Raw genomic sequence first — 56,469 nt, forward strand, 5'->3', positions numbered from 1 at the left:
GAATCCTCCTTCGCCGGGCGAACAGGCTTCCCGGTCTCAACGGCGGCCTCCGCGGCCTCTGCAGGGGCTTCGACTGCGGTGTCCGGCCCTGTGTCTTGATTCACACTCATGCATCGATGTTCTCACATGGTGAGAGCTATTGCTAGATAGTGATTATTTTTCTTGACAAGTGATCGCGCTCACAGCCATGCTTGCTACATCGCACAAGTAGCTCCCACCATGTGGCTACTAGTCCGGGTCTTTCCTTGGTCCAACGGCTGCCGCACACTTGAAGCCAGCGGCCGTCAAGACCTTCCCGATCCATCCGCGACAACGTCGTCACACCAAAGGAACATCATGAGCCAGACACTGCCGTCTACGACGCCGGGCACTGCCGCACCGGCCGGGACACCAAAGAAGGCCGCCCTCGCCAGCTTCCTGGGCAGCGCCGTCGAGTATTACGACTTCTTCATCTTCGGATCCGCCGCCGCCCTCATCTTCCCGAAGGTCTTCTTCCCGGACGCCGGCACCAACGCCGCGATCATGTCCTTCGCGACCTTCGGCTTCGCCTACGTGGCACGTCCGGTCGGGGCCATCATCCTGGGCCATTTCGGTGACCGGGTGGGCCGCCGCAAGGTCCTCATGTTCACGCTGTTGCTGATGGGCGCCTCCACCTTCGTGATCGGCTGCCTGCCGGACTTCAAGACCGTCGGCTGGTGGGCTCCCGTGCTGCTCGTGATCGCCCGGCTCTGCCAGGGCCTCTCCGCCGCCGGCGAGCAGGCCGGGGCTTCCTCCATGACGCTGGAGCACGCCCCGGACAACCGCCGTTCGTTCTTCACCTCGTGGACCCTGACCGGCACCCAGGGCGGCCAGATCCTCGCCGCCCTCGTCTTCATCCCGGTCCTGGCCCTGCCCGACGAGATCAAGTACGGCATCGGCTGGCGCATCCCGTTCTGGCTCAGCGCCGTCGTCGTCGTCGTCGCGTTCTTCATCCGCCGCACCCTGCACGAGCCGCCCGCCTTCGAAGAGGCCCAGAAGAGCGCACAGATTTCCAAGCTCCCGATCGCCGACCTGCTGAAGCACCACTGGCGCGACGTCCTGCGCGTCGTCGCCTGCGCGTTCATCGCCGCCGTCTCTACCGTGTTCGGCACCCTCGCCATCGCCTACGCCAAGAACGTCGCGAACGTGGACGGAACCGTCACGCTGTGGCTCGTCGTGGGCGCCAACCTCGTGGCGCTCGGCACCCAGCCGCTCTTCGGCAAGCTGGCGGACCGGATCGGCCGCAAGCCCGTCTTTATCTACGGCGCCCTGTCCAGCGCGGTGCTGACCCCGGTGTTCCTGCTCAGCCTCGAATCCGGCAGCGTCCCGCTGATGTTCCTGGCCGCAATCGGCTTCTTCTCCTTCGGCTACGCGGCCTCCAATGCCGTCTGGCCTTCCTTCTACGCCGAGATGTTCAGCACCCGGGTCCGCTTCTCCGGCCTTGCGATCGGCACCCAGCTCGGCTTCCTGATGGCCGGCTTTGCTCCGGCAATCGTGGCGGCCATGGGCGGCATCCAGCCCGGCGGCTGGGTCCAGATCACCATCTTCACCGGGATCATCTGCGCCATTGCCGCCGTCTCTGCGCTGACCGCTAAGGAAACCTTCAAGGTTCCCACCAGGGAGCTCGGCCTGCGCTAGGAACCGGCCGGGCGTTCCCGACCAGTTACAACCGGAGGAGCCCGGCGTGTTCGGTGAACACGCCGGGCTTTTCGGTGTGTCGGGGGCCGGGAGGGTGGAAGAACCGGGCGGGAGCGCCCGACGGCGGGAGCTTCAGTCGTGTCCGGCGCCCAGCACCGCGGCCAGGTCATAGCTGACCGGTTCCTCCAGCTGGGCGTAGGTGCAGGAAGCGGGCTCCCGGTCCGGCCGCCAGCGGACGAACTGGGCCGTGTGCCGGAACCGCGGCCCCTCCATGTGGTCATACTTCACCTCAACCACCCGCTCCGGCCGCAGCGGCGTGAAGCCCAGGTCCTTGCCCCCGCTCCACCGGCTTCCCTCGGCGTTGCGCGGCGTCCGGGCCCCTTCCTCCTGCCGGGCCGAGGCCCACGGGTGCTCGGAGAAATCGGTAACGAGCGGCTGGAGTTCTTCGAACAGTTCCTTCCGGCGCTGCATCGGAAACGCGCCCACCACGCCCACATTGGCGAGGACGCCGCCGTCGTCATACAACCCCAGCAACAACGAACCGATCCGGTCCGCACCGGAGCTGTGTACCCGGTACCCGGCGAGGACACAGTCGGCGGTGCGTTCGTGCTTGACCTTGAACATGGTGCGCTTGTCCGGCTGGTAGTGGGAGTCCAAGGCCTTGGCCACGATCCCGTCCAGGCCGGCGCCTTCGAACTGCCGGAACCAACGGGCCGCGGTGTCCCGGTCCCGGGTCGCGGCTGTCAGGTGCACCGGGGCGGAGCTGCCCGCAAGCATCCCTTCGAGCACCGCGCGGCGCTCCTCGAACGGGCGCCCAGTGAGGTCATCCTCGTCGAGCGCCAGCAGGTCGAAGGCAACGAAACTCGCGGGAGTCTGGGCGGCGAGCAGGCGGACGCGGCTGGCTGCCGGATGGATCCGCTGTTGGAGCGCGTCGAAGTCGAGCCGGTTCCCGGCCGCGCCGACCAAGACAATCTCGCCGTCGATCACGCAGCGCGGCGGGAGATTTGCTTTTAGGGACTCCACGAGTTCCGGGAAGTACCGGGTCAGGGGCTTTCCGTTCCGGCTGCCGATCTCCACCTCGTCGCCGTCGCGGAAGATGATGGAGCGGAAGCCGTCCCACTTGGGCTCGAAGCTCATCGCCCCCTCGGGCAGCGCGCTGACGGCTTTGGCCAGCATCGGCGGGATTGGAGGCATCAGCGGCAGTCGCATACGGCCCATTCTGGCGCGGCCAGCCGCACACGTCGACCCTGCAGCCGGGAAGGGCCGGGAAAACTAACCCACCGCTTACCGCACCGAAACGCAGCGGCAACATACGGGCAGGACACTGGTGTTGCCGGCAAGAGCAGGCACCAGCTCCAGTCCAGGAGGCCCGCCATGTTGAAAGAAGCCAAGGTCCAGATCACCCGCATCCGCGCCCTCGACCAGCTGCACCGCGGCGACGAGATCGAAGCCCGGCTGCGCGTGGGCCCCAACTACGACGACGTGGTGATCCGTCGCGGCAGCGTGCAGGAGACGGCGCCGGGGATCGGCGTCGTGTGGATCCTGGACCGGCAATCAGGCACCCGCAAGGCCGTCAACGCCGACGAGTGCAGCCTCTGGCGCGTGGCCTAGCCCGCTAGCCGCCGGCCACGGACTGGATGATCAGGACTTCCTGGCCGGGCATCACTTCCGTCCCCAGTCCCTGCAGCCGCCGGATTTCGTTCCCGTTGACGTATATATTCACGTAGCGGCGAACGGCTCCGGTTTCGTCCCGTAGGCGCCGGGACAAGGCGGGGAATTCCCCCGCGACCGAATCCAGCAACCATTGGACCGTCACGGCCCCCTCCGCGGGCGCAGTCAGGATGGACTGCCCGCCGGCCAGCGGTTGGAGGACGCTGGGAAGCAGCACATTGATGCCGGGCACGCGAAGCCTCAGGCGGACGCCGCGGCGGACTGCGCCGCCGCCGGCACTGGGGCGCCGGTCACCTGTGCGGCCCGCACGCACAGCACGTCGGGCAGGTGCGAGGCAACCTCGGTGAAGTGTTCGCCTTCGTCGGCACTGGCGTAGACACTGCCGCCGCGGGTCCCAAAATAGACCCCCGCAGGTTCGGCGCCGTCCACGCACGCCGCGTCGCGCAGCACGGCATTGAATTCGGACTCCGGCAGGCCGGCGTCGAGCCGCTTCCAGCTCGCGCCGGCATCGTCGGTCCGGTGCACGGCAAGCTTTCCGCCCGGCGGGATCCGTTCGCCGTCGGCCTTCAGCGGGATGACCCAAGCTGTGCCGGCACGGCGGGGGTGCGTCAGCATGACAAAGCCGAAATCGGCCGGCAGCCCCTCAGCGATGGATTCCCAGGTTTCGGCGTCGTCGTCGCTGCGGTAGACGCCATGGTGGTTTTGCGCGTACAGGCGGCCCTCGACGGCGGCATCCGCAGCGATCTTGTGTACACACTGGCCGAATTCGGGGTTGGGATCGGGCATGAAGTACGCCGAGATCCCCTTGTTCCGCGGCTCCCAGGAGGTGCCGCCGTCGAGCGAGCGGTACACGCCGCCGGTGCTCATGGCGACGTGCACCTTCTCGCCGTCGGGATGGACGACGATCGAATGTGCCGCGGCCCCTCCGTAGCCGGCACCCCATTCACTGCGGTGCGGATGGTCCCAGAGGCCCCGGTTGAGTTCGAAGTGTTCGCCGCCGTCGGTGGACTTCCAGACCGAGATCGGCTCGCAGCCGGCCCAGACGACGCCGGGGCGGGAATCGGCATCGGGATGTATCTGCCAAACGCGCTCCAGCGCGGCGTCGGTGCCCTCGGGGAAGCGGATGGCGCCGTTTTCCGGCTCGTTCCAGGTTTCGCCGAGGTCGTCCGAGTGGAAAACGGTGGGTCCCCAGTGTTCCGAGCGGACCCCGACCAGGATGCGGGTTCGGCCCCCACGCGTGTCGATTGCGATGCTGGGGATCTCACTCATCAGGAAGTGCGGGCCGGACAGGGACCAGTTTTGCCGGTCCGGGCTGCTGGCGAGCCAGAGCCCTTTTTTGGTGCCGATCGCCAGGACATAACTTTCTGCGGTAGCCATGCCCTACATGCAACCACCGCAGCCGGAGAGCCGCAATGGTTTTTCGCCAGTCAATCGACGAATTCGGACTGGGTTTCGATGAAGTCCCAGTCGGCGGCGCTCAGCACGCCGGACGGCCGGTCCGGGTGCGGCCCGCCGGCCTCGGCGATGCCCTGCAGCACCGGCAGGGGCAGCTCCTCGGCGCGCAGGTTATCCCGCAGCCATTCCTTGCTGGCGAGGTCCAGGTCCAACCACCACATGAAAATTTCCACCGCTGCCGCCCTTCCCGTCTGCTTCTCACGGTAGGCCCGCCGCCGGGGCCGATCAAGGGAGGAAGGCCCTAGCCGGACCGGCCGGCCCGGGACAACAATGAAGCATGCCCGCAGCGAGCATGAGTCCAGCCCCGCTGGTTGTCGGCGTCCTTCCGGGCCAGCCCCCGGAGGTGCTCGCGACGGCGGTGATGCTGTCCAGGAGCCTTTCCGCGCCGCTGGTCTGTGCCTACGTGGACGAGGCGAGCTATCTCGTGGAGTGGGACCCTGCCCGGTCAGCCCACCGGCTTTCGCTCCATCCGGAGGCCGACAATGCGGCGATCCAGGCGGCGACGGAACGCCTCCGATCAGAAGTCGCCGCGGTCTGCGACGTTCCCGGGGTGGAATGGAAGCTGCAGACCCTGGCCGGGGATCCGGCCCGGGCGCTGGGCCGGCTGGCTGCGGATGCGGACGCGGCCATGATCATCGTGGGCACTCCCGGAGCGGGGCTGGGCCATCGGCTCACTGCCGCACTCAACGGATCGGTGGCCGCCTGGCTCAGCCATCATCAGGACCGTCCGGTCCTGATCGTTCCGGCGCGGACCGCCGTTGACGGGGCCCGCCACGGCGGCTCCTGAATGGCCCGGGAAAATAAAGCGAAAGTAGTTATTCGAGGTGCTGGCGCATCGTTGCTACTGCCCCCTAAGGTTGTACTCGTAGACGGGAAACCGACTACCCCATAGCTGCTCCGGAGTGCGTATCCCCCAATAACGCACTCCGGAGCTCTTTAATTTCCGGACAATGTCCATTTCGGCCCCAGGTACCCCAGGTACCCCAGGAGGGTACTTGCAAGATACCCCTAGGGGGTATACCTTGATGGCATGAACGAGTCCGAAGCCTCCCTGACGCCGCCCCTGAAGGGCGCCGCGCACCAGCAGCACGGCTATTCCGCCAACAAGGACGCCTACCTCAAGCGGCTCAAACGGATCGAGGGCCAGGTCCGCGGCATAGCCCGGATGGTCGATGAGGACAAGTACTGCATCGACATCCTTACCCAGGTCGCCGCCGTCACCAAGGCCCTGCACGCCGTCAGCCTCGGGCTGGTGGAGGAACACATCGGCCACTGCGTCGTCGGGGCCGCCGCGGAGCCGGATCCGGAGCTTCGGGCCGAAACCATTGACTTCAAAGTGAAGGAGGCCACCGATGCCATCGGGCGCCTGCTGCGGTAGCGGCAACACCACTCACCACACCCCCACCAAGGAGCAAACCATGAGCACCGTTTCCACCACCGTCGAGGTGTCCGGGATGACCTGCGGACACTGCGTGTCCTCTGTTTCCGAGGAACTCGAGGCCCTGGCGGGCGTCGAGAGCGTCGACGTCGACCTCAACGCCGGCGGGATCTCCACCGTCACGATCACCTCCGACAAGGCACTCTCTCCCGCCGAGATCGGCGAAGCGGTAGCCGAGGCCGGCTACCTGGTGGTTGCCAACGAGGCCTGAGCCCGACGTCGGGCCGCCTCCCCCGCGGAGGACGGGCAGGACGAGCGAGCAGAACTTCACCGAACGCGATCGAGGGGCACATACCGTGAGCAACGCACAATTGCTGGACCAGCCGGGGAACCGGGTGATTGAACTCGATATCGAGGGCATGACCTGCGCGTCCTGCGTCGGCCGGGTCGAGCGCAAGCTCGGGAAGCTCGATGGGGTGCAGGCTTCGGTCAACCTTCCGCTGGAGTCCGCCCGGGTCAGCGTCCCGGCCAACATCAGCGACGAGCAAATCGCCGCGACCGTGAACGCCGCGGGCTACAAGGCCACGGTGCGGACCCCCCGGGAAGCCGCCCCGGCGGCCGAGGCCACCGCCGAAGGACCGGCGGCGAAACTGAAGCCCCGGCTGATGGTCGCGGCCGCCCTCACCGTCCCGGTCTTCGTGCTCTCGATGTTTCCTGCCGTCCAGTTCCCGAACTGGGGCTGGATCGCCGCCGCGCTGGCGTTGCCGGTGGTCAGCTGGGCGGCGTGGCCCTTCCACCGAGCCGCGGCGGTGAACGCACGGCATCTGTCCTCCACCATGGACACGCTGGTGTCGATCGGCGTAACGGCCGCCTTTGCGTTCTCGGCCTGGCAACTGCTGGCCGATCCCCGCCTCACCGAGCACCCGGGCATGGAGGGCATGGACTCCGCCGGCCTGTACTTTGAGGTCGCCTCCGTCGTCACCACCTTCCTGCTGCTCGGCCGCTATCTGGAGGCGAACGCCAAGCGCAAGGCCGGCGACGCGCTCAAGGCCCTGCTGGACCTGGGCGCCAAAGATGCCACCGTGCTCCGTGACGGCGCGGAATTCCAGGTCCCCGCGGACCGGCTCCGGGTCGGAGACGTCGTCGTCGTCCGCCCGGGCGAGAAGATCGCCACCGACGGCGTCGTCCTCGAGGGCAGCTCCGCCGTCGACGCCTCGCTGGTGACCGGGGAGTCGGTGCCGGTCGAAGTCGGCCCCGACAGCCCGGTCACGGGCGCCACCATCAACACCTCGGGACGGCTCCTGGTCCGCGCCACCCGCGTCGGCGCCGACACGACCCTGGCCCAGATGGGCCGGCTGGTCTCCCAGGCGCAGTCCGGGAAGGCCCCGATCGCCCGGCTCGCGGACCGCATCAGTGCAGTCTTCGTCCCGGTGGTCCTGGTGATCGCGGCGGTCACCTTCGGCGCCTGGCTGCTCGCGGCCGGCCCGTCCGTCAGCGACACCGAGCTCCGCGCCGCCTTCACGGCAGCCGTCGCGGTGCTGGTCATCGCCTGCCCGTGCGCCCTGGGACTCGCCACCCCGGTCGGCCTCCTCACCGGCACCGGCCGCGGCGCCCAGCTGGGCATCCTGATCAAGGGCCCGCAGGTGCTCGAGGACACCCGCACCGTGGACACCATCCTGCTGGACAAGACCGGAACAGTCACCACCGGCCACCTCGCCGTTGCCGGCACCCGCGCGTTTGCCCCCTTCGGCGACAGCGAGGTCCTGCGGCTCGCCGGCGCGGCGGAGGCCGCCTCCGAGCACCCGGTCGCCCGGGCCATTGCCGCGGCGGCGCTGACCGCAGAACGGGAGCACGACGCCGATGCGCAACTGCCCGCCGTCGCGGACTTCCACTCGGCCCCCGGCGGCGGTGTCCGCGGCAGCGTGGAAGGACGCCGCGTCACCGTGGGACGGTCCGGCTGGCTGCAGGAGAACGGCGTCGTTGTGTCCGGCCCGCACCAGACCACCCTGGCAGCCGCCGAGGACGCCGGAGCCACCGCCATCTGGGTGGCCGTGGACGGGGTTCCGGCGGGCATCATCAGCCTCCGCGACACCCTGAAGCCCGGCTCCGCCGCCGCCATCGCCCGGCTCCGGGACCTTGGGCTGCGGCCCATCCTGCTGACCGGGGACAACGCGGCGGTGGCCGGACAGGTGGCGGCCGCCGTCGGGATCCCGCCGGAAGACGTCTTCGCGGGCGTCCTGCCGGAGGGCAAGGTCGACGCCGTGCGGACGCTGCAGGCCGGCGGCGCCACGGTGGCAATGGCCGGCGACGGCGTGAACGATGCCGCTGCGCTGGCCCAGGCGGACCTGGGCATCGCGATGGGATCCGGCACCGACGTCGCCATCGAAGCGGCGGACCTGACCGTAATGGGCAACGACCTGGGGCAGGTTGCCCAGGCCATTGAACTGTCCCGCAGGACCCTGTCCACGATCAAGACGAACCTCTTCTGGGCATTCTTCTACAACGCCATCGGCATACCCGTGGCCGCACTGGGCCTGCTCAACCCGATGATCGCCGGCGCCGCAATGGCGGCCAGCTCCGTGCTGGTGGTGGCCAACTCCCTGCGGTTGCGCAGCTTCGGCCGCTAGCCCCATGGGGAGGGCTGCCCATCGACAGCTTTTTGTGGAACAGGGTAGGTTCGAAGCAATGGATCTTCCGGATCAGCCGGAGGCCGCTGGGGATGCCGAGAGTATTCGGGTCCGGTGAACTAAGGAGTTTTTTCAAATGGCTATTTGGGGTGCAGATGTTACTCAGCTCAAGACTCTTGGGACGAAGCTGCAGGCCGGTTCGCAGGAGATCGACAACCAGAGGACGCTGCTGACCAAGGTGCTGGCCGGCACCCAGTGGCTGGGGCCGGACGCGGACAAGTTCCGCAACGAGTGGAACGGCGAGCACGTTGCCGCCCTCACCCGGGTCTCCCAGGCGCTGCAGCAGGCCAGCCAGCAGGCCAACCGCAACGCCACCGAGCAGGAAAGCGCCTCCTCGCGCTAGGCCTGCCACTCGACGGAGCAGTTTCCCGATCAGCCCGGACGCACTCGCGTCCGGGCTGATCGTTTGTGCCGGCTGTCCAAGCGGGCCGGCATCCCCTTATTAGGGGACGGTCTCGACGTCGTTCGCGTGGTCGAGCTCGGCGGGCAGCGGGGCCCGGGTGCGCAATTCGTCCAGCCGGACCAGGACCACCCCGCCGACGATCAGCAGCCCGCCCAGGAGCTGGATGGGCCCGGGCAGCTCGCCCAGGAGCAGCCACGCCCAGATGACGGCGAACAGGACCTCGGTGAGCGAGACGAATGAGGCCACCTTGGAGCCCAGCGCCCGCGCCGCGACGACGCCGGATACGTAGGCGAGCACGGTGGCAAGGATGACCAGCCCGCCCAGCGCGACCCACCACGGCGTGACCCACGGGCCGAGCCGGGTGTCGGCCGTGCTGGCGGCCATCGGCAGCAGGCCCGTGGCCGCGGCCAGCCACATAACGAGCGCCCCCACCATGAGGCCGCCGGAAGCCAGCACGATCGGCGGCAACGTGTCGTTCTCCTTGGCGGTGATGAAGAAGTAGATGGCCAGGCAGACGGCCGCCGCGATGCCCCACAGCACGCCGACCAGGTCGATCTTTACGGCGCCGGTGAGGTCCAGCACCAGGACCAGGCCCGCGAGGGAAAGCAGGGTGCCTGCAATGGTGAGGGGCCGCGGCCGTCTCCGGCTGGCCACCCAAAGCCACAGCACGATGATCACCGGGGCCAGGTATTCGAGCAGCAGCGCCACACCGACAGAAAGCCGGGCGACAGCGTTGAAATAGAAGAGCTGGCACGCGGCGACGCCGATCAACCCGAACAGCAGGACGGTGAGCCAGTTGTCGCGCAGCTGGTGCCAGCGGCCGCGAAGGGCGACCGCAGCAGGGACGGCCAGCACCAGCGCGGCTCCGGTGAGCCGGGCGGTGACCGCGGCACCCGGGGTCCACCCGGTCTCCAGCAGCGCCTTGGCGAAGGAGCCGGAAATTCCGAACACCGCCGACGAGAACAGGGCAACCCCCAGGCCGGACGCCAAGAAGCCCGGAGCGTCCGGAGTTGCGTTTCCGGCACCGGGGATCTGGGGGCGCTTCTTGGCCGGAGCGGCGGCGGGGCGGCGTGCGGCAGACACGGGCGGCCTCCTGTCAGGAGTAAAGTTGGGTTATGGTCATGACAGTACGCTCAGGTGACGTAAGGAGTCAAGATGGTTTTTGCCCCTGACACGGAGATCGCGCTGCGGTCCGTGGCTGCCCTGATCAACACCGCAGCCAACGGGGAGGAGAAGCTCACCACCGTCGCGGACCTGGACCAATTCCTCGCGGCCGAGGGCTTCAGTGGATCCCGGACCCATGACGCCGCGGAACTGGCCAGCGTGCACCGGCTGCGTGCCGAGCTCGCCCGGCTATGGCTGGCGGATGAGGACACCGCCGTGGAGGCCGTCAACCGCCTGTTGGCCGAGGCGCGGGCACTGCCGCAGCTGAAGAAGCATGACGGCTGGGACTGGCACCTGCACGCAACCACTCCCGAGGCGCCGCTGGCCGACAGGATGAGCACCGAGGCCGCGATGGCGCTGGTGGACGTGATCCGCAGCAAGGAAATGGACCGGATGCTGGTCTGCGCGGCCGACGACTGCGACGCCGTCGTGCTGGACCTGAGCCGGAACCGATCGAAGCGCTACTGCGACACCGGAAACTGCGCCAACCGCGCGCACGTCGCGGCCTACCGGGCGCGGAAAGCGGCGTCCTAGCCGTTGCGTGCTGGCGCGGGGCGGTCGCCCTGCAGGTGGGGGCTAGCGGAGCTCGCTGCCGGGCTCGCGGGTCTCGGCGTCGCGGGCCGGGTCAGCGGCAGGGCTGTCAAAGGAGGCAGCCGGCCGCTTGGAGCTGAGGTTGACGCCGGAGCCCTTGCCCAGGTGTTCGGCATTGTCCTTGTAGCTCATGGAGAGCATGGCTGCGATCACGAGGGTCACAATGAACGCGATGCCGGCACCGGTGAAGGCCAGGTCGAAGCGGGGCGACTTTGCGCTGCCCCCGGAGGCGAAGATCAGGACGGCGAAGAAGGCCAGCACTGCCCAGAAGGCGGAGAACATGAGCGGCCCCTTGACCGAGGTCCGCAGGCTGCGGCGTTCTCCTGATTTCTGCTCTGCCAAGGTGCTTTCCTCCTGCCGCCAGCGCCGGATTGGCGTGGCAGTTCCGATACCGCGGTTGTTCTACGCAGGGTAGAACCTGTTCCTACTAGTTTACGGCCTCGGCGGCTGCGCCCCGCGCATCGTGCCGCAGGGTCAGGCCGGCCAGGGTCCACAGCACCCCGCAAATGATCGCGCCGCCGCCGGCCACACCCAGCAGCGCATGCGGGCCGAGATCAATGAAGAACGGCAGGGCAGCCGCGGTTCCCAGGCCGATGACGCCGGAGGCGATCCAGTCCCGCGCCAGGACCGAGCGGCGCCGGGCGGCCAGGCCCAGGTAGAACTCGGCGGCGCCCGCAAGGCCCAGACCCAGGGCGCCGATGACGCCGAACACCAGATTGCCGGCGAGCAGCGCCACCGCTGCGCCGGTTCCGGTCAGGACCGCCCCGGCGGCGGCCAGGACCTTGGCAGTCCGGCCCCCGTGCGCCAACCCGGTCTTCTTGACACTCCAGAGCAGCACCAACCCGGTGGCCAGCAGGTAAAGGCCGCCCGTCCAGCCCATGCCGGCAACGGATGGCGCGGCCCAGAAGACGGTCACGGCGCCGAAGACCAGCGCGACGGCGGCCCGGAGCAGCACGGGCTTCCACACGTCCGGGGCGGCGGGCAGGGCAGTCGAAGCGTGGGAGTTTGCGGGGAGAGTCACCCGCCCAGTTTAGTGGGTGGCTCAGTGGGCGCCGAGCAACATCCACCGGTCCGTGCGTGCCCGCAGGCCGAGCGTGACGGCGCGGGCCAGCATGTAGCCCAGCGAGAAGGCGGCCCACAGCCAGAGCAGCGCCGCACCGCCGCGGGCCCCGGAGAGCCCGACCGCCAGCAGCAGCGGCAGGTAGACGGCAAGATTCACGACGCCGGCAATCGCCAGGTACCTCGCGTCCCCGGCGCCGATCAGCACGCCGTCGAGGACGAAGACGAAGCCCGCGATCGGCTGCCCGGCGGCAAGCACCCAAAGGGCGAGCGTGAGCGCGGACTGGACCCCGGCATCGGCGGTAAACAGCTGCCCCGCCCACGGCGCGGCCGCGGCCAGGAGCAGCCCGGTCAGTACCCCGAAGCCGAGTCCCCAGCGGGTCATGGTGCCGGTGAGCTGCCTCGCCGCCGCCGGGTGCGAGGCGCCGAGTTCCTTGCCGATGAGGGCCTGGGCGGCGATTGCCAAGGCGTCGAGGGCGAAGGCCAGGAAGGTGAAGACGGTCATCGCGAGCTGGTGGGCGGCCAGGTTCACCGGCCCCTGTGCAGTGGCGACCAACACCGTGGCGAGGATCGCGATTCGCAAGCTGAGGGTCCGCAACATCAGCCAGGAGCCCACCTTGGCCAGGGCCCGGATGCCCCGCCAGTCCGGGAGCAGGGACACGCCGTGGTTGCGGGCATTGCGCTGCACCATGACGACGTAGACCAGGGCCATGGCCCACTGCGCGATGCTGGTGCCCAGGGCCGAGCCGGTGACTGAGAGCCGCAGGCCGTAGACCAGGAACAGGTTCAGCACAATGTTGGCGGTGAAGCCGGCTGCGGCCACGGCCAGCGGGGTCCGGGTGTCCTGCAGCCCGCGAAGCACTCCGGTGCCGGCGAAGATGAGCAGCATGGCCACCAGGCCCGGCATGGACCACCGCAGGTAGTCCACCGCAAAGGACCGGACCTCACCGCGCGCGCCCATCAGCTCCAGGAGCGGTTCAGCTGCGACGAACCCCGCCGCGGCCAGGACCACGCCCAGCACCAGGGCCAGCCAGACGCCATCGCGGCCGGCCGCAAGCGCCTTTGGCAGCTGGCCGTTGCCGATCGCGCGCGCCACCGCGGGGGTGGTGGAGTAGGCGAGGAACACCATCAGGCCCACCGCGGTATGCAGCACCGCCGATGCCAGCCCCACACCGGCAAGTTCGGCCACGCCCAGGTGGCCAACAATCGCCGAGTCCGCGAGCAGGAAGAGCGGCTCGGCGATCAGCGCCCCGAAGGCGGGAACGGCCAGGCGCAGGATTTCACGCCGTCGGACTGCTGGCGGCGTGAGGGTTGCGGGAGTCAGGGCGGGTGTCGGCACGGATCCACCCTAGCGGCGTCGCACGACTACGCATTAGTTGACTTTTCAACTAAAGGTGGCCAGAGTTTAAGTTGAATCTTCAACTAAAGCGGCTGACCCCTCCCATTGCCCCCAGCCCCGCTTGCCCGACGTCAGAACGGTATGCCCATGAACCAGCCCACGCTCACCACCACGGCCCGCACGATCCTGCGCCTCGTCACCGGCTTCCTTTTCGCCGCACATGGCTGGCAGAAATTCAGCGAGTTCACCATCCCCGGAACCCAGGCCGCCTTTGCCCAGATGGGCGTCCCGGCTGCCAACATCGTGGCGCCGGTTGTTGCCTCGCTGGAACTGGCCGGCGGGATCGCGCTGATCCTGGGCGTGCTCACCCGCGTGTTCGCGCTGCTGCTGGCGGTGGACATGCTGGGCGCGTTCTTCCTCGTTCATGCCCCGGCGGGAATATTCGTTGCCTCGGGAGGCTACGAACTGGTGCTCATCCTCGCCGCCGCGGCGCTGGCCGTGGCGCTGGTCGGCGCAGGCAAGGTCTCAGTGGACGGAGCCCTCTTCGGCCGCTCCGGCTCCAAGCTCAGCGCCTTGGCCTAGGAACCGCTACTCCAAAGCGTTCGACGGCGGGCGGTCACCTTCGGGTGGCCGCCCGCCGTCGTCTCCGGCAGCGGGGCGGGTGCGGGTGGCGCCGTGTGTGGCGGCCGGCGCCGGCTTTGTGTCATCACCCCGCGCCCGTTCGCCGCTCCCTCAGTACACTCGCTTCCATGAGTGAGACTTCCGCCAACGCCGTCACCCTGCGCTTTCTGGCCGCGCCCACGGACGTGGGCCACAGCGGCTCGGTGGACGCCGGGACAGTCCTGGAATGGGTGGACAAGGCGGCCTACGCGGCCGCCGTCGGCTGGGCCAAGTCCTATTGCGTGACCGCCTACGTGGGGAACATCCACTTCGCGGATCCGGTCAACAGCGGCGACATGGTCGAAGTAACCGCCACCATCGTCTACACCGGCCGGTCCTCGATGCACATCCGCACCGTGGTCTCCTCCGGCGATCCCAAGGGCGGACCGGCCACGATGCGCAGCCAGTGCCTGGTGATCTTCGTGGCAGTGGGCGAGGACGGCAAGCCGATTCCCGTGCCGCAGTTTGAACCGCGGACTCCGGCGGAAGTCGAAGAGCGGGAGCACGCACTGGCGAGGATCAAGGTCCGCGAGGACATTGTCGAGGCCATGAGCGGGCAGGAGTACACCGACGCCGGCACCGCCGAGCGCGTGACGTTGCGGTTCATGGCCGCCCCCACGGATGTGAACTGGGGTGGCAAGGTTCATGGCGGAATCGTCATGAAGTGGATCGACGAGGCTGCCTACGTCTGCGCCTCGCGCTACTGCGGCATGGACACCGTGGCGGTTTTTTCCGGCGGCGTCCGGTTCTACCGGCCGCTGCTGATCGGCCACCTGGTGGAGGTGGAGGCCCGGCTGGTCTACACGGGGACGAAGGGCATGCACATCGCCGTCCACGTCCGTTCCGGGGATCCCAAGGGGCACGAGCTCAACCTCACCACGTACTGCCTGACCGTGATGGTGGCCCGCGATGAGAGCGGCACCTCAGTTCCGATCCCGCAATGGGTGCCGGTCTCCGAGGAGGACAAACGGCTGCACGCCCACGCGCGCGAGCTGCTCGAGATCCGGGGCAAGGCGCCGGGAAACCGGCTGCCCAACCACCTGCTCCAGTAGCCCGCTCCTTTAGAAGCCGCCTCCGCCGGCTGCGTCCCCCGCCATATTGGCGAAGCGGGAGTAGTGTCCCTGGAACGCAACCACGATGTCCTTGGTGGGGCCGTTACGGTGCTTGGCGATGAGGATGTCCGCCTCGCCGGCGCGCGGGGATTCCTTGTCGTAGACGTCCTCGCGGTGCAGCAGGATGACCATGTCGGCGTCCTGCTCGATGGAACCCGACTCACGGAGGTCGGAGACCATGGGGCGCTTGTCCTGGCGCTGCTCGGAGCCACGGTTCAGCTGCGACAAGGCGATCACCGGAACCTGGAGTTCCTTGGCCAGCAGCTTCAGGGCGCGGGAGAATTCCGAAACTTCCTGCTGGCGCGATTCAACCTTCTTACCCGAGCTCATGAGCTGCAGGTAGTCGAGGATGACCAGCTTGAGGTCGTGCTGCTGCTTCAGCCGGCGGCACTTGGCGCGGATTTCCATCAGCGACATGTTGGGGCTGTCGTCGATGAACAGCGGGGCGTCGTTCATCCGGCCCATGGTGGTGGCGATCTTGGACCACTGCTCGTCCTTGATGGTGCCCTTGCGGAGGTCCTGCAGGCCGATCGTGGCCTCCGCGGACAGCAGGCGCATCGCGATCTCGTTCCGGCCCATTTCGAGGGAGAACATGACGGTGGCAAGGTTGTTCTTGATCGCCGCGGAACGGGCGAAGTCGAGGGCAAAGGTGGACTTACCGACGGCGGGGCGCGCGGCGATGACGATCATCTGCCCGGGGTGCAGGCCATGGGTCAGCTCGTCGAGCTCGTAGAACCCGGTGGGGACACCCACCATGCCTTCGCCGCGGTGTCCGGACGCTTCGATTTCGTCCACGGTCGATTCCATGACGTCCTTGAGGACGACGTAGTCCTCGGCGGTGCGTCGTTCGGCCACGGCGTAAACCTCGGCCTGGGCCTGGTTGACCAGGTCCTCCACCTCGCCGTCCTGCCCGTAGCCGAGCTGGACGATCTTGGTGCCGGCGTTGACCAACCGGCGCAGGACGGCCCGTTCTGCCACGATTTCGGCATAGTAGCCGGCGTTTGCGGCGGTGGGTACGGTCTGAATCAGCTCGTGGAGGTAGGCCGGGCCGCCGATCCGGTTGATTTCGCCGCGCTTGGTCAGCTCATCCGAGACGGTGACGGCATCGGCGGGTTCACCGCGGCCATACAGGTCGATGATGGCTTCATAGATGGTCTCGTGCGCCGGGCGGTAGAAGTCCTGGCCGCGGAGGATCTCGACGACGTCCGCAATCGCATCCTTGGAGAGCATCATGCCGCCCAGCACGGACTGCTCCGCCGGGATGTCCTGCGGCGGCTTGCGGCTGCCTTCGGCTCCCCGAGTGCCCTCGACCGAGTCCAGATGCGTAACTGACAAAACTGCCGTCCTTCATTGTGTGCCGGCGGAAAATTTTCCACCGGCGGCCCTGAGGCCATGTGTTGTACTGCCGTGCTGAGTTGTACTGCCGTGCCGTGTTGTTGCCGTGCTGCGTTAGTGCCCTGCCGTGTTGCTGCCTTGCCCGGGGGCTGCCGCGCACTATGGGCGCCGTTCCGGGGCGGGGCCGCCCGGGTGGTCCGGCTGGCCTCCCTTGCATCAGTTCTAGCGCCAGCGACCGACATTTTGTCCCGCACCCGGAGGTGGTGACGCCCCGGCGCCGGGGTGGCCTGCACGCTGCGGCGGCGTCCAGATACCGGTGCCGCCAACGAGGTCTCCCGCTACGTTATCCCCCGATTCGGCCCGCACCAACCCGCCCTACCGGCCTTCCTGTGGATAACTTGTGGACTAATCCCCCCAGCTTGTGCACAGCCTGTGGGAACCCCTGTGGATAGAACAAATTTTTCATCCCAGATAGGCCTCTGACGTGCGGAAACGTAGGAATTTTCCTGTGGATGAAAAAGAATTCTTCACAAGGTTCATCCACAGCTTGCAGCCCGCGGCTGGGGATAGTGCGGAGTTTGAGGGCCACAGAACGGCTCAAATATGCGAATTATGTGATGCTCGCCACTCGGAGAGGGGCGAATTGACGGACTTCGTCGCGGCTTGTATGCGGGACCCAGAATATGCTGTGGATAACTGTTATCTGGCATAAGCTGTGGCCATGGGCGATGTCTTGATAGTCATACTGCCTGCCCTCATCCTCGCTGGCGTGCTGTGGGCGGTCTCAGCGGCACTGAAACCGCGCAATTTCGGCATCTCCGATGCGGAGCGCTACCAACTGGAACTGGCCATGCGATCCCGCGCCCACTACGAGGCTCAGGTCAAGGCAGCCACGGCGGCCCGCGCCCGGGTGGATGCAGCCACCCGCCCAAGCCAGAACGAACAGCAGCAGTCCCAGCAGGCCGAGCACGCCCGCGCGGCCTCGCAGGGCAGCGGCAGTGCCTTCAGCGACCGGAGCCAGCCTGGCTACCCCGGCGCGGTCCTGCCCGGCGGCCAGTTGAACCCCCAGTTCACGCTCCAACTGCAGTCCCTGGCCCGGTCCGGCCACAAGGTTCAGGCTATTAAGCTGCTGCGCCAGGCCACGAACACAGATCTTTTGACCGCTAAGAATTACGTAGATCGGCTGTAGTCCATGGAAGCCCTGCTAGTCCCCCTCCTGATCCTCGTGCTCGTCGGCCTCGGCGTCGCACTTGCCGCCCGCGCCATCGGGCGACGCCGGCCGCGCACGCCGCAGGACGCGGCCCCTCAGCCCGTCCGGAACTCGACCGAGCTCGCCCGCGCCGCGGCGGCCCGGCTGGACCAGGAGCAACACCGGCGCCTGTACGCCCTGATCGCCCAGGGGCAGGCGATGGCCGCGATCAAGCTGTACCTGGAAGCCACCGGCGAGGGACTTCGCGCGTCGCGGGACGCAGTAGGGGCCCTGGCTGCGCACCCCCAGCCGTATCGGCCCCCGCAGGCGCCCGAGCAGCCCGCGCACGACGACGATGACGACGCCCCGCAGCGCTTTTCATACCGGTACCGCGCGATCGCCAGCAAAGGCGATGTCACGCGCGAGGTGAGCAGCAACATGCTGAACGACGAGATCTACGGACGGATCCGCACGCTGGCCAAGAGCGGCGACACGGAGGCGGCGGCAGCCACGCTCACCCGCCACTCGGACATCTCGCTCAAGCAGGCCCGGGAGTTCATCGCCCTGCTCGAAGATTAGGCGCAGTCCCGGCCGGGCGGCACTAGAAGTCGAACAGCTCGCCCAGCCAGCCTTCCTTCTTCTTGGGCCGGCGGCGGTCATCGTAGCGGGGCTGGTCATAGCGGGGACGGTCCCGGCGTTCGTCGTGGCGGCGATCGTCGTAGCGGCGTTCATCCGGCCTGCGGTCGTCCCGGCGCGGGTTCGGGGCGTGAAGAGGCGGGATGTGAAGAGGCGGGGTGTAGAGCGGCGGCGGGATGTGTCCCGGCGGGGTCGGCGCCGGGGCAGGGGTCGCTGCGGCAGCGGACCCGGCGGAGGCGCCGGCGGAGGCGCCGAAGCCCTCCGCCGCACGGTCGATGATCTTGTCGAGCTCGCCGCGGTCCAGCCACACGCCACGGCATTGCGGGCAGTAATCGATCTCCACGCCGCTTCGTTCGCTCATTACCAGGTCTACGGAATCCACAGGGCATTTCATGTCCCGAACAACGAACCCCGCGCAGAATTAGTTCGGGCCGGAGCGCTGGGCAGGCACGGGCCGGCCCGCGTCAGCCGCCCCAGCGGCAGCGGGTCCTAGCTGCGGCCGGAGATCCCCGCGAGCAGCTGCTCAAACGGCAACGACTCCAGCGGGGCCTGCTGCGGCCGCGGCTGAGCGCCGTCGAGCAGGGCGGTGAACTCCCCCGCCGCCCGCTCAACCCTCGCGGAGAGCGGTGAAGCGCCGTCGCCCGCCGTTCCCCAGTCCTGCGGGCCGGCGAAGACGCCGGTGGCCGCCATCCGGGTGCGGAGGTAGCTGAAAAGCGGACGCATTGCGTAGTCCAGCACCATTTGATGACGGTCGGTGCCCCCGGTGGCGCCCAGCAGGACGGCTTTGCCCTCGAGTGACTTGGGATCCAGCACGTCGATGAAGGACTTGAAGAGCCCGCTGTACGACGCGCTGAAGACGGGGCTGACCGCGATGATGCCATCAGAGGCTTCCACGCCGGCGATCACCTCGGCCAGGCGGGGCGCAGCGTAGCCGGTTACAAAGTTGTGGGCGATCTCAACGGCCAGGTCACGCAGCTCGACGACGTCGACCGTCACGGCATGGCCCGCCGCGGCGAGCTGGCGTTCGGCGGAAGCGGCCAGTTGGTCCGCGAGCAGGCGGCTCGACGACGGTACGCCGAGTCCGGCGGAGATAACGGTAATGCGGCGGCTTTCCACGGTGTGCTCCTGTAGCTGGTCCACGGTTTCGGTATTTATATGCATTTGCATCTACCTATAGAAGCCGGGACCTGCCTGCTTTATTCCCTCCGCCGTTGCCCCCCACACTGCAGCCCGCAACTCAGAGGAGGACGAATCCCTCGATACAGCTCACGGAGTTCCCGCCGACCCAGACATCGTCACCGGTCGCCTCGATGTGGACCCGGCCGGCACGACCCAACACCGTCCCCTGAGCCGCGAGGTAGGACCCTGGCGCCCGGCCAGTACCGATCAGCCACTGAGCCGCGCCGGCGTTGAAGCTTCCGGTGACGGGGTCTTCGGCGGCCGCGTCGCCGGGGATAAAGGTGCGGACCTCGAAGTCCGGCCCGGATCCAGCGGGGTGGGGGCCGATCACGCCGACCTTGAGCCCGGCCATTGCCGGGTAGTCGGGCCTGATGGCGAGCACCCGTTCGGCGGATTCCAGCAACACCCCGATCCATTCCGGGCCGTTGACGAGCCAGGAGGCGTCCAGGAGTTCCTGCCGAGGCATCCTTAGGCCAGCCGCTATGCGGGCGAGGTCCGCCTCGGCCACCGGGCCCGAACGGGTCAGCGGCGGGGCCGCGAAGGCCAAGCGGCCGCCGTCGCGCTTCACCCGGACCAGCCCGGCAGCGCATTCCTGAACCAGCTCGCCGTCCCGCTGCGGGACGCCGCCCGCTTCAAGCCAGGCATGGGCCGAGCCGAGGGTTGGGTGGCCGGCGAAGGGAAACTCTTCGCTGCCGGTGAAGATCCTGACCCGGTAGTCGGCCCGGGGATCGGTGGGCGGCAGCAGGAATGTGGTTTCCGAGAGGTTGGTCCAGTTGGCGAACCTCTGCATGGCGTCGGCGTCGAGGCCCTCCGCGTCGAGGACGACCGCCAGCGGGTTCCCGCGGTACGGTTCGGCGGAGAAGACGTCGACCTGGGAGAAGGGGCGGAGTCGGGGTGCACTGTTCTCGGTCACTGCCGCAGGCTATCACCGGTGCCGGCTCCGCGGGCCAGGTGCGCCCAGCCCGGAGTTTGCGGCCCGGAATTATGGGCTTGGAGTTAACGCAGAAGGCCCCCGCGTCCGGCTTCCCAAGGGAATCCGAAGGCGGGGGCCTTCCGGCAGTTCAGTCAGTCCGAGGACTACTTGCCTGCAACTACGTCGAGTTCGATCACAGCGGAAACGTCGTCGTGCAGACGGACGTTCGCCTGGTAGGAACCGGTCGACTTGATGTGAGCCGGCAGTTCCACCTTGCGCTTGTCGATGCGGCCGAGGCCAGCGGCCTCAACAGCGTCGGCCACGTCGGCCTGCTTGACGGTGCCGAACAGGCGTCCGGTCTCGCCAGCCTTGACGACGAGCTTGACCGGCTTGGCCTGCAGTGCAGCGGCCTGCTTCTGAGCGTCTTCCAGGGAAGCGTGCTCGCGGGCAGCGCGGGCAGCCTTGATGGACTCAACCTGCTTCTCGCCACCCTTGGACCAGGTCAGGGCGAAGTTGCGGGGCAGCAGGTAGTTACGTGCGTAACCGTCCTTGACCTCGACAACGTCGCCAGCAGCACCGAGACCGGTTACTTCGTGGGTCAGAATGAGCTTTGCCATGTTAGTTAATCCCTTCCTTAGCCGCGGCCAGCGCCGGAGTAAGGCAGCAGAGCAACTTCGCGGGCGTTCTTGATTGCCTGTGCGATCTTGCGCTGTTCCTGCACCGTGACGCCGGTGACGCGACGGGCGCGGATCTTTCCGCGGTCGGAGATGAACTTGCGCAGCAATGCTACGTCCTTGTAGTCGATGACAGTGATGTCAGCGGCCTTCAAGGGGTTGGACTTTGGTTTGGGCTTACGGAGTTCAGCCTTAGCCATCGTGGAGCTCCTATTCGATGGAGCCCGTGGATATTGATCCACGGGATGGTGGTGATCCGCGGCGGTCGTCGCGGGGCTGCCGTGCGGCTGCCTCGCGGGTCCCGACGTCGGACCTTAGATGTTGTTTAGAAGGGAGGTTCGGAATCCGGGCCGTTGCCCCAGCCGCCGCCAGCGTTGCTGACCCCGGGCGTGGCCCAGGGATCGTCCTGCTGTGCGGGCTGGTTGCCGCCCCAGTTTCCGCCGGAGTTGCCGCCCTGGTTTCCACCAGAGTTGCCCCCGAAACCGCCGCTGTTGCCGCCGCCGAAGCCGCCCTGTCCACCCTGTCCGCCGGAGCGCTGGGTGCGGTTGACCTTGGCATTGGCGTAGCGCAGGCTGGGGCCGATTTCGTCGACCTCAAGCTCGATAACGGTGCGCTTCTCGCCTTCCTTGGTTTCGTAGGAACGGCTCTTCAGGCGGCCGGAAACGATCACGCGCATGCCCTTGGTCAGGGACTCGGCGACGTTTTCGGCTGCTTCGCGCCATACCGATGCGCGGAGGAACAGGGTTTCCCCGTCCTTCCACTCATTGGACTGGCGGTCGAAAGTGCGGGGCGTAGAAGCGATGGTGAAGTTCGCTACTGCCGAACCTGACGGTGTGAACCTCAGTTCGGGGTCATTGGTGAGATTACCGATGACCGTAATAGTGGTTTCGCCTGCCATCTACTGCCTCCTTGTTCGTTCCTGCGGGGTTAAAGATTGAAGGGTGGAGCTGAATTACTCAGCAACGACCTTCTGCTCTTCGGGGCGGGTGATCTTGGTGCGCATGATGGTCTCATTGAGACTCAGCTGGCGGTCAAGTTCCTTGGCGGTAGCCGGCTCAGCGGTGAAGTTCACCACGGCGTAGATACCTTCGGACTTCTTCTGGATTTCGTAAGCCAGTCGACGGCGGCCCCAGATGTCAACCTTTTCGATGGTTCCACCATCGTTGGTGATGACGTTCAGGAACTTCTGAAGCGACGGCTCAACGGTACGCTCTTCGACCTCGGGGTCGATGATTACCATCAATTCGTAAGGACGCATATGTGAACCCACCTCCTTTGGGCTAAGCGGTTACGGCATTTCCGTAACAGGAGGTTCATTTGCGGTGCTTGTGCCTTGCATTGCCCCCCGGAACGGAGGCAGGACGCAGCACAGACTTCAATAGCTTAGTGCATCCGGGCCGGTTTCAGCGATTTTCTCCACCGCCACCTTAGATTCCGCGGCGCCGCGCGCGAAAGCTTCCCGGCACCGTTGTGGATAACGGCACGGACGCTTGTGCCATGATCGGGGAATGAGCACCGGGTCCACCTCGCATCCCCTCACTTCTCCAGTCCACCGCAGCCGGCTGCGCTTCGCTGTGATGCTGCTGGCGGGGCTGCTCGCCGCCGTGGCTTCAGGCCTGTCCGGCCATTGGGTGGAGGCCCCGGCCATCGGCTGGAGCAGTGCCGCCCTCACCTACGTGCTCTGGGTCTGGATTGTGATCGGCCCGCTGGACGCCGCCGAGACCCGGGGCCACGCCACCAACGAAGATCCGTCCCGCCGGGTGACGGATCTGATGATCCTCGCCGCCAATGTCGCGAGCCTGGCGGCCGTGGCCGCCGTCGTGCTCGACTCGCACGCGAACAGCGGCGGCTCCCGCCTCGGCGGCGGCCTGCTGGCCCTGGCCTCCGTGGCACTGTCCTGGATGCTGGTGCAGACGCTCTTTACGGTCCGGTACGCCGGGCTCTACTACAGCACGGAGCCGCGGGCCGGGGCGGCGGTGGGCGGCATCGACTTCAACCAGGACGAGCCGCCGCAGTACACCGACTTCGCGTACCTTGCCACCAGCCTGGGCATGACCTACCAGGTGTCGGACACCGCCCTGAAAAACCATGCGATCCGGGCCGAGGCGCTCAAGCACAGCCTGTTGTCCTACCTGTTCGGCACCGTCATCCTGGCCGCCACCATCAACCTCGTGATCGGCCTCGCCGCCTCCTAGGAGGGAGCTACGCAGCCGTCCGGAAGAACAGCTCCGTGACCGTTGCCAGCCGGTGCGGGTCCTCGACGCCGCACAGCTCGCGGGCCGAGTGCATCGAGAGCAGCGGCACGCCGACGTCGACCGTCCGGATCCCCAGCCGGGTGGCGGTCAGCGGGCCGATCGTCGAGCCGCAGGGCATTACGTTGTTGGAGACGAACTCCTGGTACGGGATCCCGGCGTCGGTGCAGAGCCTCGCCCACAGTGCCGCGCCGGCCGCATCCGTGGCGTAGCGCTGGTTGGCGTTGATCTTAAGCAACGGACCGCCGTTCAGTGCGGGGCGGTTGGCCGGGTCGTGGCGTTCGGCGTAGTTCGGGTGCACAGCGTGACCGGCGTCGGCCGAAACGCAGAACGACGCCGCGAACGCCTGCCGCCGCTGGCTCGCCGTCGCGCCCAGCCCGTCGGAAATCCGGACCAGGATGTCCTCGAGAACCGGGCCGCAGGCACCGGAGCGCGAGGCGGAGCCGATTTCCTCGTGGTCGAAGGCGGCCAGCACGGCGATCGGACCGTCCGCCGGCACCTCACTGTCGGCGTGCGCGATCAGTGCGGCGAGGCCGGCATGCGTGGCGGAAAGGTTGTCGAGGCGCCCCGAGGCGAAGAACTCACCCTTTGCGCCGAAGACCGCGGGTGCCTGCGTGTCGGCGACGACGACGTCGTAGCCGCCGATCTGCGCTGGATCCACCGTGGCCCCGGGCACCCGAGCCGCCAGCAGGCCCAGGACGTCCGCGTCGGCCGGGTCGCCCAGACCGAAGACCGGGTTCATGTGCTGTTGCTTGTCCAGGGCCAGGCCCTCGTTGACGGCGCGGTCCAGGTGGATGGCCAATTGCGGGAAGCGCAGCAGCGGGCCGGTGGCGGTCAGGTGCTGGGTGCCGTCCAGCATCACCAGGCGGCCGGCGAGCTGGAGTTCGCGGTCCAGCCAGGAGTTCAGCAGGGGACCGCCGTAGACCTCGACGCCGGCCTGCAGCCAGCCGAACTTGCCGGTGGTGGGCTTGGGCTTGAGCTTGAAGGACGGGGAGTCCGTGTGCGCGCCAAGGATGTTGAAGCCGGTGGTGGGCCCGGCGCCGGTAGGAGTCACCCAGGCGATCAGGGCGCCGTCGCGGATCACGTAGTGCTTGCCGGCCGACCCTGTTTCGGCGTCGTTCCACTGCTGCAGTTCGTCGAGGGCGGTGAAACCCGCTTCGTCCAGCCGCCGGGCGGCCTCGTGGACGGCGTGGAAGCTCGACGGCGACGCGCTGACATACGCGCCGAGGTCCTGGATGTGGTCTGCGGCTGTGGCGGAGGAAGGCATGGCTCCGAGTCTAGCGCCGGAGGTACGCAGGTACGCGGGACAGCAGCATGCCCACCCCCGGTGTCCGGGAGTGGGCATGCCCGATTTCGTCGGAAGCTACAGGCTCCGGCCAGCGGCGGCCGGGGCCTCCGCAGCAGCCGTGTCCCCGGCCGGGGTGCCGGCGTCGGTATCGGCGGCCGGGGTGCCGGCGTCGGTATCGGCGGCCGGGGTGCCGGCGTCGGGCTTGAGGGCAGCGTGCCCGCGGTAGCGCCAGAGTCCGATTCCCACCACGACGGCGGCAAGGGCGAGGGAGAGCAGCAGTGATTCGCGGGTACTGTCCAGCACCACCATGCCCACCAGCAGCGCGACGATGCTGACGATCGCGAGCCAGGTCAGGTAGGGGAAAAGCCACATCTTCAGCTCGAGTTCCCGGGCGGCTGCGCCCATCCGGCGGCGCAGGATCAACTGCGAGACCGAAATGACCAGCCAGACGAACAAGGCGATGGCCCCGGAGGTGTTGACCAGGAACAGGAACACGGTGTCCGGGGCAATGTAGTTCAGGCCCACGGTGATGAAGCCAACCACGGTCGAGGCCAGCACGGCCCCGGCCGGAACGCCGCGCTTGGAGATCCGCATCCAGGAGCGGGGGGCGTCGCCGCGGCGGGAGAGCGAGAAGAGCATGCGGCTGGCGGTGTAGAGACCGGAGTTGAGGCAGGACAGCACCGAGGTCAGTACGACGACGTCCATGATGGTTCCGGCGCCGGGGATGCCGAAGAGTTCGATCACGGCGACATACGGGCTCTTCGCCACGGAGGCGGAGTTCCAGGGGAGCAGCGTCACCACGATGGCGATGGAGCCGATGTAGAACACCAGGATGCGCCAGACGGTGGATTTGACGGCCTTCTTGACGGCGTCGACCGGGTTCTCGGATTCGCCGGCGGCGATAGTGGCGATCTCTGCGCCGAAGAAGGAAAACACGACCACGAGAATGCCGGCCAGTACCGCGCCGGGACCGTTGGGCATAAAGCCGCCCTTGCCGGTCAGGTTGTCCAGTCCCGGGGCGGGAACGCCGGGGATGAGGCCCAGGATGGCGGCGACGCCGAAGAGCAGGAACAGCACGATTGCGGCGACCTTGATGGAGGCGAACCAGAACTCGAACTCGCCGTACGACTTCACCGAGCCAAGGTTGGTCAGGGTCAGGAGGATCATCAGGGCCAGCGCCCAGACCCACTGGTCAATGCCGGGTACCCAGCGGTGCATGATGGCTGCGCCGGCCGTGGCCTCGATGCCGAGCACGATGATCCAGAACCAAGCATAGAGCCAGCCGATGCTGAATCCGGCCCAGCGGCCCAGCGCCTTGTCGGCGTAGGTGGAGAACGATCCGGTCTCCGGGTTCGCGGCTGCCATCTCGCCCAGCATGCGCATGACCAGGATGACCACGATTCCCGCCGCCAGGTAGGCCACCAGGATGCCCGGGCCGGCCTGCTGGATTGCGGCACCGGAACCGACGAAGAGGCCCGCGCCGATGACGCCGGCGATGGCGATCATGGACAGATGCCGTGGTTTCAGGGATTTGGAGAGTTGCTGGTCAGCCTGCATGAAGCGCCGTCCTTCTTGGGTGGTGTGGGTCCGTGCCGCCGCGCCGGCGATGCCGGGAGGGATGTGCGGCGGACCACAATGTCGTTTCACCCTAGACCGCGCCAGAGAGGCTCCGTTCTGTGCAGTCATACAGATTACGCACGCAAAATTGGGACGGAGCTCCAGCATTAGAGCCTCCCAGGCAAGAGCTGTTGCCTGGGAGGCAATTCAGAAATGTGCCTGAAACCACTGCTTCAGGCCAAAGGCTCCGGCTAGATGTCCCGCTTCTTGAGCAGGATGGCGGCGAGCACCAGCGGAATGACCACCCAGGCGCCGAGGACCAGGGCGGCCTGCCAGGCTTCCAGCGTGTCCGGTAGATGCTTGGTGGCGGTCAGCGGTTCCAGGGTGTTCGAAGGGATGAATTTGCGCAGTTCGGCGACGAAGTCGCCCTGGATGATCTGCAGCGCGATCGGCAATACGAAGAAGATGCCCACGAGTGCCATGATGCCGCCGGCGGAATTCCTGATCAGGGCTCCGAGGGCCATGCCGATCGCAGCGACGGCGGCAACGTAGGCGCTGTTGATCAGCAGGGTCCGGTAATAGTCACCGCTGGAGACGTCCAGGGTGTGGCCGTACTCGTCCAGGATAGGCACCGCCACCAGCCCGGCGAGGTAGAGGGAGACTGCACTCACCAGGAAGGCGGAGACCACGACGACCAGGAGCTTGGCCACGAAGGCAGGGATCCGCTTGGGGACGGCGGTGAAGGTGGACCGCGCCATTCCCGTGGTGAACTCGGAACTGATAAGCAGGACGGCCAGCGAGCCGAGGATCAGCTGTGCGAAGGCTATACCGGCGCTGGGCGCGGAAGCCGCAATGTCGCCCTGGGCAGCCAGCGCGGCGGAGCGCTGCGGATCCGATCCGGAAGCCTGCAGCGCCTGGCCTATTCCCCAGGCCGCCAGCGCGCCGACCCCAACGATGACGATGACCGTGGCAGCGAGCAGGATCAACGTGGACAGCAGGGTGCGGAACTTGATGGCCTCGGAGTTGAGGACCCGCAAGAAGCTGGGGCCTGGACCGGCGCTGAGGCTCCCGCCCGCCCCGCCGTTTGCCTGGTTGTGCGCAGCGCCGGAGTGCGCGCCGCGGCCCGAAGGGTTGGGTTCAAGACTGGTCGAGCTCATGGCCTAGTTGCCTCCGGACTGGGTGGGGGCGCTGGCGCCCGCGGTGATCAGTGAGTGGTACTCGACCTCATCCTTAGTCAGTTCCATATAGGCCTCCTCGAGGCTGGCCTGAAGCGGGGTGAGTTCGTAGATCATGATGTGGTTGTCGAGCGCGGTGCGTGCGATTTGCCGCGGTTCCATACCCGCGACCTCAAGGAGTTCGTGGTCCTGCACCTGAACGGTGGCTCCGCCGTCGGCCAGCAGGCGCATGAGCTGGTCCTGCTGGTCGGTGCGTACGCGGGTGCGCCCCTGTCCCTTGCCGGTGATGATCTCCTGGATCGGGGCGTCGGCGATGATCCGGCCGCGTCCGATCACGATCAAATGGTCCGCGGTGACTGCCATTTCGCTCATCAGGTGGCTGGACAGGAACACGGTCCGGCCCTCGGAGGCCAGGTATTTGACCAGGTTGCGGACCCAGACCACCCCTTCCGGGTCAAGGCCGTTGACCGGCTCGTCCAGGATGATTGTCTGCGGGTCGCCGAGCAGTGCGGCGGCGATCCCGAGGCGCTGGCCCATGCCGAGGGAGAAGCCGCCCACCTTCTTCCGGGCGACCTCGGCCAGTCCCGTCATCTCGATGACGTCGTGCACGCGCTTTTTCGGAATACTGTGCGTGGCGGCCATGGCCAACAGGTGGTTGTAGGCCGAGCGGCCGGTGTGGACGGCCTTGGCGTCGAGCAGGGCGCCGACATCCCGCAGCGGGGCATGGTGCCGGTCAAAGGGCACCCCGTTGACCGTGACGGATCCCGACGTCGGCCGGTCCAGTCCCATGATCATGCGCATCGTGGTGGATTTGCCGGCACCGTTGGGGCCCAGGAAGCCAGTAACCCGGCCCGCCTCCACGGTGAAATTGACTCCGGCGACGGCGGTTTTGTCGCCGTATACCTTGGTCAGGCCTCGTGCTTCGATCATGGAAGCGTTCCTTTGCGTCGCGTGTGGTTGTGTAATCCCCACGCTACCGACGCCGAAGCGCGAATGTGCCGCTTTTAAGGGTTGTTTCAGGGCTCAATCAGGGTAAACCGCAGGGATAACTCCGGCTCAGCCCTCCTGCTTAGGGGAGTAGTACACCAGCCCGCCACGCTTGACCGAGAACTCGACGGCACGGACGCCGGGCATGACTTCGCCGTCCACCGCCAGCACCATTGTGGTGTCACCCGGTTCGACCCGGATGCGGCTGGCTTCGCGCAAATGCGTGATCCGGGAGGTCGCCACAGTGCCGGTCAGCACGGACCAGAGCAGGCGGAGGCGGGCAAAGGATTCGTCCGCGGTGATCATGCGCAGGTCCAGGACGCCGTCGTCCAGCACCGGCCGGACCAAGGGGGCGTGGTCACGGGGGTAATAGCGCCCGCGGCCGACGTAGAGGATCCAGAGCTTGTGCCGCACCCCGTCCACGATCAGGGTGCTCGGGGTACCCGCGGCGAAGGTCCGGAACATGGCAACGACCCCTGCCAGTGGCTTTCCCAGCGCGGGCTGGAGCTGCTCCCGGCGGCGCACCAGGTTCGGGTACAGGCCGATGCTGGCGGTGTTCAGCATGGAGAGCTCCAGCTTCTCCGGGCTGTCCGGCAAGCCCCGTTCGACCGCTACGTGCCCAATGTCGGCCCGCGCCGCCTCTCCCTTCGCTGCTGCCTCCACGGCATCCCGCAGGCTGCCGGTGCCGGCGTCCCGGGCGAAATGGTTGAGGGTTCCCCCCGGCAGCACGAGCAGCGGCAGGGAGTGCGCGACGGCGGCCGCGGCGGCGGTGCCCACCGTCCCGTCCCCGCCCCAGACGCCCAGCGCCACGACGCCGGGATGCGTTGCCACCGCCTCAATTTCGGCTGCAACGTCCTCGTCCGGCCCGATCTCCTTTATATACGCCTTAGGGAATATTTTTTGCAGGGCGTCGGCGGTTTCGTCGGCGTAGGACCCGCCGAGTGTGTTGACCGCGATGCCGAGCCCTTCGCCGTCGGGCAGCGCGGCGGCCTCGACGGGAGTGCGCCTGACAGCGGGGAACGGGGGCCGGACCGGCCACCACTTCCGCGTCACGAGGGCGGCACCGGCGCCGATCGCGGAGCCGAAGACGACATCCGAGGGCCAGTGCGCACCGGTGTGGACGCGGGAGTAGGCGACCCCCGCGGCAAGGGGCGCGACGGCGGCTCCGAGAGCGGGCCGGACCAGGCCCACCCCCAGGGCGAAGGCGGCGGCCGAAGCGGAATGGCCCGAGGGCATGGAGGAACTGGTCGGCTGAGGATGAACGAAGCGGAAAACCGGCAGATGCTCGGGCAGCGGCCGGGCCCGCGGCAGCAGGGTCTTGAAGACCAGATTGGTCACCGCGGACGCAACGCCCTGCGCCAGGACCCCGTGCAGGGCCGCGCGGCGGGTTTTACCGGGGAACAGGGCCATCGCACCGGCGATCCCGAACCAGAGCTTGCCGTTGTTGGCGGCCGCGGAGAGCCGCCGGAAAAAGTCGTCGTGGCCGCCGCCGGGCAGCCCGGAGACGGACCGGACAAGTTTGCGGTCCAGCCGCTCAAGCCGGCGCGGCGTTTTCCCCAGTAGGCTTCGCATTTCCCCACCTTACTGCGGGGCGCCGTTAGGATGAGGCGATGACCCGAGTGCTGGATCCCCGGCGTTTGCCCACAGGCCGTGTCCTCGCGGCCAGCACTGCGATGCTGACCGTCGCCGCGGTGCTCGGGGGCCTACTGGCCGCCAACGTCGCCCGGCCGCCCTTCCAGGGCCTGGACCAGGGCTGGGCCGGCTTCATCACCGCCCTGCACAGCCCGTTCTGGGACGGCACGAACGCTTTCCTCAACGTCGCCGGCTACCGCGGCGTGCTGGTGCTACACGGGTTGCTGGTTATCGCGCTCCTGCTCCGCCGGAGACCCCACGCGGCCGTGTTCAGCGCCGCGGCCGGTGCAGCCGTGCTCATCGTCACCCAGGTCCTGAAGGCGGGCCTGCTCCGCGAGCGGCCGCATAACACGGTGGTGCTGACTGACACCGGCTCGTTCCCGTCCGGGCACGTGGCCACCACCACGGCCTTTGTCCTGGTGCTGGCGCTCCTGATGCCGAAGGCCTGGACCTGGTTGCTGGCCTCGGCCGGAACCGTGGCCATGATGGTCAGCCGGACCTACCTCTCGGCGCATTGGCTGACGGACACGGTGGGCGCCGTCTGCCTGGCCGCGCCCGTGGTGTTGCTGCTTTGGCTCGGCTACCAGAACGTCTGCCTCCGGGAAAACGCTGACGCGAGGCGGCTGCTTAGCTGGCGCGCACGGGCCGCGCGGCGCCGGCGAGCAGCAACGCAACCAGAATCGGCACCCCGATAGCCAGCAGCGCCGGGCGGATCCCGGTCAGGTCGCCGAGGTAGCCCAGCAGCGGGGGTCCGGCAAGGAACGCGATGTAGCCGAGGGTGGACACCACGGACACCCGGGCGGCAGCGTGCCGGGGATCGTCGGCCGCGGCGGACATGCCCATCGGAAAGGCGAGGGCCGCACCCACACCCCACAGGGCGGCGCCCGCCGTCGCGAGCCAGATGTTGCCGGCGAAGACGAAGAATCCCAGCCCGGCTGCGGCGGCAGCCATGCTTGCCCGCAGCACGGCGACCCGCCCATAGACGTCAATCGCCCGGCCGCCGAAGAAGCGCATCGCGGTCATCGCCAGCACAAAGACCGCGAACAGCAGCGCGCCGGTGGACTGCTCGGCACCGAGGCCGTCGACGGACGCCTTGGCGATCCAGTCGTTGCCCGCGCCTTCGGTCAGGGTGGCGCCGAGGACGACGACGCCGATCAGCAGGGTGCGGCCGTCCCGCCACGCCGTGCCGGCGCGCGGCGGAGGGGCGTCGCCGGCGGCGGGGGCCGGCGCGGGTGTGTGCGGAAGGAAGTAGCGCGGCGCGAGTTGCGCCGCCAGGGCCACCAGCACGGCGATCACCAGCAGGTGGGCGGGGAGGCCGACGCCCAGCTGGGAAAGCCCAGCACCTGCCAAGGCACCTACGAACGCGCCGCCGCTAAAGGCAGCGTGGAACTGGGGCATGATGGTCCGGCCCAGCCGGTGTTCGACGTCGGCACCCTCAATGTTCTGGGACACGTCCCAGAGTCCGATGCCGATGCCGAAGAAGAAGAGCGAGACGGCGGTTCCCGCCACGGATCCGCCGTTGAGGGAGAGTGCGATGCCGACGCCGGCGGCGGCCGCGAGCAACCCGGCGGCGCGCACGGTGTTGCCCGTTCCCAGCCTGCCGACCACCCACCCGGCCGTCGGCAGGGCGGTCAGCGAGCCGACCGCGACGCAGAGCAACAGGCTACCCATCTGCCCGGAGCTGAGGTGCAGGGTCTCGGTGACCGCCGGGATGCGGGCGGCCCAGCTGGCGAACACGAGTCCATTGATCCCGAAGATCAGGAACGTCGCCGCGGCCGCTGCCTTCAGTTGCGGGGCGGTTGAGGTCCGGGTCATACGATCACTGCTTCCACTGAGTTTTGGGCAAGGAGGGTGAGTTCGGAGTCTGCCGTCAGCGGGCTCGCTCGACGCGCTTCTCGTCCCACACCGGCTCGGCCGACTCGTAGACCTTGCCGTCCGAGCCGAAGACCAGGAAACGGTCGAAGGTGCGGGCGAACCAGCGGTCGTGGGTGACGGCCAGGACTGTGCCCTCGAAGTGGTCGATGGCCCGTTCCAGCGCCTCGGCCGAGTGCAGGTCAAGGTTGTCCGTGGGCTCGTCGAGCAGCAGCAGGGTGGCGCCGGAGAGCTGCAGGAGCAGAATCTGGAACCGGGCCTGCTGGCCGCCGGAGAGCGATTCGTATTTCTGCTCCGACTGGGCTGCCAGGCCGTAGCCGTCCAGCGCACCCGCGGCGGCCTCGCGGCCGAGTCCGGAGCGGTGTTCGTCGCCGCGGTGCAGGATCTCCAGCAGGGTCTTGCCGAGCAGGTCGGGGCGGACATGCGTCTGGGCGAAGAAGCCGGGCCGGATTCGGGCGCCGAGTTTCACCGTGCCCTCGTGCGGAACCTCCGCGATCTCGACGTCGGACACGGGCAGGTGCTCGCGCTCCGGGTCGGTGCCGCCGGTCGCGAGCAGGCGCAGGAAGTGGCTCTTGCCGGAGCCGTTGGAGCCGAGCACACCGACGCGGTCACCGAACCAGACCTCGGTGGAGAACGGCTTCATCAGCCCGGTGAGCTCCAGCTTCTCGGCCACGATCGCGCGCTTGGCGGTGCGGCCGCCCTTGAGCCGCATCTGCACATTCTGCTCGATCGGCAGCGCTTCGGGCGGGCCGGCCTCGAGGAACTTTGCCAGCCGGGTCTGCGCGGCGTGGTACCGGTTGGCCATGTCGGAGCGGAACGCGGCCTTGTTCTTGTACATGTTGACGAGTTCCTTGAGCTTCACGTGCTCCTCGTCCCAGCGCTTGCGGAGTTCCTCGAAGCGGGCGTTGCGGTCCGCGCGGGCGTCAACGTAGGAGCCGAAGCCGCCGCCGTGGATCCAGGCGCCGGCGCCGTTGATGCCCGGTTCCAGGGTCACGATGCGGCCTGCGGCGTTGTTCAGCAGCTCGCGGTCGTGGCTGATGAAGAAGACGGTCTTCTTGGAGTCGTTGAGCTTGGCCTCGAGCCAGCGCTTGCCGGGTACGTCGAGGTAGTTGTCCGGCTCGTCGAGCAGCAGCAATTCGTCGGGACCGGCGAACAGCGCCTCCAGGACCAGGCGCTTCTGCTCTCCGCCGGAAAGGCTCGACGCCGGCCGGTGCTGCGCGCGCTCGAACGGCAGGCCGAGGGCGGCCATGCAGACCTCGTCCCAGACGGTTTCGACGTCGTAGCCCCCGGCGTCGCCCCAGTCCACGATCGCCTGCGCGTACTGCATCTGGGTGGGTTCGTCGTCGTGCTCGATCATCGCCAGCTCGGCCTCGTCCACGGCGCGCGCGGCCGCCGCCAGCGCAGGCGGAGCGGCGGACACCAGCAGGTCACGGACCGTGGAGTCGTCCCGCACCTGGCCCACGAACTGGCGCATGATGCCCATGTTCCCGGAACGGCCGACCACGCCCTCATCCGGCACGAGATCGCCGGAAATGATCCGGAACAGCGTCGTCTTACCCGTTCCGTTCGGTCCGATCAGTGCGGTCTTGGTGCCGTCCGGGACCTTGAAGGTCACCCCGTTGAGCAGCTGGGTGCCGTCGGAGAGGAAGTAGTCGATGCCGGAAACGTCAATATGAGCCACACAGCAATCTTCCCACGCCGGGCCTGCCCGGGCCGGGYGTCAGCCGGCGGCGGTGAGGAAGTCCTTGAGCAGCGGCCCCGACGTGGTGGCACCGAGGCCGCCGTCCTCCACGAACACGGCGACGGCGAGGTCCCCGTGAACCGCGACGATCCAGGCGTGCGTCTTCGGCGGGTTGTCCTTGCCGAATTCGGCCGTGCCGGTCTTGGCGCCGACGGGGGCGCCGGGCACGTCGGCGAGGAAACCGGCGTGGCCCGAGGTCACCACGGCACGCATCATGTCCGCCAGGGAGGCAGCTTCCGCGGCAGTAACCGGCGTGCCGGAGGCCTTGGCGGGAGCCGGCGCCGACGTCGAGGGTGTCACCGTCGGGCCCGCCGACGGCGTGGGGCTCCCTGCCGCCGCGGCGTTCGGGTTGAGCACCAGCTGCGGTGACACCGGCGCTCCCTTGGCCACTGAACCGGCCATGACGGCGGCGGACAGCGGGGACAGCAGCACCTTGCCCTGGCCGATCATGGAGGCGGCGTGTTCGGTGCCCTCGGCCTCGCCCGGAACGGAGCCCAGGAAGGCGGCCGCGCCCAGCTTCGGCGCCTCCACGGCAACACCGAGGGAGGTGGCCGCGGACTCCAGCTGGGCCTGGCTGACCTTGCCCCGGGCGTTGATGAAGGCCGTGTTGCAGGAGTGGGCGAAGGCGTCGCGCAGGGTCACGGACCCCAGGGACGTGGCGGGGTAGCCTTCGGCGTTCTTGAACTTCCGGCCGTCCACGGTGAGGGTGGGCGGGCAGTCGACTTTGCTGTCCGGGGTCATGCCGTTGCGGAACATGGCGAGCGAGTCCACCATTTTGAAAATGGAGCCCGGTGCGTACTGGCCGAGCATGGCCGTGTCGTAACCGTTGCTGCCGGGGCCGGAGGCGGCGGCGAGGACCGCGCCGCTGGAGGGACGGAGTGCGACGATCGCGGACGCCGGGCCGACGTCGGCCAGCACGTCCTCGGCCAGCTGCTGAAGGCGCGGGTCCAAAGTGGTCTTGAGTGCGGTTCCGGGCTTCATCGGCTCCTGGAAGAGGATGCGGCGGCCCTTGTTGAGCAGTTCCTGCCGTTGCTCCGCGGTCAGGCCCTCGGTCTGGGCGAAGACCTGGATGCCGCTGGTTCCGCGCAGCTGGGCGTCGTACTGCTGCTGGAGGCCGCCGGTGCCGGTGGTGTCGCCGGCCCGGAGGGCGCCGCCGGACTTTTCGATTTGCTCGGCGCTGGCCTCACCGACGGTGCCGAGTACGGCCCGGGCGAAGCTGCGGGTGGGCGCCAAGGGCAGCGTGTCGGGGATGGCCCGGGCGCCCGGTATCGCAGTGATTTCCTGGTCGGTGATGGTCCGGCCGGCCTGGCGCAGGGTGATGGCCGAGACAAAGGCCGAGGGCCCCGATGCTGCGAGCTGCTTGGTGTAGGCGGCCGGGTCGACGCCCACAAGGCGGGCCAATTTGCCCGCCGAGGCTGCCGGATCCGCGGATTCCAGTTGCGTTTTGTCGATGCCGACGTGCACCACCGGCCGGTAGGTGACGAGCTTTGCGCCGCCGGCGCCGAGGATGTCCGCCCGCTGCGGGGAATCGGTCGCGGTACCGAGCACTTCGGTTTCGGCGAGGCTGGGCACCAGCAGCTCGGGGCTCCAGACCGTCTCCCACTTCCCGTCCGCCTTCTTCAGCTGCGCGGTGACGGTGTACTTCCACTCACCCGCGCCGATCTTCCAGCTGTAGTCCAGCGGGACCGTGGCGGTGTCCTTGTCCAGCTTCAGTTCCCCGGCCGCGATGGCGGGTTTGGCCGGGTCGAGGGCCTTGAAGACCGCCTTGAGCCGCTCGTTCGCCTCGCCGGAGTCCTTGCCGTCGAATGCCACGGTGCCGACGTCGAGTGCGGCGACTGCCGATGCAAGCTGTTTCGCTGCGTCCTGCGCGCCGGACCGGCCGTCGTCGCACGCCACCAGCGAGGCGCCAAGGACCAGACCGACAAGAGCGAGCGAAAGCTTCTGAATTTTCCCCATGGCGCCATTATGCCCCGAGCCAGGGACAGGCCCGTGTCACAGGGACTGCCGCGGCTAGCCCCGCCGGATGATCCGCCGCTGCGCCGCCACGGCAATGGCCGCGGTCCGGTTGTCCACGCCAAGCTTGCCGTAGATGTGCACGAGGTGTGTCTTCACCGTCGCTTCGGAAATGAAGAGCTGCCTGGCGATGGCCCCGTTCCCCAGGCCGGTTGCCAGTAGTTCGAGGAGCTGGATCTCGCGGGCGGAAAGGGCCGGCTCGGGGTTCCGGATCCGCCCCAGCAGGCGTGCGGCCACTTCCGGGGCCAGGGCTGTCTGGCCCGCCGCGGCGGCCAGCACCGCCTGGCGGATCTGGTCCGGCGGCGCGTCCTTGAGCATGTACCCGCTCGCGCCGGCTTCCACCGCGGCGAGGATGTCCGCGTCGGAATCAAAGGTGGTGAGGATCAGCACCGGCGGAGGCGGCGTCCCGGCCTCGCCGGCCTTGATCTTGCCCGTCGCGGTGACCCCGTCCATGCCGGCGCCCATTTGCAGGTCCATGAGCACGACGTCGACCGGCTCGCCCAGCGTGTGCAGCCGCCCGAGCGTGGCCAGGGCGGCGGCGCCGTCGGCGGCCTCGGCGGCGACGCTGATGCCCTCAAAATCGGTGAGCATGGCGCGCAGTCCGGCCCGGACAACGGGATGGTCGTCGACCAGCAGGACGCGGATTTCGTTCACTGTTCTTCCCTTCCGAGCGGCAGCCGGATGGCCACCACCGTACCTTCCCCGGGCGCGGACTCGAGGTCGAGGGTCCCGCCCAGTGCCGCGACCCTCCCGCGCAAGGACTGCAGCCCGAAGCCCGATCCGTCCCCCCGGACCGGCACCGCCGAGGGGTCGAAGCCGGAACCGTCGTCGAAAATGTCCATCGCCACTTCGGCGCCCAGGAAGGAGAGCGTGAGGACCGCGTTGCCGGCGTTGGCATGGCTCCGCACGTTGGCGAGGCTGGCCTGGGCGGCACGGAGCAGCGTGGTCCGGTACGGGTTGGGAAGTTCCGCCGGAGCGCCGTCGATTTCAAGCCTGCAGCGCAGGGCGTTGCCTTGGGCGGCCGCCTCCGCTTCCGTCGTTGCGCACAGGCGCCTGAGGCTGTTGACCAGCGAGTCCTGTTCCAGTTCCGGGGACTGCAGGCCGCGGACAAAGTTGCGGGCTTCGGCAAGGTTGGCGGCCGCGGTGTCCTGGACGGTCCGGAGCCGGCTCCTGGCCGCTGCCAGATCCCCGGTGTCCAGCGCGTGCTCGGCCGAACGTCCCATCAAAACGATGCTGGAGAAACCCTGGGCGAGGGTGTCGTGGATTTCCCGGGCCAGCCGGGTCCGCTCGGCCACGGTTCCGGCGTCGTGCTGGCTGCGCGCCAGCTCCGCGCGGGTGCGGCGCAGCTCCTCAGCGGCGAGCCGCTGGTTTTCTGCCTCCAGGTACAGGGCCCGGTAGGCCAGGCCGGTGACGACGGCGAAGGCTGCTCCGAACGCGGGGCCGAGCAGCATGGGCAGTTGCAGGGCGGTTTCCGGACCGCCGTTGTGCAGCCACAGCGCGATGACCACCAGCAGGGTGCTGGCGGCGATCGCTGGCAGTGCCGCACGGCGGGGCAGCACGTGCAGTTGCAGGAAGAACAGCGGGAAGGCCAGCCAGACGAAGTCTGCGCTGCCCCAGACCAGCAGCAGCCACAGCAGGCAGACCGCGCCCAGCCACCACGTGGAGTAGGGCCGCGGATCGAAGCGTCCCGGCCGGACGGAGTGGCGTTTCTCCAGCACGGTGCCGGCCAGATACACCCCTGCAAGGCACAGGACCAGGACCAGGCTGAGCCATCCGGCCCGGTCCAGGCCGGCGGCCAGCAGCCTGGCCAGCGCCACGAGCAGCAGCACAGCGAATCCCACATGCAGGCTGACCCGCAGGACCCGCAGGATGACCGCTGCACCGGTGCCTTCTCCCGCTGCCCCGCTGCTTCCGCCGTCCATGGTTTCAGCCTAGCCGCGGCACCGCCGGCCGCACCCCGCGAAGGCGCCCAAAACGCCGCCGCCGGACCAGGATCAACCAATTGGTTGATCCACGCACCAACCAAACGGCCGCGGCGGACCATCCGGAGGCCCGATGGAACAGACGCCGCGCACCGGGAGAGTGGAAGCGAGGCCAACCACCACCAGAAAAAGGACACCCATGTTTCTCGCCATCCGCGATATCCGCTTCGCCAAGGGCCGCTTCGCCCTGATGGGCGGCGTCGTAGCCCTCATCACCCTGCTGCTGGTGCTGCTCTCCGGCCTGACGGCCGGACTCGGCAACCAGTCGACCTCCGCCATCGCCGGCCTCCCGGCGGACCAGCTGGCCTTCGGCGCCCCCGCCGGCAGCAGCCCCGAGGCCTCCTTCACCGAATCCGAGGTCACCGGCGCGCAGGTGGCCAGCTGGTCCGCCCGCGACGGCGTCAGCGCCGCCGAGGCACTGGGCATCAGCCAGGGCCGGCTGCAGGGCCTTGGCGCCGGGGGAGTCCCTGCCGGCACGGCGAACGTCGCCGTGTTCGGCGTCGGCGGCGGCAGTGCCCTCTCCCCGGCCCCGGTGGCCGAGGGCACCGTTGCGGTCGGGGCCGGGCTGGCCAAGGAACTGGACCTCGCCCCCGGCAGCCGGGTCTCGGTGGGCGGCACCGAGCTGTCGGTATCGGCTGTGGTGCCGGACCAGTGGTACTCCCACACCGGCGTCGTCTGGACCACGCTGGGGGACTGGCGGAAGCTGGCCCACCTGGCCGGGAAGGACGCCCTCGGCACCGTGATCGCGGTCAGCTTCGACGGCGGCGCCAAGGTCGACGTCGCCGCCGCCAACGTCGCGGCCGGAACAGTCAGCACCACCCGGGACGGCTCGTTCCAGGCGCTCGGCTCCTACCGCAGCGAAAACGGTTCGCTCATGCTCATGCAGGCGTTCCTCTACGGCATCTCCGCCCTGGTCATCGTGGCCTTCCTGACCGTCTGGACAGTGCAACGGACGCGGGATATCGCCGTGCTCAAGGCGCTGGGCGGTTCCTCGGCCTACGTGTTGAAGGACGCCATGGTGCAGGCTGCGGTCGTGCTCGTGGCCGGGGCGGCTGTGGGGGGAGTCGCCGGCGTGCTCGGAGGTTTGCTGGCCGCCGGTGCCGCCCCGTTCCTCACCACCCCGCAAACCACGCTGCTGCCGGTCGCCGGGATCGTGCTCCTGGGCCTGGCCGGCGCTGCCCTGGCGGTGCGGGGCATCACGCGCGTCGACCCCCTGCTGGCGCTCGGCGGCAACTAACCATTCCCTACCCACTCCGCTCGGCACTCAAACATTCCTTGAAAGGCATATCTATGGAAACCGCCCTGAAACTAAGCAACGTCACGCTCGAATATCCCGACGGCGAGGAAATCCTGCGGGCGCTCGACGACGTCAGCCTGGAGGTCCGCCGCGGCGAATTCGTCTCGCTGGTGGGACCGTCAGGTTCCGGAAAGTCGTCGCTGCTCGCCGTGGCCGCGACCCTGGTCCGGCCCACCGAAGGGTCCGTCGTTGTGGCGGGCCACGACGCCGGCGCCCTCCCGGATGCCGGGCTGACCGCACTCCGACGGGACAGCATCGGCATCATCTTCCAGCAGCCGAACCTCCTTCCGTCCCTGACCGCGGTTGAACAGCTCCTGATCGCCGCCCACCTGCGGACCGAGCCGCTCCACGAGGCGCGGCAAAAGGCCGCGGACCTGCTGGGCCGGGTTGGCCTCGGATCGGTGCTCGACAAGCGCCCGCACCAGCTTTCCGGCGGACAGCGCCAGCGGGTCAACATTGCCCGGGCCTTGATGGCCAGCCCTGCGGTACTCCTTGTCGATGAGCCGACGGCGGCGCTGGACCACGACCGGAGCGAGGAGATTGTCCGGCTGCTGCGCCGGGTGACGGACGAGTTCGGCGTGGCGACCCTGATGGTCACGCATGACACCGGAATGGTTTCCTACACCGACGCCGTGGCCACGATGCGCGATGGCCGTCTCTCCGCGGCCGGAGTTCTCGCCCCGGCGCCGTAGCCGCTGCTTAGCCCCTAGTTAGGGGCTCCCCAGCCCGGGAACCGGCATGCCAAACACGTCTTTCAGGGCATACCTGGCGGCGTGGAAACCGGGCATTCCGGTCACGCCGGGGCCGGGAGGTGTCGACGAGGAGCACAGGTACACACCCGGGAGCGGTGTGCGCCACGGCACGGTGCTCAGGACCGGCCGCCGAAGCAGGCCGCGCAAATCCATGGCACCGGCGCTGAAGTCGCCGCCGACGTAGTTTTCGTTGTAGCCGCCGAGTTCCGCCGCCGTCGTTACCCGGCAGGCCACCACCAGCTCCCGGAAGCCTGGGGCGAAACGTTCCAACTGGGCCGTGACGGCCTCTCCCATGTCCACAGTCGAGCCGGCGGGAACGTGGCAGTAGCTCCAGAGGATGTGCCGGCCGGCGGGGGCCCGGCCGGGATCGAACCGGGAAGGCTGGGAGACCAGGACATAGGGCCGTTCCGGGTGCCGGCCGGCAGCCACCAGGCGTTCCGCCTCCGCCGTCTCGGCCCGGGTTCCGCCTACGTGCACGGTGCCGGCGTCGGCCAGTTCCGGGGCGGCCCACGGCACCGGACCGGACAGGATGAAATCGACCTTGCAGGCGGCATTACCGAAGCGGAAGGACTGGAGCGCACGGCGGTAGCGGGAGGGCAGGCGGAACCCGGCAAGCCGGAGCAATCCGGGCGGAGCGACGTCCAGCAGGGTGGCCCGGACCGGAGGCAATTCCGCCAGCGATCCGATCCGTGTCCCGGTCTGCACCACGCCGCCATGGGCCTCGATGTCGGCCACCATCGCCTGGGCGATGGACGCCGAACCGCCCACCGGGACGGGCCAGCCGCCGGCGTGCCCCAGTGCGCTCAGCAGCAGGCCGGCGCCGGCCGCGGGCAACGTCGGCAGGGGGGCCACGGCGTGCGCGGCAACCCCGCTGAGCAGGGCCGGCGCCAGCTCTTCCCGGAACCTCGCGCCCCACCAGCGGGTGCCCTGCTCGAGGGTCCGCAGTCCGAACATCGCGGCCGCCAACGGGTCCCGCGGTATCCGGAGCAGCTGGTTCAGGGTGAGGTCGGCGACGCCGTCGGGCCGGTCCAGCAGGGGCGCCATGAGCCTTCGGTAGGCCGCGCCGTCGCGCCCGAGGCCCGCTGCCGTCCGCTCCAGCGAGCGGTAACCCAGCGCCGCCCGGCCGCCGTCGAGGGGCGCGCCGTGGGAGAGCTCGGGTACCACCATCCGGATCCGCTCGGACAGCTCAAACTTTCGGAAGAAGGGCGAGGCAAGGGCCATCGGGTGCACCGCGGAGCACACATCGTGGAAGTGTCCAGGCTCCATCAACTCGGAGGTCCGGAGCCCTCCACCAACGGAAGGGGCCGCCTCGTAGACGTGTACCGCCAGCCCCGCGCGGGCCATCGTGACTGCGGCCGCCAGCCCGTTCGGACCGGAACCAACGACGGCGACGTCAGGCATGGGAATCAGGCGTCCGCATGGGCGCGCCGCCACGGCAACACGGAGGCCGCTGGTCGCCGGAGGTCCAGCCGCAACCAGTCGGCGGCGCCGTCAAACGGGCCGCCGTGCGGATCATCAACGCCCCCGCGGCGGATGACGTCATAGCCGGGGTCGCAGATGTCCCACACCACACGGACCATGAGGTAGCCGGTGGCGAGCATGTGCGCCACGACGGCCAGGACGTAGTACGGCATGTCGATGTTGTGCTGGGTGGGCCCTCCGCTGGTGACCTGGCCCAGGTACATCCAAATGGCAGCCCAGTGCAGGCCCTCGATGGCCTGCCAGATCAGGAAGTCCCGCCACCGGGGCCGCGCCAGCGCCAGCAGCGGGATCAGCCAGATCACAAACTGCGGCGAGTACACCTTGTTGGTGAGGATGAAGGCGGCGACGATCAGGAACACGAGCTGCGCCAACCTCGGCCTCCGGGGTGCCGCGAGGGCCAGCGCCCCGATCAGCACGCAGGCAAGCAGGAAGAGGTTGAGGGCGGCGCTGTTGATGGTCTCGGCCTGCAACGGCATCCAGCCCAGGCGGCCGGCCACCAGATTGAAGGCAAACCAGGGGGAGCTGTAGCCTGCGGGCCGGGATTCGGTGAACTGGTAGAAGTACTTCCAGCCGGCCGGGTCGACGGCGGCCGCGGGAAGATTGACGGCCAGCCAGGCCGCGACGGCGGAGCCTGCCGTGACGAGGATGGCGCGAATCTTGCCGGTGCGCAGCGCCAGCAACAGCACGGCGCCGAGGATCAGCAATGGGTAGAGCTTGGTCGCGGTGCCGAGTCCAATAAAGATGCCCGCGAGCAGCAGCTTGTTCCGGGAGAAAAAATACATGCCAAGGGCCAGGAGCGCGACCGCCCACATGTCCCAGTTGATGAAGCCGGCGAGCACGATGCCCGGGGCGAGGGCCACCATGGCGGCGTCCCAGGACCGGCGTCGGGCTGTGCGTGCGGTGGCCAGCACAGTGACGATCCAGACAGCGGCGATCAGGGTGGCGTTGACGTCGAAGTAGGCCAGCACCCGGGAGTTGTTTACGCCCTCGCCGGGAACCAGCAGCGCGGTGGCGCCGGCGATGAAGCCCATCAGCACGGGGTACTCGAAGAAGCTGCCTGCGGTAACGAAGGGGAAGGCTCCGTCGCCGAGTCCTCGGTTCCTGAACAGTTCGGGGAAATCGGAGTAGCAGGTCGCATAGAACTGTCCGGGGGATGCCCAGCCCTTGCTGCGGCAGTAGCTTTTCAGCAGGATCCCCACCAGTGCGGCCAAAACGGTGAGCAGGACGAGGACGCGTTCAACCGTGAAGAACCCGGGGGAGACGATGCCGGGGGCGGTGCGGCGGCCGAGCGGGCCGCCGATGAGTTCGGTGAAATTCCGCAGCAGCAGGTCGTTGCGGCTTGGGACTACCAGTCGGGTCCGCTTGCGGTTCTCCGGCGGCATTGTCTCCTGCATGCCTTGAGCTTACCGGGGCGGCTGCGCTGTGCGGCGGCAGGACGCCGGGCCCCGGCAGCCGGGGATGGATACGGCGGCAGGGCCGGCCGCTAAAGGGCGGTTAAAAGGGGGAGCCCACGCGTCGCCGCGTGGGCTCCTTGCGGATCGGTTCCGGTACTTGTCATCAGCGGATCAGTCCCATCTGGTGCATTGCGAGGAAGATGTCTTCGCGCCGTTGCTCAAGCAGTTGGGCGTTGAACTGCGTCCTGTCCTTGCGTACCGGCTGCGATTTGAAGATCAGCACGTCCTGCAGTTGTCGGATCATGGTGGTCACCTCCCTCCGGGGGTGTTGGCGTGAAAGCTGGTTCCCGATGCCCCGCCGGGTGGCGGTTCGGGCGGTTGGACCGGTCGCGAGAGTCACAATGGAGCCTTTCGTTGTTGTGGAACTAAAAGTAATTGGGCATGACAATTAAGGCCCTCGAAATTAGAGTGAATTCAGCCTCAATTAGGCATAGAAATGCCCGATGCTAATTGATTGTTTTCGCAAAGCGAAAGATGGGCCCCTGCTGCCGAGTGCGCAACCCCAACAAGAAGCTGGGTTCCGAACTATGGGGATGCTGCAGCTAGGGATGCTGCACTGGGATGCCGCGCTAAGCGTGCTTCCGTCGGGTCAAACCGTCCGCAGCCCATCCCCGTGGGACAGGCCTGGCAATCTTCCTGCGCCGGCCTCAGCCGGTGATGGAAGCTAGCAGGCGGGCAGTCCGACTTTCGGGCGCGCGGCAGCGTCAGAGGCCGGGGTGGCGGTGAAGGTAAACATCCATCCGCTAGTCAAAGTAATCATTTTTCCCAACCTCCTTTTCTGTCCTGCCGTGGCTCCGGCTGACAGGCCGGGCGACGCGCGCCGTGACCCTGGCAAGTCGCTCTGGGGTCAGAAATAAAAATACACCACGAATACAGTGTTTGACCACCGAATTCATAAAGTTTTTTAGAAAAACTTTCGGAAACGCAGTTTATAGGCCCCAGCGGACGATCGCGGGGGTCTTTTTGTCCCAGCCGAGCGTGCAAACTTTCGCGGTTCCGAGCACAAAGTGGCGGCCCTCGTGGGCGTCGAGTCCCAGCCAGCGCGCGGTGAGGATCCGGGAGAAGTGGCCGTGCGCCACAACCAGCACATTGTCCAAGCCGGATTCGAGCACGCGGGCCACGATCTTGTCGGCGCGGGCGGCGACGTCATCCAGACTTTCCCCGTTAGGCACCCCGTGGGTCCAGATGAGGTAGTCGGGATTGTCCTTGCGGATCAGGTCCGAACTGATGCCTTCGTACTCGCCGTAGTCCCATTCCACCGCCAGGGGTTCCTGCTGTGCGTCCGGGAATCCTGCGAGCTCAGCGGTGCGCCGGGCGCGGCGCAGCGGGGAAGTCAGCACAAGGTCGAAGTCGACGGCGTCGAGCACCTTCCGTGCCTCCACGGCCTGCTGCTCGCCTTCCACCGTGAGCGGAAGGTCGGTAAGGCCGGTGTACTGCCCGCTCTTGGACCATTCCGTTTCACCATGGCGGAGAATCCAGAGCTGGGGACGGGGGCCGTTGGAAGGTGCAATCACTTAGGACTCCTCTGTCGGGGAAACGTCGACGGCGGCAGCTTCCGGCTGCGCCGCCCACCATTCGTGCAACTTGGCTTCGGCTACGGCCGGCTCGAGCGGACCATGTTCCATCCGTTCCTCGAGCAGGAACTTGTACGCCCGGCCCACCACGGGGCCGGGCTTGAGTCCGAGCAGTGCCATGATCTGGCCGCCGTCGAGGTCGGGGCGGACGGCGTCGAGGGACTCCTGCTCGCGCAGGGCGGCGATCCGCGCCTCGAGATCGTCGTAGGCGAAGGCGAGCCGTTCTGCCTTGCGCTGGTTGCGGGTGGTCACGTCCGAGCGGGTCAGCCGGTGCAGGCGTTCCAGCAGCGGGCCGGCGTCGGTGACGTAGCGGCGGACCGCCGAGTCGCTCCAGCCGGCATCGCCGTAGCCGTAGAAGCGCATGTGCAGCTCCACCAGCCTGGCCACCGCCTTGATGGTGTCGTTGTCGAACCGCAGCGCCTTCATCCGCTTGGACGTGAGCTTGGACCCCACCATGTCGTGATGGCGGAAGCTCACCGCTCCGCCGGGCTCGAAGCGGCGGGTGGCGGGCTTGCCGACGTCGTGCATGAGGGCAGCGAACCGCAGCACAAAGTCGGGGCCGGGCACCGGACCGTCGGCCTCCGATTCCAGCGCCGCGGCCTGCTCCAGGACCTGCAGCGAGTGCTGGTACACGTCCTTATGCCGGTGGTGCTCATCGGATTCGAGGCGCAGGGCGGAGACCTCGGGCAACACGAACTCAGCCAGCCCCGTCTCAACGAGCAGGTCCACGCCGGTCCGCGGCCGGGGGGCGCAGATGAGCTTGACCAGTTCGTCGCGGACGCGCTCGGCGGAGATGATCTTGATCCGCTCAGCCATCTTCGTCATGGCTTGGCGCACGTCGTCGTGCACGGTTACGCCCAACTGCGCGGCGAAACGGGCGGCGCGCATCATACGCAGCGGGTCATCGGAGAAGGAGTCTTCCGGCGAGCCGGGGGTGGCGAGCGTAGACGAGTGCAGGTCCCGGACGCCGCCGAACGGGTCCACCAGCTCCAGGGTCGGCAGCCGCAGGGCCATGGCGTTGATGGTGAAGTCCCGCCGCAGCAGGTCATCCGTAAGCGAAGATCCAAACGCCACTACCGGCTTGCGGGATTCCGGATCGTAGGCCTCCGCGCGGTAGGTGGTGATCTCGATCTGGAAACCGGCCTTGCGCATGCCAATCGTCCCGAAGGCGCGCCCGATCTCCCAGTAGTTGTCCGCCCACTTCTTGATCAGCGCCAACGTCTGGTCCGGCGTCGCATCCGTGGTGAAGTCCAAGTCCGGCGATACCCGGCCCAGGAAGAGGTCCCTAACCGGCCCGCCGACCAGGGAGAGTTCGTGACCGGCGTCGACAAAGCGCTGCCCAAGCTCAAGGACCACCGGATCTACCTGGAAATCGACGGTGTGGGAGTCAGTCTGGTGATGTGCGTGCGCCATAGTCTCTTAAGCTTGTCAGAAATCCCGGCCAGCACCACACCAGGGCGGTCCCCGTTCCGCCGGCGTGCGCGGCGCGGACAGGCAGGCGCGCCAGTCCAGTTTTCCGCCCGGCCACTTTCCTGTCATGTTTAGGTCATCAAGTCCGGGCAAGAGTCGTTAGAGTGGACTTCATGGCCCATCCCGTACCGAGTGCTCCCGGCAGGAGGACGAACCCACCGTTGCCATCGGCAATCGGTGCCAACGTCGCGCCCGCCCCGCACCCGGGACAGGCGTCGCTGCCGACCGTCGAGGAAGTCTCCGCCGGCGGCGTCGTGGTGGACACCTCCGACGCCGAGTTGCGGGTTGCCATCATCGCCCGCCTCAACCGGGGCGGCCGCCTTGAATGGTGCCTGCCGAAGGGCCACCCCGAGGGCAAGGAAAGCAACGAGGAAGCCGCAGTCCGTGAGATTGCGGAGGAAACCGGGATCGAAGGCAAGATCCTCGCCCCGCTCGGAAGCATCGACTACTGGTTCACGGTCAGCGGGCACCGCGTGCACAAGACCGTCCACCATTTCCTCCTTCAGTCCACCGGCGGGGAACTGACCATCGAGAACGATCCGGACCAGGAAGCCGTGGACGTGGCTTGGGTTCCCATCCACGAACTCGCCCGCAAGCTCTCCTTCCCGAATGAGCGCCGCATTGCGGACCTCGCCCGGGAAGTCCTGCCCGAACACCGCTGACGCGGACCGCGGCGGCCCTGTCGCCCCGGAAGATCACGAACCCGCGCCGCCGGTGCCCGGATTACGCACAAAGCCGCGCCCGGGTGAGACGATGAAGATAATGTCTGCCGCCAAGCCCCCGTTCGAAAAGTCCGCCCCCTCCGGCCGGTCCGATTCCCAAGCCGTCCAGTCCGGAGAGGCGCGTTCGAGCGCCGTCATGGCCGCCGGGACCCTCGTTTCGCGGTTCCTGGGCTTCGCCAAGACGTGGATGCTGGCGGCCGCCCTGGGCCTGGGCTCCACCGTCAACGACACCTTCATCAATGCCAACAACCTCCCCAACTTGATCTTCCTCCTGGTGGCGGGCGGGGTGTTCAATGCTGTCCTGGTGCCCCAGATCATCAAGGCCAGCAAGGCGCCGGACCGCGGGGCGGATTACATCAGCCGCCTGCTGACGCTGGCCGTGTTGGTGCTGCTCGCGCTCACGTTGCTGGTGACGCTGCTGGCACCGTCGGTCATCCAACTGACCACCCAGGGCTATTCGCCGCAGCAGCAGGCCCTCGCGGTCTCCTTCGCGTTCTGGTGCCTTCCGCAGATCTTCTTCTACGGCCTGTACGCCCTGCTGACCCAGGTCCTCAATGCCCACGGGGCCTTCGGGCCCGCGATGTGGGCGCCGATCATCAACAACATTGTGGCGATCGCCGGGCTGGGCATGTTCATCGGCATCATGGGCGCCAACGCAACCAACCCGCACACCATCGACAACTGGGGCGCGTTCCAGACGATCCTCGTCGCCGGGTTCTCCACGATCGGAGTCGTCGCCCAGACCGCCATTCTCCTTATTCCGGTCTTCCGGCTGCGCCTGGGGCTGCGCCCGCGCTTCGGCTGGCGAGGTGTGGGCCTGGGCCACGCCGCGAAGCTGAGCGTCTGGACCCTGGCCACGGCCGCCGTCGGGCAGCTGGCATTCCTTTACGTCATGCGCATCGCCACGATCCCGGGCACTGAACGGCTACGCCTGCAGCAGGCAGGCGACCCCGCAGCGGCCAACATTCCGGGCAACGCGGTACTGGAGGTGGCCAGCCAGCTGTACCTGCTGCCGCACTCCATCATTGCCCTCTCGCTGGCCACCGTGCTGTTTAACCGGATGACCCGGGCATCCCAGGACGGGGACCGGGCCGCGCTGCGCAGTGCACTCTCCCATGGGCTGCGGACCATGGCCGTGGCAACGGTCTTCGGCGCACTGGCGCTCTTCGCGCTGGCCGGTCCGCTGGGCATGTTCTTCTCCGGCGATGTGCGCCAGGACGGCGTCATGCTGGCCCAGACGCTTACCATCCTGGCCCTCAGCACCCCGTTCATGAGCGCCAACTTCATGATGTCCCGGGTCTTCTACGCCAACGAGGATGCCCGGACCCCGTTCTTCATCCAGCTGGTGCTGGCCCTGGTCAATGTGGTGTCGGCCTTCTTCATCCAGTTCCTGCCGTTCGACCAGATCATCTTCGCGATCGCGATCCTCTACACCGGCGGCAACATCCTCTCGGTCATGGTCAGTGCCTTCTTCCTCCGCCGCCTCCTCGGGCACCTCGACGGGCCCCGGGTGGCCAGCTCCTATATCCGCATGGGCTACGCGGCGCTCGGCTCGGCAGTGGCGGGTGCCGGAGCCCTCTGGCTGATGGGCAGCTACCACGCCGACGGCTTCGCCTGGAGCAGCCGGGCCGCGGCCCTCGTGACGGTCGTCGTCGTCGGGCCCGTCATGCTCGCCGTCTACTTCGTCCTGCTCAAGCTCCTCCGGGTCACGGAACTGCAGGACCTGCTGCAGCCGCTGCTGGGCCGTCTGCGGCGCAGCGCCCCGGCCCCGGAATCAATGCCCGAAACCCGGCCTGAGACTGGCACCGAGACCGGCGCCGGTGAGGCTGCCGCCCACGAGGTTCCGGCTCCGCCGCGCCGGGTTCCGGAACGCGCCACCACGTCTGTGGACACCGGCCTGATCCCCCGGATCTCGGGCGAATTCGACGCCGCGTCGTTCCGTGCGGGGCCCGACCTTGGAGCCGGGGACAACCAGGGCTGGGCGGCCGACCGCGGCTACCTTCCGGAGGAGGAACGTCCCGGCACCGCCCAGGCCAGCCAGGGCCGGGCCGAAATTCCATTGCCGGGGCGTCGGACCTACCAGGGCCAGGCCGGCCACAACCCCTACTTCCCGTTCGACCGGCGAAGGAAAAAATGAAACCTTGCCGGTTACCGCCGCCGGGATCACGCGGCGCGGACACAGCATCGGCTAGGATCGAAGACTAACAAGGGGAGTTGCAGACCAAGGGTCAACCGGCTTTACCGGGGGCCTTAGGTGACCGACGAAGTCGCCGAGGCCGGCAGTTCCCGGACAGTCTAGGAGGAACCCGTGTCCCACCCGATCGATGTCGGATCAGTACTTGGCGGCCGCTACAAGGTCACTGCCACGGTACTGACCTCGCATGACCAGGATCTGGTGCTGGACGGAGTGGACCAGGTTCTGAACCGGCCGGTGAGCATCCTCGTCGCCGGCCCGGGCAACGCCGACCAGGTCGCCCAGAGCGCCCGCGAGGTCGCCACCGGCGAACGGCCCGGCCACGTCCAGATCCTTGACCTCGGGGTCAGCGACGCTGCCACCTACCTGATCACCAACCACACCTCGGCTGCGGACCTGCTGGACCTCGTGGTGAGTTCCAACCCGCCCTACGTCGAACCCTTCTTCACGGACACGCTGGGCAGCGAGATCTTCGGCCAGCCGCGCTCCAAGGAGCCTGAGACTTACGACGGCCTGTACGACGACGAGGACGTTGACGCCGGGTACATCAACTATGGGGACCAGCAGCGCCAGGCCGGGGATATGCCCCCGACGTCGTCGACTCCCGCCCAACGCGTTCCCGCACCGCCGGCGGCTTCTCCGGCTGCCGGTTCCCGTGGTGCCGGTGCCGCAGCCGCCGGAGCTGCGGGCGTAGCCGCAGGAGCTGCCGCGGCCAAAGCTTCGAAGTCCCCGAAGACTGCTCCCCAGCAGGCGGCAGCGCAGCCGACTGCCGCCCAGCCAGTCCAGCCGGCCCCCGAAAAGGCGGCCCCCGAGACGCCGAAGGTCTCCCGGTGGGAGGACGACGACTACGACGACGCCCAGCCCGACCAGCGGACCATGGCGATGCAGGCGGCAGCCGCTAAGGGCGCCGGAGAGGGCCGAGCAGCGGGCAGCTTCCCGGCCTTTGCGAAGAACAACGCGTCCGAGGACCGCTACGACGGCTATGACGACGACGACGATGACGACGCACCCCGGCGCGAGCCGCGGTCCCTGCGCTGGCTGGTCGGCGCCCTGCTGGCCGCCGTGCTGGTGATTGGCCTGATTTTCGCCGTCACGAACCTTGGTGGCCTTTTCAAGGGCGGCACGCCCCAGACCGCCAAGACCACGGCCTCCACGCCGGCCAGTACTTCCGGGAAATCCGGGTCGCCCTCCGCAACCCAGAGCGCGCCTCCCGCCGCGGTCCCGCCTGCCATCGAGTCAGTCACCCGGCAGGGCAATTTCGACTTCGCCGCCACCTATGACGGCGACCTGGTCAAGACCTACGACGGCAACGCCGCCAGCTACTGGTCCGACATGGAATTTGCCACCGACGGATGGGGAGGCTTCGCCCCCGACGGTGTGCCGCTGGTAGTAAAGCTCAAGGCCCCGGCCCAGATTTCCTCGGTCACCTTGAGCCAGCTCGGCGCATCGGGCGGCAACATCAGCATCTTCACCAACGACCGGCCGACGCTCGACGGCGCCAAGCAGGTGGGCAGCAACAGCTTCACCTCGTCGGACCTGACCATGCCGCTGCAGGAACCGGTCAAGGCACAGTACGTGATCGTTTCCATCAAGAGCCTGCCCAAGCTGGCCGCGCCGAAGACGCGCTACGGCTACGGCATTAGACTCGCCGAAATCAAGATCCAGTAGCTACCAGCCCGGCGTACCACGGGCCAACAAGACGATCCATTCAGGTCATTACCGGTACCCTGAGAGATGGGTACGGCTGCGCTGTGCCCAGCCCGGGCGGAATATTCGACTGCCCGCATTAGTTGTGCCATGTGGCCGGCCACGCAGGCGGGCGCATCGACAAAGGAAGAGGTTCACCGTTCAGTGAGCAACGCAGAAAACACCGCGTCCGAAGTACGTGATGTCATCATCGTCGGCTCCGGGCCTGCTGGCTACACCGCCGCGGTCTACACGGCTCGCGCCAATCTGAAGCCGCTGCTCCTGGCGGGTTCCGTTACCGCCGGCGGTGAGTTAATGAACACCACCGACGTCGAGAACTACCCGGGTTTCCCGGACGGCATCATGGGTCCGGACCTGATGGAAAACTTCGAGAAGCAGGCCGAGCGTTTCGGCACTGAAATCCAGTTTGAGGACGTCACCGAACTGGACCTCGACGGCGACATCAAGACGGTGACCATCGGAACAGGGGAGACCTTCCAGGCCCGCTCCATCATTCTGTCGACCGGCTCCGCGTACCGCGAGCTGGGCCTGCCCAATGAAAAGAGGCTCTCGGGCCACGGCGTCAGCTGGTGCGCAACCTGCGACGGTTTCTTTTTCAAGGATCAGGACATTGCGGTCATCGGCGGCGGTGACTCTGCAATGGAAGAGGCACTCTTCCTGACCAAGTTCGCAAAGTCCGTCACCGTCGTGCACCGCCGCGACACCCTGCGCGCTTCAAAGATCATGGCCGACCGCGCCCTTGCCCACGAGAAGATCAACTTCGTCTGGAACACCGGTGTAGAGGACGTCCTCGGCGGGGACAAGGTCACCGGTCTGCGGTTGAAGAACCTCGTCGACGGCACCGAAACTGAGCTAGCCGTGACGGGTGTCTTCGTGGCTATCGGCAATGATCCGCGCACCGACCTCGTCAAGGGCAAGCTGGAGCTTTCACCGGAAGGCACCATTGCCGTCCAGGGCCGTACCTCCAAGACGAGCGTCAAGGGCGTTTTCGCTGCCGGCGACGTCATCGACCCGACCTACCGCCAGGCCATCACGGCTTCGGGTTCGGGCTGTGTCGCCGCCCTCGACGTCGAGCACTACCTCGCAGACCTCCACGCCTAATCAGCGCGCGGCAAGCAACCCAAGAGAGAGACAGGTTATGAGCAACGCTAAAGATGTAACTGACGCTAGCTTCAGCACCGACGTGCTGGGAGCCGACAAGCCGGTCATCGTGGATTTCTGGGCCGAATGGTGCGGACCCTGCCGCAAGCTCGGTCCCATTCTGGATGAGATCTCCGTCGAGTACAGCGAAAAGGTAAACGTCGTCAAGGTTAACGTTGACGACAATCCGGCCATCGCAGCCGAATACGGCATCACCTCCATCCCCGCTGTCTACCTTTTCCAGGGCGGGGAAGTGAAGGGCACTGTCATCGGCGCGCGGCCCAAGCAGTTCTTTGAGAAAGAATTCGCGGACGTCCTGTCCTAGCCTCTAGCGGATTCCCCGGCGGCGCGATTCTGGCCGCCGGCAAGACGGCCCCCACTGAACGAGTTGGGGCCGTCTTTTTGGTTCAGGGGCTTATTGGGTTCGGGGGACTGGGTCTGCCGCGATTGGCCTGGCCTGACCGGTTGGAGTTGGGGGAGGCGTGCACTGGCCCGACCGACTGAGATCTCATGACAGGTCACCCCGATGGTGCTCGGCACCAGCACCATGCAGCAACGGTGGAGGAAAACAACATATAGCAGTTGAATTGCGGTCAGGTTTTCTTCGGGATGGCCTCAAGGTCAAGGCGGGTTTCAACCTGACCTGGGTAGGCCTAGACTCGCGCCTGAGGGAGTGTTGCGCGCAGCTCAAGCAGCCCGGAAGCTGGATTTTGACCGCCCCCTAGAATTGCCTGTTGCGGCAGGTACTGCATTCCGGCGACCCACCCAGGATGGGCCGCAGCCCTAGGGGTTCGAGTTCCTTGGCTTTCGTCATAGGTTTCGTAACGTCGGGCAGCGGCTTGGGCCCAGGTCCTTCAATGTTTCACGTGAAACACAGCATCTCGGCTCCTTGAACGATGTCCATTTTTCGACGGCGCTCTCATGCCGGCGCTTCGCTAGTTGCCCGAATATCCGTTAATGCACTAGGCGGCAACGAAACTACACCTGCAGCCACCTAGGCCGACGACGCAGGCCCGATCAAGGGCAGAAGGAGTCGATCGCCTTGGAATGATCTTCTGTCGCGCGAGGAGACCATGACGTGGGGATGTTTCACGTGAAACAAAGGACAGTCCGTGGCGGCGGTCCACGTACACAATCGCGGGCGACTCCAACTACAGGGCTCTCAGAGTCTCTAGCCGCTTTCCCAGTGGGCAAAACTGCCTGCGACTCCGCATTTCGACATGGCTATCGGTGCCGTCTCGATTCCGACCGACAAAATCGATCCCGGGCTTAGCCACCCTCCATTCCACGAAAGCCAGCCATGGCTCTGTAGCACCTTGATCAGGTAGCCTGCCACCTGAAATTGTGTGCATGTGTGTGCGTCAGTGACCGTCGGACGCCTGCGTGCGCCCCTACCTTCATTCCGGCCTGCGTATGCGCGTGCGTACCTGCAGCCTCGCCACCGCCGCAAGCAGCGGGGGTGCCGGCGAGACCTGGGTGGCGCATGGGCGGGTAATCGCTATGGCGACTCGATCTGAGTCCGCGTTTCACGTGAAACATGCACCGTCGCCAGCGCCTTACGGGAACGGGCCCGATTTCTAGCATTACTTGGCGCCCTATGCCCACTCCACCAGCTGAGTGAATCAATCGGTAGTCCACTATCAGAACAGACCGCAGTCCCATTGCTTGTCACCTCTAGTGTTTCTCGGGAGGGTATTTGGCCGCTACGAGGCCCAAACAGTCCGCTCGTCGTCTTCAAGTTGGAGCGACTAGCCATTCTCACCGCTTCAACAGCCGCGCCCAGTCCTGCTAGATGGCGGTTGAGGGCGCGCTAATGGATCATCTGTCGCCACGACCCACTGACGCTTGATCGTCCTTGGGCCCCCAACACTCGGCTGCGGCAGGGCAGCTGGGTACCGGCGAGATTGAACGGCACCTCCAGCAACGACCCAAATCTAATAATGTTTCACGTGAAACGCAGGCATCCCCTCGAGCAATGCAGACTTTCCGTCTATGACAAAGGATGGGGACGGTCCAGAACATAGTCCCGGCCCTCTGGACAGTCAGGATTTAGGCCCTCAACCAGCGACAAAACACCCACTCCGCGCCGATATGCCAATGCCGACGACCTGAGTGCAAACCAGTCTCGCATTGTCTGCTTCAGCACCAAGGGACGCGGGACCGGACAAGCATCCCCGGCCTGCCGCCTAGCCACAAGCCCGGCTTCACCGCACCGCCACACCAAGCCATCGTCGCACCCCAGAGTCTGTAGGACCGAAGCTCGATGGACTACCGACGATCCACATAGGATGGCCGTCTACAGGACTCCTGGCACAGCTGCCGCGTTAGTTCCTACTGATGCATCGCAGTGAATCATTCAGCCCGCTGTGCCAGCTGCTGCGCTCAGGGCGGCGATCGTGAGATTTTTTCCAAGGGGCTGTTGCGTGTTCATCTCCTCGCTGGACAGTGCACCAATTCTCCACAGAAACTGGACCCCTAGGCTGGCCCGATATGGCCCCGCCCGTTCGGCATCCGTAGTTGTCCACACACAACGAACCGACTCACGGCCTACGCGTCCAGGCATACCCGGGCTGCCCATAGCACTTGGCGACTTGCCCATAGTCGAATTGCAGCCGCACGGGCACGCCAAGGCAGCTCCTCGTCCCGCTCCGAAAATGCAGCGAGATCAAGAGCCGGAGGTCCCTACCTGATGACATCGGAGCAGGCGCTTGACCCGACGACATCCCCTCTACTCGGTGCAATGTATTGAAGTGCTCGGCCAACGCAGACGCTGGGTAATGTGGGAATGGACCACGGTGGCTAGGATGCAGTGATGTGGTGCTCCGCCTACACCCCACATGCGCAGAGACAGAGGCCGCGGCTGTCGAAGCGAGGGCGGGCACATTCCATCGCTCCGACTGATACTGCAGCTAGTGAAGGGCTAGGCCCCGCCGACACCAGGTTTCCATCGGCGGGGAGTAGGTGACAGCTGCGCGCCACTGCATCTCCCAAGCTGCGTCCGATGGGCCCTCATCCTGAAGCGCGGGGCGGGGCACGGATCTCCACTAGCGGAGTAGGCCACGGTGGCCGGCGCTGGGCTATAGCCTCGGCCCTCCTCAGTGACGTCCGTGGCCGCGCATTTAGCTCACGGTTTCAGCCGGCCGCCGGCGAATGCAGTCACTCGCGGACAAGCATCTTTGACTCCATGCGCTGGCGTTGGGTATCACCTGGGGGAACATTTCGTCGTCGGTTTTGAACTTGGTGGCGTGGTGATCTGCGATCACCGAGAGTCCGTTCTCGGGACAAGTCACTGCTCTATCCAAGTTCTACACAGAAGTTATGCACAAACTTATCCACAGGCACCTGAGACATTACACACAGGAGTATCCACAGGTGAGATTTCCCACGGTTCGCGTATCTCGGTGACCCGCCACTCCGAGTGCCGCAGCGGGGCTCCGACTAAGTCCACCCGCTGCCTCCACGACCTCCTTGTCATCCGTCTCCAAAGCCATGAATCAGCCTAGAAATTAACCAGTGCGTGTGGATTTTAACGGCGCTACACCGCTCTCACGGCGTAGACTCCAATCCGCGAACTCGGTTTCACGTGAAACATCGCAGCGGACCGATGAATCTCCGGGGGAGGCACTATGGTTCTCGCCTGGGTCCACCTCCCCAGGCCGCTGGCTATCCACCGGAGCGGTGGAGTAATCCACAAAGTTATCCACAGCGATATCCACCGCCCGTCAATACGATGTGCGTCTTGCTGTGGGCCTGCCGTTAATGCTTCAATCGGCGTCGCTCCGACTTAGAAACCGACCGTCGGGCGTAGGTCCCAGAGTCAGCAGTGCACCGACCTGACACACCACCCCACTCACCGATAACCCCAGCCAGAGGCGCTAGTGTCCCGCCGGCCGCAGCTTCGAGTGCATAGTTATGGGTGCCGGGACTCAGTGTCAGGATCCTGCCAATCGGGAAGCTCAGACTGGGTCTGGTCGTGACCTCGGGAAGCTTGACCACAAGAATGCACTCGCGAGTTCGGGGGAGGCTAGCCCGATAGACGCTCCGGTCTCTCGTTCCATATGGGCACGGACGACTATGAGCCGAGCGCCTTGCCGATCCCTCCTTAGAGACCGAAAAGGCAGGACCTTCATCCGGAAGCCGCGAGCCTGGTCCCGCCTTACGGATTACCCCGGAGCCTTCCCTGACTGGATAGGTCTTCCATCTGTGGGACCTGGCGAAATACCGGCTCGCACGCCCCAGTCGGAAATCGGGTCGCAGATCCCCTCCAGCTCCTTGCTCTCAGTCAGCCAGGCGCCTTGGCCGCCCAGTGGTCGCTGGGCACCCGAGCCAGTCGGGGCACTCGCAAGGCATCTACGCTTGAACGGCAAAGTGAAACGCTGCCGATCCGCCGGCAATCTGCGAATTGAGATCACGGACAGGGGAGCGAGCTGAGCCCCTCCGATCGCACCTGAACATCCCGCCAGTGCTCGCAGGATCTGCGCAAAAGCACCCGAACTTCCGGAAGATGCTACGGAGTTCGCGGGACACCCATTCGTCATGGTTCTCCCGGGGTCTGAACAAGGTGCGCGGCAGTCCTGCCAATGCTCGATCGGGTCAGAAGCAGGCCCTGTATCGTCTGGATACTGTCCCTCGCACCGTCGTATGGCGAACAACGAGCGTTCCCCGACGGCGCGATCCCACTAGTGCTCGCGGCCTGCACTGCCGCGGTGTTTCACGTGAAACACACGGCAAAACGGTGCGCCCATTCCCGACCGGTCCGGAGCTGGAACTCTTCCCTCGACGAACGTGTGGATCCGGGGGCGCTATTTCGATCCTGCCTAGGGAAGGAAGCTGTGCAAAACCCGGTCTCATCCGGCGTCTGGTCGAAGAAATGGACCTGGAGTCAGCCCGATACATGGCCTCGATATAGCGACTGAAGGGGCGGGGTCGGTCCGCGGGCTTCATTGGGCGGACCACAATCCGGAACCACAGCCAGACCAGGACAAGTTGGTCCAGCGATCCGGTTCGCTAGTACCCTCAGCCCAACGCAAGTCTTGGTCGGCAGACTCGTAGAAACTGCGGCGTTCTAGGTCTTCGC

The 56,469-nt window shown here is 67.2% G+C and carries 53 protein-coding genes (1 of these 53 only partly in view); 21 read left to right on the forward strand and 32 right to left on the reverse strand.

Translation table 11 applies throughout. The features are described from left to right. On the reverse strand, positions 1-110 hold the start of the coding sequence (locus AC1DK9_RS12860; RefSeq protein ID WP_476916169.1) for an IclR family transcriptional regulator. 751 nt of this gene lie to the left of the window's left edge; the window shows 110 of its 861 coding nt (coding positions 1-110); the start codon lies at positions 108-110; the stop codon falls past the left edge of the window. A 226-nt stretch (positions 111-336) separates the two neighbouring features. Between AC1DK9_RS12860 and AC1DK9_RS12865 the strand changes: the two genes are divergently transcribed. Further along, entirely contained in the window at positions 337-1,656 is a 1,320-nt protein-coding gene (locus AC1DK9_RS12865) for an MFS transporter (protein WP_476861472.1), read from the forward strand. A gap of 132 nt (positions 1,657-1,788) precedes the next feature. On the opposite strand, the gene AC1DK9_RS12870 is transcribed toward AC1DK9_RS12865, so the two are convergent. Continuing rightward, on the reverse strand, positions 1,789-2,865 hold the full coding sequence (locus tag AC1DK9_RS12870; RefSeq protein WP_476916170.1) for an ATP-dependent DNA ligase: 1,077 nt from the start codon (positions 2,863-2,865) through the stop codon (positions 1,789-1,791). A gap of 165 nt (positions 2,866-3,030) precedes the next feature. Between AC1DK9_RS12870 and AC1DK9_RS12875 the strand changes: the two genes are divergently transcribed. Further along, positions 3,031-3,267, forward strand: a complete 237-nt coding sequence (locus tag AC1DK9_RS12875; RefSeq protein WP_476861470.1) for a hypothetical protein — start codon at positions 3,031-3,033, stop codon at positions 3,265-3,267. 4 nt (positions 3,268-3,271) lie between these two features. On the opposite strand, the gene AC1DK9_RS12880 is transcribed toward AC1DK9_RS12875, so the two are convergent. Genes AC1DK9_RS12880 through AC1DK9_RS12890 form a run of 3 tightly spaced genes read right to left on the reverse strand, consistent with a single transcriptional unit; the run spans position 3,272 to position 4,955 of the window. Then, on the reverse strand, positions 3,272-3,559 hold the full coding sequence (locus AC1DK9_RS12880) for a MoaD/ThiS family protein (RefSeq protein ID WP_476861469.1): 288 nt from the start codon (positions 3,557-3,559) through the stop codon (positions 3,272-3,274). A gap of 8 nt (positions 3,560-3,567) precedes the next feature. Then, positions 3,568-4,704 carry a WD40/YVTN/BNR-like repeat-containing protein gene (locus tag AC1DK9_RS12885; RefSeq protein WP_476861468.1) on the reverse strand — a complete coding sequence of 379 codons (1,137 nt, stop codon included), beginning with the start codon at positions 4,702-4,704 and terminating at the stop codon, positions 3,568-3,570. 50 nt (positions 4,705-4,754) lie between these two features. Continuing rightward, complete coding sequence (locus AC1DK9_RS12890) at positions 4,755-4,955, reverse strand: hypothetical protein (RefSeq protein WP_476861467.1); 201 nt, start codon at positions 4,953-4,955, stop codon at positions 4,755-4,757. 104 nt (positions 4,956-5,059) lie between these two features. Here AC1DK9_RS12890 and AC1DK9_RS12895 point away from each other — a divergent pair, with 104 nt between their 5' ends. The 5 genes from AC1DK9_RS12895 (at position 5,060) to AC1DK9_RS12915 (ending at position 9,190) form a co-directional block, all read left to right on the forward strand. After that, complete coding sequence (locus tag AC1DK9_RS12895; RefSeq protein WP_476861466.1) at positions 5,060-5,569, forward strand: universal stress protein; 510 nt, start codon at positions 5,060-5,062, stop codon at positions 5,567-5,569. Between the two features lie 243 nt (positions 5,570-5,812). After that, positions 5,813-6,160: a metal-sensitive transcriptional regulator gene (locus AC1DK9_RS12900; protein ID WP_476861465.1), complete on the forward strand. Its 348-nt coding sequence runs from the start codon at positions 5,813-5,815 to the stop codon at positions 6,158-6,160. 40 nt (positions 6,161-6,200) lie between these two features. Then, positions 6,201-6,431 carry a heavy-metal-associated domain-containing protein gene (locus AC1DK9_RS12905; protein WP_175323461.1) on the forward strand — a complete coding sequence of 77 codons (231 nt, stop codon included), beginning with the start codon at positions 6,201-6,203 and terminating at the stop codon, positions 6,429-6,431. Between the two features lie 85 nt (positions 6,432-6,516). Further along, complete coding sequence (locus tag AC1DK9_RS12910; protein WP_476861464.1) at positions 6,517-8,787, forward strand: heavy metal translocating P-type ATPase; 2,271 nt, start codon at positions 6,517-6,519, stop codon at positions 8,785-8,787. A gap of 136 nt (positions 8,788-8,923) precedes the next feature. Then, the gene (locus tag AC1DK9_RS12915) at positions 8,924-9,190 is read left to right on the forward strand and encodes a hypothetical protein (protein WP_476861463.1); all 267 of its coding nucleotides are present in this window, start codon (positions 8,924-8,926) and stop codon (positions 9,188-9,190) included. A 99-nt stretch (positions 9,191-9,289) separates the two neighbouring features. Here AC1DK9_RS12915 and AC1DK9_RS12920 read toward each other — a convergent pair whose 3' ends face one another. Next, positions 9,290-10,282: an EamA family transporter gene (locus tag AC1DK9_RS12920; protein WP_476861595.1), complete on the reverse strand. Its 993-nt coding sequence runs from the start codon at positions 10,280-10,282 to the stop codon at positions 9,290-9,292. Positions 10,283-10,405: 123 nt separating this feature from the next. Between AC1DK9_RS12920 and AC1DK9_RS12925 the strand changes: the two genes are divergently transcribed. Beyond that, positions 10,406-10,948 carry a CGNR zinc finger domain-containing protein gene (locus AC1DK9_RS12925; RefSeq protein ID WP_476861462.1) on the forward strand — a complete coding sequence of 181 codons (543 nt, stop codon included), beginning with the start codon at positions 10,406-10,408 and terminating at the stop codon, positions 10,946-10,948. A gap of 42 nt (positions 10,949-10,990) precedes the next feature. On the opposite strand, the gene AC1DK9_RS12930 is transcribed toward AC1DK9_RS12925, so the two are convergent. The 3 genes from AC1DK9_RS12930 to AC1DK9_RS12940 form a co-directional block, all read right to left on the reverse strand. Further along, positions 10,991-11,347, reverse strand: a complete 357-nt coding sequence (locus AC1DK9_RS12930; RefSeq protein ID WP_476861461.1) for a hypothetical protein — start codon at positions 11,345-11,347, stop codon at positions 10,991-10,993. Between the two features lie 85 nt (positions 11,348-11,432). Further along, positions 11,433-12,026, reverse strand: a complete 594-nt coding sequence (locus tag AC1DK9_RS12935; RefSeq protein WP_476861460.1) for a hypothetical protein — start codon at positions 12,024-12,026, stop codon at positions 11,433-11,435. A 21-nt stretch (positions 12,027-12,047) separates the two neighbouring features. After that, entirely contained in the window at positions 12,048-13,403 is a 1,356-nt protein-coding gene (locus AC1DK9_RS12940; protein ID WP_476861459.1) for an MATE family efflux transporter, read from the reverse strand. A gap of 147 nt (positions 13,404-13,550) precedes the next feature. Here AC1DK9_RS12940 and AC1DK9_RS12945 point away from each other — a divergent pair, with 147 nt between their 5' ends. Further along, a complete protein-coding gene (locus AC1DK9_RS12945; RefSeq protein ID WP_476861458.1) occupies positions 13,551-13,985 on the forward strand; it encodes a DoxX family protein in 435 nt (144 codons plus the stop codon). 167 nt (positions 13,986-14,152) lie between these two features. Then, positions 14,153-15,115, forward strand: coding sequence for an acyl-CoA thioesterase (locus AC1DK9_RS12950; RefSeq protein WP_476861457.1), 963 nt, complete (start codon positions 14,153-14,155; stop codon positions 15,113-15,115). 9 nt (positions 15,116-15,124) lie between these two features. Here the strand turns inward: AC1DK9_RS12950 and dnaB are convergent, their stop codons facing one another. Next, the gene (dnaB, locus tag AC1DK9_RS12955) at positions 15,125-16,510 is read right to left on the reverse strand and encodes a replicative DNA helicase (protein WP_476861456.1); all 1,386 of its coding nucleotides are present in this window, start codon (positions 16,508-16,510) and stop codon (positions 15,125-15,127) included. Positions 16,511-17,231: 721 nt separating this feature from the next. Here dnaB and AC1DK9_RS12960 point away from each other — a divergent pair. Together AC1DK9_RS12960 and AC1DK9_RS12965 are read left to right on the forward strand one after the other, a co-directional pair. After that, a complete protein-coding gene (locus AC1DK9_RS12960) occupies positions 17,232-17,699 on the forward strand; it encodes a hypothetical protein (RefSeq protein ID WP_476861455.1) in 468 nt (155 codons plus the stop codon). Between the two features lie 3 nt (positions 17,700-17,702). Beyond that, the gene (locus tag AC1DK9_RS12965) at positions 17,703-18,278 is read left to right on the forward strand and encodes a hypothetical protein (protein ID WP_476861454.1); all 576 of its coding nucleotides are present in this window, start codon (positions 17,703-17,705) and stop codon (positions 18,276-18,278) included. Positions 18,279-18,300: 22 nt separating this feature from the next. Here the strand turns inward: AC1DK9_RS12965 and AC1DK9_RS12970 are convergent, their stop codons facing one another. The 7 genes from AC1DK9_RS12970 to rpsF form a co-directional block, all read right to left on the reverse strand. Further along, the gene (locus AC1DK9_RS12970; RefSeq protein WP_476861453.1) at positions 18,301-18,729 is read right to left on the reverse strand and encodes a TFIIB-type zinc ribbon-containing protein; all 429 of its coding nucleotides are present in this window, start codon (positions 18,727-18,729) and stop codon (positions 18,301-18,303) included. Between the two features lie 95 nt (positions 18,730-18,824). Next, positions 18,825-19,451 (reverse strand): FMN reductase, encoded by a 627-nt coding sequence (locus AC1DK9_RS12975; protein WP_476861594.1) that lies wholly within the window; start codon positions 19,449-19,451, stop codon positions 18,825-18,827. Between the two features lie 121 nt (positions 19,452-19,572). Beyond that, complete coding sequence (locus AC1DK9_RS12980; protein ID WP_476861452.1) at positions 19,573-20,427, reverse strand: PhzF family phenazine biosynthesis protein; 855 nt, start codon at positions 20,425-20,427, stop codon at positions 19,573-19,575. 164 nt (positions 20,428-20,591) lie between these two features. After that, a complete protein-coding gene (gene rplI / locus AC1DK9_RS12985; RefSeq protein WP_175323062.1) occupies positions 20,592-21,044 on the reverse strand; it encodes a 50S ribosomal protein L9 in 453 nt (150 codons plus the stop codon). A 17-nt stretch (positions 21,045-21,061) separates the two neighbouring features. Beyond that, positions 21,062-21,301 (reverse strand): 30S ribosomal protein S18, encoded by a 240-nt coding sequence (gene rpsR / locus AC1DK9_RS12990; RefSeq protein WP_003800144.1) that lies wholly within the window; start codon positions 21,299-21,301, stop codon positions 21,062-21,064. A 125-nt stretch (positions 21,302-21,426) separates the two neighbouring features. After that, positions 21,427-21,999, reverse strand: a complete 573-nt coding sequence (locus tag AC1DK9_RS12995; RefSeq protein ID WP_476861451.1) for a single-stranded DNA-binding protein — start codon at positions 21,997-21,999, stop codon at positions 21,427-21,429. A 54-nt stretch (positions 22,000-22,053) separates the two neighbouring features. Further along, positions 22,054-22,359 carry a 30S ribosomal protein S6 gene (rpsF, locus tag AC1DK9_RS13000; RefSeq protein WP_056736825.1) on the reverse strand — a complete coding sequence of 102 codons (306 nt, stop codon included), beginning with the start codon at positions 22,357-22,359 and terminating at the stop codon, positions 22,054-22,056. A 250-nt stretch (positions 22,360-22,609) separates the two neighbouring features. On the opposite strand from rpsF, the gene AC1DK9_RS13005 reads away from it, so the two are divergent. After that, entirely contained in the window at positions 22,610-23,296 is a 687-nt protein-coding gene (locus AC1DK9_RS13005; RefSeq protein ID WP_476861450.1) for a DUF1345 domain-containing protein, read from the forward strand. A 7-nt stretch (positions 23,297-23,303) separates the two neighbouring features. Here AC1DK9_RS13005 and AC1DK9_RS13010 read toward each other — a convergent pair whose 3' ends face one another. From AC1DK9_RS13010 to AC1DK9_RS13030, 5 genes are all read right to left on the reverse strand, one after another. Beyond that, positions 23,304-24,620, reverse strand: a complete 1,317-nt coding sequence (locus AC1DK9_RS13010) for a M18 family aminopeptidase (protein WP_476861449.1) — start codon at positions 24,618-24,620, stop codon at positions 23,304-23,306. 96 nt (positions 24,621-24,716) lie between these two features. Next, on the reverse strand, positions 24,717-26,198 hold the full coding sequence (locus AC1DK9_RS13015) for an amino acid permease (RefSeq protein ID WP_476861448.1): 1,482 nt from the start codon (positions 26,196-26,198) through the stop codon (positions 24,717-24,719). A 251-nt stretch (positions 26,199-26,449) separates the two neighbouring features. Beyond that, complete coding sequence (locus AC1DK9_RS13020; protein ID WP_476861447.1) at positions 26,450-27,355, reverse strand: ABC-2 transporter permease; 906 nt, start codon at positions 27,353-27,355, stop codon at positions 26,450-26,452. Positions 27,356-27,358: 3 nt separating this feature from the next. Then, complete coding sequence (locus AC1DK9_RS13025) at positions 27,359-28,303, reverse strand: ABC transporter ATP-binding protein (RefSeq protein WP_476861446.1); 945 nt, start codon at positions 28,301-28,303, stop codon at positions 27,359-27,361. Positions 28,304-28,429: 126 nt separating this feature from the next. Continuing rightward, a complete protein-coding gene (locus AC1DK9_RS13030; RefSeq protein ID WP_476916171.1) occupies positions 28,430-29,932 on the reverse strand; it encodes a phosphatase PAP2 family protein in 1,503 nt (500 codons plus the stop codon). A gap of 38 nt (positions 29,933-29,970) precedes the next feature. Between AC1DK9_RS13030 and AC1DK9_RS13035 the strand changes: the two genes are divergently transcribed. Next, positions 29,971-30,687 carry a phosphatase PAP2 family protein gene (locus tag AC1DK9_RS13035; protein WP_476916172.1) on the forward strand — a complete coding sequence of 239 codons (717 nt, stop codon included), beginning with the start codon at positions 29,971-29,973 and terminating at the stop codon, positions 30,685-30,687. Here the strand turns inward: AC1DK9_RS13035 and AC1DK9_RS13040 are convergent. The 5 genes from AC1DK9_RS13040 to AC1DK9_RS13060 are packed head-to-tail and all read right to left on the reverse strand — an operon-like array spanning position 30,620 to position 37,540. Next, positions 30,620-31,807, reverse strand: a complete 1,188-nt coding sequence (locus AC1DK9_RS13040; RefSeq protein ID WP_476861443.1) for an MFS transporter — start codon at positions 31,805-31,807, stop codon at positions 30,620-30,622. The two genes, AC1DK9_RS13035 and AC1DK9_RS13040, sit on opposite strands and share 68 nt — an antisense overlap. Positions 31,808-31,862: 55 nt before the next feature. Continuing rightward, entirely contained in the window at positions 31,863-33,545 is a 1,683-nt protein-coding gene (locus AC1DK9_RS13045) for an ABC-F family ATP-binding cassette domain-containing protein (RefSeq protein WP_476861441.1), read from the reverse strand. A 39-nt stretch (positions 33,546-33,584) separates the two neighbouring features. Then, the gene (locus AC1DK9_RS13050; RefSeq protein WP_476916173.1) at positions 33,585-35,561 is read right to left on the reverse strand and encodes a penicillin-binding transpeptidase domain-containing protein; all 1,977 of its coding nucleotides are present in this window, start codon (positions 35,559-35,561) and stop codon (positions 33,585-33,587) included. 54 nt (positions 35,562-35,615) lie between these two features. Next, positions 35,616-36,272 carry a response regulator transcription factor gene (locus AC1DK9_RS13055; protein ID WP_476916174.1) on the reverse strand — a complete coding sequence of 219 codons (657 nt, stop codon included), beginning with the start codon at positions 36,270-36,272 and terminating at the stop codon, positions 35,616-35,618. After that, a complete protein-coding gene (locus AC1DK9_RS13060) occupies positions 36,269-37,540 on the reverse strand; it encodes a sensor histidine kinase (RefSeq protein ID WP_476916175.1) in 1,272 nt (423 codons plus the stop codon). The genes AC1DK9_RS13055 and AC1DK9_RS13060 overlap by 4 nt, the downstream gene beginning before the upstream one ends. A 199-nt stretch (positions 37,541-37,739) precedes the next feature. Here AC1DK9_RS13060 and AC1DK9_RS13065 point away from each other — a divergent pair, with 199 nt between their 5' ends. Further along, a complete protein-coding gene (locus AC1DK9_RS13065; protein ID WP_476916176.1) occupies positions 37,740-38,837 on the forward strand; it encodes an FtsX-like permease family protein in 1,098 nt (365 codons plus the stop codon). Positions 38,838-38,890: 53 nt separating this feature from the next. Further along, the gene (locus AC1DK9_RS13070; protein WP_476916177.1) at positions 38,891-39,589 is read left to right on the forward strand and encodes an ABC transporter ATP-binding protein; all 699 of its coding nucleotides are present in this window, start codon (positions 38,891-38,893) and stop codon (positions 39,587-39,589) included. Between the two features lie 18 nt (positions 39,590-39,607). Here AC1DK9_RS13070 and AC1DK9_RS13075 read toward each other — a convergent pair whose 3' ends face one another. From AC1DK9_RS13075 to AC1DK9_RS13095, 5 genes are all read right to left on the reverse strand, one after another. After that, a complete protein-coding gene (locus AC1DK9_RS13075) occupies positions 39,608-41,050 on the reverse strand; it encodes a phytoene desaturase family protein (protein ID WP_476916178.1) in 1,443 nt (480 codons plus the stop codon). A 5-nt stretch (positions 41,051-41,055) separates the two neighbouring features. Further along, entirely contained in the window at positions 41,056-42,525 is a 1,470-nt protein-coding gene (locus AC1DK9_RS13080) for a glycosyltransferase family 87 protein (protein WP_476916179.1), read from the reverse strand. Between the two features lie 163 nt (positions 42,526-42,688). Continuing rightward, positions 42,689-42,829: a hypothetical protein gene (locus AC1DK9_RS13085; protein ID WP_476861433.1), complete on the reverse strand. Its 141-nt coding sequence runs from the start codon at positions 42,827-42,829 to the stop codon at positions 42,689-42,691. Between the two features lie 685 nt (positions 42,830-43,514). Then, a complete protein-coding gene (locus AC1DK9_RS13090; RefSeq protein ID WP_476861432.1) occupies positions 43,515-44,099 on the reverse strand; it encodes a histidine phosphatase family protein in 585 nt (194 codons plus the stop codon). Next, complete coding sequence (locus AC1DK9_RS13095) at positions 44,100-45,572, reverse strand: CCA tRNA nucleotidyltransferase (RefSeq protein WP_476861431.1); 1,473 nt, start codon at positions 45,570-45,572, stop codon at positions 44,100-44,102. A gap of 218 nt (positions 45,573-45,790) precedes the next feature. Here AC1DK9_RS13095 and AC1DK9_RS13100 point away from each other — a divergent pair, with 218 nt between their 5' ends. The 5 genes from AC1DK9_RS13100 (at position 45,791) to trxA (ending at position 51,717) form a co-directional block, all read left to right on the forward strand. Further along, positions 45,791-46,291, forward strand: coding sequence for an NUDIX hydrolase (locus tag AC1DK9_RS13100; protein ID WP_476861430.1), 501 nt, complete (start codon positions 45,791-45,793; stop codon positions 46,289-46,291). A 100-nt stretch (positions 46,292-46,391) separates the two neighbouring features. Further along, positions 46,392-48,488: a murein biosynthesis integral membrane protein MurJ gene (gene murJ, locus AC1DK9_RS13105; RefSeq protein WP_476861429.1), complete on the forward strand. Its 2,097-nt coding sequence runs from the start codon at positions 46,392-46,394 to the stop codon at positions 48,486-48,488. Between the two features lie 171 nt (positions 48,489-48,659). Next, positions 48,660-50,213, forward strand: a complete 1,554-nt coding sequence (locus AC1DK9_RS13110; RefSeq protein WP_476916180.1) for an ABC transporter substrate-binding protein — start codon at positions 48,660-48,662, stop codon at positions 50,211-50,213. A gap of 183 nt (positions 50,214-50,396) precedes the next feature. Further along, entirely contained in the window at positions 50,397-51,353 is a 957-nt protein-coding gene (trxB, locus tag AC1DK9_RS13115; RefSeq protein WP_476916181.1) for a thioredoxin-disulfide reductase, read from the forward strand. A gap of 37 nt (positions 51,354-51,390) precedes the next feature. Next, complete coding sequence (gene trxA / locus AC1DK9_RS13120) at positions 51,391-51,717, forward strand: thioredoxin (RefSeq protein ID WP_476861426.1); 327 nt, start codon at positions 51,391-51,393, stop codon at positions 51,715-51,717. Positions 51,718-56,469: the final 4,752 nt, after the last annotated feature.

The sequence above is a fragment of the Arthrobacter sp. 01T414 genome (assembly GCF_056398965.1).

What these genes read in the sequence shown, in the direction of transcription:
- AC1DK9_RS13040 (WP_476861443.1), bottom strand. Translation starts at nt 31,807, where the DNA reads ATGACCCGGACCTCAACCGCCCCGCAACTGAAGGCAGCGGCCGCGGCG.
- rpsR (WP_003800144.1), bottom strand. Translation starts at nt 21,301, where the DNA reads ATGGCTAAGGCTGAACTCCGTAAGCCCAAACCAAAGTCCAACCCCTTG.
- AC1DK9_RS13025 (WP_476861446.1), bottom strand. Translation starts at nt 28,303, where the DNA reads ATGATCGAAGCACGAGGCCTGACCAAGGTATACGGCGACAAAACCGCC.
- rplI (WP_175323062.1), bottom strand. Translation starts at nt 21,044, where the DNA reads ATGGCAAAGCTCATTCTGACCCACGAAGTAACCGGTCTCGGTGCTGCT.
- AC1DK9_RS13035 (WP_476916172.1), top strand. Translation starts at nt 29,971, where the DNA reads ATGACCCGAGTGCTGGATCCCCGGCGTTTGCCCACAGGCCGTGTCCTC.
- AC1DK9_RS13005 (WP_476861450.1), top strand. Translation starts at nt 22,610, where the DNA reads ATGAGCACCGGGTCCACCTCGCATCCCCTCACTTCTCCAGTCCACCGC.
- AC1DK9_RS13020 (WP_476861447.1), bottom strand. Translation starts at nt 27,355, where the DNA reads ATGAGCTCGACCAGTCTTGAACCCAACCCTTCGGGCCGCGGCGCGCAC.
- AC1DK9_RS12875 (WP_476861470.1), top strand. Translation starts at nt 3,031, where the DNA reads ATGTTGAAAGAAGCCAAGGTCCAGATCACCCGCATCCGCGCCCTCGAC.
- AC1DK9_RS12960 (WP_476861455.1), top strand. Translation starts at nt 17,232, where the DNA reads ATGGGCGATGTCTTGATAGTCATACTGCCTGCCCTCATCCTCGCTGGC.
- AC1DK9_RS12950 (WP_476861457.1), top strand. Translation starts at nt 14,153, where the DNA reads ATGAGTGAGACTTCCGCCAACGCCGTCACCCTGCGCTTTCTGGCCGCG.
- AC1DK9_RS12925 (WP_476861462.1), top strand. Translation starts at nt 10,406, where the DNA reads ATGGTTTTTGCCCCTGACACGGAGATCGCGCTGCGGTCCGTGGCTGCC.
- AC1DK9_RS12945 (WP_476861458.1), top strand. Translation starts at nt 13,551, where the DNA reads ATGAACCAGCCCACGCTCACCACCACGGCCCGCACGATCCTGCGCCTC.
- AC1DK9_RS12870 (WP_476916170.1), bottom strand. Translation starts at nt 2,865, where the DNA reads ATGCGACTGCCGCTGATGCCTCCAATCCCGCCGATGCTGGCCAAAGCC.
- AC1DK9_RS13075 (WP_476916178.1), bottom strand. Translation starts at nt 41,050, where the DNA reads ATGCCTGACGTCGCCGTCGTTGGTTCCGGTCCGAACGGGCTGGCGGCC.
- AC1DK9_RS13070 (WP_476916177.1), top strand. Translation starts at nt 38,891, where the DNA reads ATGGAAACCGCCCTGAAACTAAGCAACGTCACGCTCGAATATCCCGAC.
- AC1DK9_RS12970 (WP_476861453.1), bottom strand. Translation starts at nt 18,729, where the DNA reads ATGAAATGCCCTGTGGATTCCGTAGACCTGGTAATGAGCGAACGAAGC.
- AC1DK9_RS12965 (WP_476861454.1), top strand. Translation starts at nt 17,703, where the DNA reads ATGGAAGCCCTGCTAGTCCCCCTCCTGATCCTCGTGCTCGTCGGCCTC.
- AC1DK9_RS12885 (WP_476861468.1), bottom strand. Translation starts at nt 4,704, where the DNA reads ATGGCTACCGCAGAAAGTTATGTCCTGGCGATCGGCACCAAAAAAGGG.
- AC1DK9_RS13095 (WP_476861431.1), bottom strand. Translation starts at nt 45,572, where the DNA reads ATGGCGCACGCACATCACCAGACTGACTCCCACACCGTCGATTTCCAG.
- murJ (WP_476861429.1), top strand. Translation starts at nt 46,392, where the DNA reads ATGTCTGCCGCCAAGCCCCCGTTCGAAAAGTCCGCCCCCTCCGGCCGG.
- AC1DK9_RS13080 (WP_476916179.1), bottom strand. Translation starts at nt 42,525, where the DNA reads ATGCAGGAGACAATGCCGCCGGAGAACCGCAAGCGGACCCGACTGGTA.
- rpsF (WP_056736825.1), bottom strand. Translation starts at nt 22,359, where the DNA reads ATGCGTCCTTACGAATTGATGGTAATCATCGACCCCGAGGTCGAAGAG.
- AC1DK9_RS12895 (WP_476861466.1), top strand. Translation starts at nt 5,060, where the DNA reads ATGCCCGCAGCGAGCATGAGTCCAGCCCCGCTGGTTGTCGGCGTCCTT.
- AC1DK9_RS12915 (WP_476861463.1), top strand. Translation starts at nt 8,924, where the DNA reads ATGGCTATTTGGGGTGCAGATGTTACTCAGCTCAAGACTCTTGGGACG.
- AC1DK9_RS12865 (WP_476861472.1), top strand. Translation starts at nt 337, where the DNA reads ATGAGCCAGACACTGCCGTCTACGACGCCGGGCACTGCCGCACCGGCC.
- AC1DK9_RS13010 (WP_476861449.1), bottom strand. Translation starts at nt 24,620, where the DNA reads ATGCCTTCCTCCGCCACAGCCGCAGACCACATCCAGGACCTCGGCGCG.
- AC1DK9_RS13060 (WP_476916175.1), bottom strand. Translation starts at nt 37,540, where the DNA reads ATGGACGGCGGAAGCAGCGGGGCAGCGGGAGAAGGCACCGGTGCAGCG.
- AC1DK9_RS12905 (WP_175323461.1), top strand. Translation starts at nt 6,201, where the DNA reads ATGAGCACCGTTTCCACCACCGTCGAGGTGTCCGGGATGACCTGCGGA.
- trxA (WP_476861426.1), top strand. Translation starts at nt 51,391, where the DNA reads ATGAGCAACGCTAAAGATGTAACTGACGCTAGCTTCAGCACCGACGTG.
- AC1DK9_RS12900 (WP_476861465.1), top strand. Translation starts at nt 5,813, where the DNA reads ATGAACGAGTCCGAAGCCTCCCTGACGCCGCCCCTGAAGGGCGCCGCG.
- AC1DK9_RS13085 (WP_476861433.1), bottom strand. Translation starts at nt 42,829, where the DNA reads ATGATCCGACAACTGCAGGACGTGCTGATCTTCAAATCGCAGCCGGTA.
- AC1DK9_RS13050 (WP_476916173.1), bottom strand. Translation starts at nt 35,561, where the DNA reads ATGGGGAAAATTCAGAAGCTTTCGCTCGCTCTTGTCGGTCTGGTCCTT.
- AC1DK9_RS13015 (WP_476861448.1), bottom strand. Translation starts at nt 26,198, where the DNA reads ATGCAGGCTGACCAGCAACTCTCCAAATCCCTGAAACCACGGCATCTG.
- AC1DK9_RS13065 (WP_476916176.1), top strand. Translation starts at nt 37,740, where the DNA reads ATGTTTCTCGCCATCCGCGATATCCGCTTCGCCAAGGGCCGCTTCGCC.
- AC1DK9_RS12995 (WP_476861451.1), bottom strand. Translation starts at nt 21,999, where the DNA reads ATGGCAGGCGAAACCACTATTACGGTCATCGGTAATCTCACCAATGAC.
- AC1DK9_RS13030 (WP_476916171.1), bottom strand. Translation starts at nt 29,932, where the DNA reads ATGCGAAGCCTACTGGGGAAAACGCCGCGCCGGCTTGAGCGGCTGGAC.